This is a genomic window from Flavobacterium algoriphilum (assembly GCF_048158655.1).
GTDB lineage: Bacteria > Bacteroidota > Bacteroidia > Flavobacteriales > Flavobacteriaceae > Flavobacterium > Flavobacterium algoriphilum.
Window position 1 is genome coordinate 1,038,090 of record NZ_JBLNKY010000001.1, and the last position, 57,671, is coordinate 1,095,760.

The 57,671-nt window shown below is 33.7% G+C and carries 47 protein-coding genes and 2 tRNA genes (2 of these 49 cut by a window edge); 17 read left to right on the plus strand and 32 right to left on the minus strand.

What is annotated here, in order from left to right:
• The 4 genes from clpX to serB form a co-directional block, all read left to right on the plus strand.
• Positions 1 to 410 carry the end of an ATP-dependent Clp protease ATP-binding subunit ClpX gene (gene clpX / locus ACM55G_RS04435; RefSeq protein WP_416842698.1) on the plus strand. Its footprint begins 823 nt before the window's first position, so only the last 410 of its 1,233 coding nucleotides appear in the window; the start codon falls outside the window, past its left edge; its stop codon occupies positions 408 to 410.
• 264 nt (positions 411 to 674) lie between these two features.
• On the plus strand, positions 675 to 1,115 hold the full coding sequence (locus tag ACM55G_RS04440) for an SRPBCC family protein (protein ID WP_416842699.1): 441 nt from the start codon (positions 675 to 677) through the stop codon (positions 1,113 to 1,115).
• A gap of 23 nt (positions 1,116 to 1,138) precedes the next feature.
• Positions 1,139 to 1,573, plus strand: coding sequence for a VOC family protein (locus ACM55G_RS04445; RefSeq protein ID WP_416842700.1), 435 nt, complete (start codon positions 1,139 to 1,141; stop codon positions 1,571 to 1,573).
• Between the two features lie 300 nt (positions 1,574 to 1,873).
• Positions 1,874 to 3,112, plus strand: coding sequence for a phosphoserine phosphatase SerB (gene serB / locus ACM55G_RS04450; RefSeq protein WP_416842701.1), 1,239 nt, complete (start codon positions 1,874 to 1,876; stop codon positions 3,110 to 3,112).
• A gap of 57 nt (positions 3,113 to 3,169) precedes the next feature.
• Here serB and ACM55G_RS04455 read toward each other — a convergent pair whose 3' ends face one another.
• Positions 3,170 to 3,319, minus strand: a complete 150-nt coding sequence (locus tag ACM55G_RS04455) for a hypothetical protein (RefSeq protein WP_416842702.1) — start codon at positions 3,317 to 3,319, stop codon at positions 3,170 to 3,172.
• Positions 3,320 to 3,327: 8 nt separating this feature from the next.
• Positions 3,328 to 4,851, minus strand: a complete 1,524-nt coding sequence (locus ACM55G_RS04460) for a GH3 auxin-responsive promoter family protein (RefSeq protein WP_416842703.1) — start codon at positions 4,849 to 4,851, stop codon at positions 3,328 to 3,330.
• A gap of 203 nt (positions 4,852 to 5,054) precedes the next feature.
• On the opposite strand from ACM55G_RS04460, the gene ACM55G_RS04465 reads away from it, so the two are divergent.
• The gene (locus ACM55G_RS04465) at positions 5,055 to 5,849 is read left to right on the plus strand and encodes a DUF2797 domain-containing protein (protein WP_416842704.1); all 795 of its coding nucleotides are present in this window, start codon (positions 5,055 to 5,057) and stop codon (positions 5,847 to 5,849) included.
• Between the two features lie 196 nt (positions 5,850 to 6,045).
• Here ACM55G_RS04465 and ACM55G_RS04470 read toward each other — a convergent pair whose 3' ends face one another.
• Together ACM55G_RS04470 and sppA are read right to left on the minus strand one after the other, a co-directional pair.
• Positions 6,046 to 8,658 (minus strand): AsmA-like C-terminal region-containing protein, encoded by a 2,613-nt coding sequence (locus tag ACM55G_RS04470; RefSeq protein ID WP_416842705.1) that lies wholly within the window; start codon positions 8,656 to 8,658, stop codon positions 6,046 to 6,048.
• A gap of 183 nt (positions 8,659 to 8,841) precedes the next feature.
• A complete protein-coding gene (sppA, locus tag ACM55G_RS04475) occupies positions 8,842 to 10,602 on the minus strand; it encodes a signal peptide peptidase SppA (protein ID WP_416842706.1) in 1,761 nt (586 codons plus the stop codon).
• Between the two features lie 137 nt (positions 10,603 to 10,739).
• Here sppA and folK point away from each other — a divergent pair, with 137 nt between their 5' ends.
• Positions 10,740 to 11,873 carry a 2-amino-4-hydroxy-6-hydroxymethyldihydropteridine diphosphokinase gene (gene folK, locus ACM55G_RS04480; protein ID WP_416842707.1) on the plus strand — a complete coding sequence of 378 codons (1,134 nt, stop codon included), beginning with the start codon at positions 10,740 to 10,742 and terminating at the stop codon, positions 11,871 to 11,873.
• A 16-nt stretch (positions 11,874 to 11,889) separates the two neighbouring features.
• On the opposite strand, the gene ACM55G_RS04485 is transcribed toward folK, so the two are convergent.
• From ACM55G_RS04485 to ACM55G_RS04495, 3 genes are all read right to left on the minus strand, one after another.
• Positions 11,890 to 16,320 (minus strand): T9SS type B sorting domain-containing protein, encoded by a 4,431-nt coding sequence (locus ACM55G_RS04485; RefSeq protein ID WP_416842708.1) that lies wholly within the window; start codon positions 16,318 to 16,320, stop codon positions 11,890 to 11,892.
• A gap of 46 nt (positions 16,321 to 16,366) precedes the next feature.
• Positions 16,367 to 16,903, minus strand: coding sequence for an RNA methyltransferase (locus ACM55G_RS04490; RefSeq protein WP_416842709.1), 537 nt, complete (start codon positions 16,901 to 16,903; stop codon positions 16,367 to 16,369).
• A 76-nt stretch (positions 16,904 to 16,979) separates the two neighbouring features.
• Entirely contained in the window at positions 16,980 to 17,435 is a 456-nt protein-coding gene (locus tag ACM55G_RS04495; protein WP_416842710.1) for a DUF1573 domain-containing protein, read from the minus strand.
• Between the two features lie 159 nt (positions 17,436 to 17,594).
• Here ACM55G_RS04495 and mutS point away from each other — a divergent pair, with 159 nt between their 5' ends.
• The 4 genes from mutS to ACM55G_RS04515 all read left to right on the plus strand — a co-directional run bounded on the left by mutS (position 17,595) and on the right by ACM55G_RS04515 (position 21,425).
• On the plus strand, positions 17,595 to 20,201 hold the full coding sequence (gene mutS / locus ACM55G_RS04500; RefSeq protein WP_416842711.1) for a DNA mismatch repair protein MutS: 2,607 nt from the start codon (positions 17,595 to 17,597) through the stop codon (positions 20,199 to 20,201).
• A gap of 148 nt (positions 20,202 to 20,349) precedes the next feature.
• Positions 20,350 to 20,425, plus strand: a tRNA-Gly gene (locus tag ACM55G_RS04505).
• Positions 20,426 to 20,437: 12 nt separating this feature from the next.
• A tRNA-Leu gene (locus ACM55G_RS04510) sits at positions 20,438 to 20,523 on the plus strand.
• A gap of 554 nt (positions 20,524 to 21,077) precedes the next feature.
• On the plus strand, positions 21,078 to 21,425 hold the full coding sequence (locus tag ACM55G_RS04515; RefSeq protein WP_416842712.1) for a DUF1508 domain-containing protein: 348 nt from the start codon (positions 21,078 to 21,080) through the stop codon (positions 21,423 to 21,425).
• A 124-nt stretch (positions 21,426 to 21,549) separates the two neighbouring features.
• On the opposite strand, the gene ACM55G_RS04520 is transcribed toward ACM55G_RS04515, so the two are convergent.
• Both ACM55G_RS04520 and ACM55G_RS04525 read right to left on the minus strand, forming a co-directional pair.
• Positions 21,550 to 21,792 carry a PG1828 family lipoprotein gene (locus ACM55G_RS04520; protein WP_416842713.1) on the minus strand — a complete coding sequence of 81 codons (243 nt, stop codon included), beginning with the start codon at positions 21,790 to 21,792 and terminating at the stop codon, positions 21,550 to 21,552.
• A gap of 343 nt (positions 21,793 to 22,135) precedes the next feature.
• Positions 22,136 to 23,380, minus strand: a complete 1,245-nt coding sequence (locus ACM55G_RS04525) for a 3-deoxy-D-manno-octulosonic acid transferase (RefSeq protein ID WP_416842782.1) — start codon at positions 23,378 to 23,380, stop codon at positions 22,136 to 22,138.
• A gap of 228 nt (positions 23,381 to 23,608) precedes the next feature.
• On the opposite strand from ACM55G_RS04525, the gene ACM55G_RS04530 reads away from it, so the two are divergent.
• The 3 genes from ACM55G_RS04530 to galE are packed head-to-tail and all read left to right on the plus strand — an operon-like array spanning position 23,609 to position 26,211.
• A complete protein-coding gene (locus tag ACM55G_RS04530; RefSeq protein WP_416842714.1) occupies positions 23,609 to 24,739 on the plus strand; it encodes a DegT/DnrJ/EryC1/StrS family aminotransferase in 1,131 nt (376 codons plus the stop codon).
• Between the two features lie 5 nt (positions 24,740 to 24,744).
• Entirely contained in the window at positions 24,745 to 25,188 is a 444-nt protein-coding gene (locus tag ACM55G_RS04535; protein ID WP_416842715.1) for a nuclear transport factor 2 family protein, read from the plus strand.
• Between the two features lie 9 nt (positions 25,189 to 25,197).
• Positions 25,198 to 26,211 carry a UDP-glucose 4-epimerase GalE gene (gene galE / locus ACM55G_RS04540; protein WP_416842716.1) on the plus strand — a complete coding sequence of 338 codons (1,014 nt, stop codon included), beginning with the start codon at positions 25,198 to 25,200 and terminating at the stop codon, positions 26,209 to 26,211.
• 38 nt (positions 26,212 to 26,249) lie between these two features.
• On the opposite strand, the gene ACM55G_RS04545 is transcribed toward galE, so the two are convergent.
• The 7 genes from ACM55G_RS04545 to ACM55G_RS04575 all read right to left on the minus strand — a co-directional run bounded on the left by ACM55G_RS04545 (position 26,250) and on the right by ACM55G_RS04575 (position 32,203).
• On the minus strand, positions 26,250 to 26,501 hold the full coding sequence (locus ACM55G_RS04545) for a hypothetical protein (RefSeq protein ID WP_416842717.1): 252 nt from the start codon (positions 26,499 to 26,501) through the stop codon (positions 26,250 to 26,252).
• 133 nt (positions 26,502 to 26,634) lie between these two features.
• Positions 26,635 to 27,510 carry an ACP S-malonyltransferase gene (gene fabD / locus ACM55G_RS04550; RefSeq protein WP_416842718.1) on the minus strand — a complete coding sequence of 292 codons (876 nt, stop codon included), beginning with the start codon at positions 27,508 to 27,510 and terminating at the stop codon, positions 26,635 to 26,637.
• A 202-nt stretch (positions 27,511 to 27,712) separates the two neighbouring features.
• Positions 27,713 to 28,639, minus strand: a complete 927-nt coding sequence (locus ACM55G_RS04555; protein WP_416842719.1) for a bestrophin family protein — start codon at positions 28,637 to 28,639, stop codon at positions 27,713 to 27,715.
• 55 nt (positions 28,640 to 28,694) lie between these two features.
• The gene (locus tag ACM55G_RS04560) at positions 28,695 to 29,420 is read right to left on the minus strand and encodes a hypothetical protein (RefSeq protein WP_416842720.1); all 726 of its coding nucleotides are present in this window, start codon (positions 29,418 to 29,420) and stop codon (positions 28,695 to 28,697) included.
• Positions 29,421 to 29,500: 80 nt separating this feature from the next.
• Positions 29,501 to 30,889, minus strand: a complete 1,389-nt coding sequence (locus tag ACM55G_RS04565; RefSeq protein WP_416842721.1) for a HAMP domain-containing sensor histidine kinase — start codon at positions 30,887 to 30,889, stop codon at positions 29,501 to 29,503.
• A gap of 3 nt (positions 30,890 to 30,892) precedes the next feature.
• Positions 30,893 to 31,567: a response regulator transcription factor gene (locus ACM55G_RS04570; RefSeq protein WP_416842722.1), complete on the minus strand. Its 675-nt coding sequence runs from the start codon at positions 31,565 to 31,567 to the stop codon at positions 30,893 to 30,895.
• A 273-nt stretch (positions 31,568 to 31,840) separates the two neighbouring features.
• The gene (locus tag ACM55G_RS04575; RefSeq protein WP_416842723.1) at positions 31,841 to 32,203 is read right to left on the minus strand and encodes a DUF983 domain-containing protein; all 363 of its coding nucleotides are present in this window, start codon (positions 32,201 to 32,203) and stop codon (positions 31,841 to 31,843) included.
• A 91-nt stretch (positions 32,204 to 32,294) separates the two neighbouring features.
• Here ACM55G_RS04575 and ACM55G_RS04580 point away from each other — a divergent pair, with 91 nt between their 5' ends.
• Positions 32,295 to 33,164 (plus strand): helix-turn-helix domain-containing protein, encoded by an 870-nt coding sequence (locus ACM55G_RS04580; protein WP_416842724.1) that lies wholly within the window; start codon positions 32,295 to 32,297, stop codon positions 33,162 to 33,164.
• On the opposite strand, the gene purT is transcribed toward ACM55G_RS04580, so the two are convergent.
• The 3 genes from purT to ACM55G_RS04595 all read right to left on the minus strand — a co-directional run bounded on the left by purT (position 33,159) and on the right by ACM55G_RS04595 (position 36,973).
• A complete protein-coding gene (purT, locus tag ACM55G_RS04585) occupies positions 33,159 to 34,319 on the minus strand; it encodes a formate-dependent phosphoribosylglycinamide formyltransferase (protein WP_416842725.1) in 1,161 nt (386 codons plus the stop codon). The genes ACM55G_RS04580 and purT overlap by 6 nt on opposite strands.
• A gap of 234 nt (positions 34,320 to 34,553) precedes the next feature.
• Positions 34,554 to 35,759, minus strand: coding sequence for a pyridoxal phosphate-dependent aminotransferase (locus ACM55G_RS04590; protein ID WP_416842726.1), 1,206 nt, complete (start codon positions 35,757 to 35,759; stop codon positions 34,554 to 34,556).
• A gap of 119 nt (positions 35,760 to 35,878) precedes the next feature.
• Entirely contained in the window at positions 35,879 to 36,973 is a 1,095-nt protein-coding gene (locus ACM55G_RS04595) for a fatty acid desaturase family protein (protein ID WP_416842727.1), read from the minus strand.
• Positions 36,974 to 37,080: 107 nt separating this feature from the next.
• Here ACM55G_RS04595 and rsmG point away from each other — a divergent pair, with 107 nt between their 5' ends.
• On the plus strand, positions 37,081 to 37,710 hold the full coding sequence (rsmG, locus tag ACM55G_RS04600) for a 16S rRNA (guanine(527)-N(7))-methyltransferase RsmG (protein WP_416842728.1): 630 nt from the start codon (positions 37,081 to 37,083) through the stop codon (positions 37,708 to 37,710).
• 120 nt (positions 37,711 to 37,830) lie between these two features.
• Entirely contained in the window at positions 37,831 to 38,289 is a 459-nt protein-coding gene (locus ACM55G_RS04605; RefSeq protein ID WP_416842783.1) for a DUF2490 domain-containing protein, read from the plus strand.
• Positions 38,290 to 38,448: 159 nt separating this feature from the next.
• Here the strand turns inward: ACM55G_RS04605 and pruA are convergent, their stop codons facing one another.
• The 12 genes from pruA to ACM55G_RS04665 all read right to left on the minus strand — a co-directional run bounded on the left by pruA (position 38,449) and on the right by ACM55G_RS04665 (position 55,748).
• Positions 38,449 to 40,077 (minus strand): L-glutamate gamma-semialdehyde dehydrogenase, encoded by a 1,629-nt coding sequence (pruA, locus tag ACM55G_RS04610; RefSeq protein WP_416842729.1) that lies wholly within the window; start codon positions 40,075 to 40,077, stop codon positions 38,449 to 38,451.
• Between the two features lie 292 nt (positions 40,078 to 40,369).
• Positions 40,370 to 40,756, minus strand: coding sequence for a Co2+/Mg2+ efflux protein ApaG (apaG, locus tag ACM55G_RS04615; RefSeq protein WP_416842730.1), 387 nt, complete (start codon positions 40,754 to 40,756; stop codon positions 40,370 to 40,372).
• Between the two features lie 81 nt (positions 40,757 to 40,837).
• Complete coding sequence (locus ACM55G_RS04620) at positions 40,838 to 42,091, minus strand: type IX secretion system plug protein (RefSeq protein ID WP_416842731.1); 1,254 nt, start codon at positions 42,089 to 42,091, stop codon at positions 40,838 to 40,840.
• 93 nt (positions 42,092 to 42,184) lie between these two features.
• Positions 42,185 to 43,018, minus strand: coding sequence for a class I SAM-dependent methyltransferase (locus ACM55G_RS04625; protein WP_416842732.1), 834 nt, complete (start codon positions 43,016 to 43,018; stop codon positions 42,185 to 42,187).
• A complete protein-coding gene (map, locus tag ACM55G_RS04630) occupies positions 43,018 to 43,836 on the minus strand; it encodes a type I methionyl aminopeptidase (protein WP_416842733.1) in 819 nt (272 codons plus the stop codon). The genes ACM55G_RS04625 and map overlap by 1 nt, the downstream gene beginning before the upstream one ends.
• A gap of 44 nt (positions 43,837 to 43,880) precedes the next feature.
• Positions 43,881 to 45,269, minus strand: coding sequence for a TolC family protein (locus ACM55G_RS04635; protein ID WP_416842734.1), 1,389 nt, complete (start codon positions 45,267 to 45,269; stop codon positions 43,881 to 43,883).
• Entirely contained in the window at positions 45,269 to 46,615 is a 1,347-nt protein-coding gene (locus tag ACM55G_RS04640) for an HlyD family secretion protein (protein WP_416842736.1), read from the minus strand. Before ACM55G_RS04640 ends, ACM55G_RS04635 begins: the two co-directional genes overlap by 1 nt.
• Before the next feature lies 1 nt (position 46,616).
• Positions 46,617 to 48,278, minus strand: a complete 1,662-nt coding sequence (locus ACM55G_RS04645; protein WP_416842737.1) for a peptidase domain-containing ABC transporter — start codon at positions 48,276 to 48,278, stop codon at positions 46,617 to 46,619.
• 27 nt (positions 48,279 to 48,305) lie between these two features.
• Entirely contained in the window at positions 48,306 to 49,010 is a 705-nt protein-coding gene (locus tag ACM55G_RS04650; protein ID WP_416842784.1) for a TetR/AcrR family transcriptional regulator, read from the minus strand.
• Positions 49,011 to 49,095: 85 nt separating this feature from the next.
• Entirely contained in the window at positions 49,096 to 50,613 is a 1,518-nt protein-coding gene (gene gpmI / locus ACM55G_RS04655) for a 2,3-bisphosphoglycerate-independent phosphoglycerate mutase (RefSeq protein ID WP_416842738.1), read from the minus strand.
• A gap of 140 nt (positions 50,614 to 50,753) precedes the next feature.
• Positions 50,754 to 53,171, minus strand: coding sequence for a DUF5916 domain-containing protein (locus ACM55G_RS04660; protein WP_416842739.1), 2,418 nt, complete (start codon positions 53,169 to 53,171; stop codon positions 50,754 to 50,756).
• Positions 53,172 to 53,354: 183 nt separating this feature from the next.
• Positions 53,355 to 55,748 (minus strand): DUF5916 domain-containing protein, encoded by a 2,394-nt coding sequence (locus tag ACM55G_RS04665; RefSeq protein WP_416842740.1) that lies wholly within the window; start codon positions 55,746 to 55,748, stop codon positions 53,355 to 53,357.
• Between the two features lie 188 nt (positions 55,749 to 55,936).
• On the opposite strand from ACM55G_RS04665, the gene ACM55G_RS04670 reads away from it, so the two are divergent.
• On the plus strand, positions 55,937 to 56,659 hold the full coding sequence (locus tag ACM55G_RS04670) for a murein L,D-transpeptidase catalytic domain family protein (protein WP_416842741.1): 723 nt from the start codon (positions 55,937 to 55,939) through the stop codon (positions 56,657 to 56,659).
• Here the strand turns inward: ACM55G_RS04670 and ACM55G_RS04675 are convergent.
• A protein-coding gene (locus ACM55G_RS04675; RefSeq protein WP_416842742.1) for a L,D-transpeptidase family protein crosses the window boundary here: on the minus strand, positions 56,648 to 57,671 show its 3' portion. The gene runs 563 nt beyond the window's last position; the window shows 1,024 of its 1,587 coding nt (coding positions 564-1,587); the start codon falls outside the window, past its right edge; its stop codon occupies positions 56,648 to 56,650. The genes ACM55G_RS04670 and ACM55G_RS04675 overlap by 12 nt on opposite strands.

The window sequence follows — 57,671 nt, forward strand, 5'->3', positions numbered from 1 at the left end:
AAGACAATTTGTTGCAATACATTATTCCAAAGGACATCAAAGATTTTGGATTGATTCCGGAGATTATTGGTCGTTTGCCAGTTTTGACACACATGGATCCTTTAGACAGAGAAACTTTGCGTGCAATATTAACACAACCTAAAAATGCGTTAATCAAGCAATACGAGAAGTTGTTTTTAATGGACGATGTTGAATTTACCATTACAAATGCAGCATTGGATTTTATTGTTGATAAAGCACTAGAATACAAATTAGGAGCTCGTGGATTGCGTTCTTTATGCGAAGCTATCTTAACTGACGCGATGTATGAATTACCAAGTTCTGATGAAAAAATATTAGAAATTGACGTAGATTATGCAAAAGAAACGTTGAATAAAAATTTATTGAAACGTTTGGAGATTGCATCATAAAGATTCTATTTTTCTCATAAATACTAAACCTGTTCATTAATTTGAACAGGTTTTTTTTATGAATTATTTTTTCTGCTACTTCTTCAAAGTCCTTTTTTTTTTGATTATAAAATCAAAACGGAGTTTAAATAATTTGTAAATTTATAGTTGAAAATTTTGGCTCCGAAATAGAAAATTCTGAAGTATTACAAATTAAGGTTGGTAGGCAATTTTGGATAACTATAAAAAATACGTTCAAACTATAGCAACTTAAAAAAACACAAAATGGCAACATTGGAATTTAAAATCGAGATAAATGCTCCAAAAGAAAAAGTTTGGGACGTTTTATGGAATGAAGGAACATATAAACAATGGACCTCTGTTTTTTGTGAAGGGAGTTATGCAGTAAGCGATTGGAAAGAAGGCAGTAAAATTCATTTTTTATCTCCAAACGGAGACGGAATGAACAGCATTATTTACAAGAAAATTGATAATGAATACATGGCTTTTAAACATTTGAGTGAAATCAAAAATTTTCAAGAAATGCCTGCTGATGATGCGACTCAAGAATGGTCAGGTGCTATGGAAACCTATCGTTTGACAGAAAATAATGCTGGGACAGTTTTAGAAGCTAAAATGGATTCAGTCGAAAAGTATATCGATTATTTCAAAACGACATGGCCAAAAGCGTTAGATTTGGTAAAGAAACTTTCAGAAGTAAAATAATATATTAATCTTAAAATACTATTATGGCGTCAATTAACCCGTATTTAATTTTTAATGGAAATTGCGAAGAAGCATTCCTATTCTATCAATCTGTATTTGGTGGTGAATTCTCTTATATTGGAAAGTTTAAAGATATGCCACCAGCAGAAGGGAATCCCGTGCTTTCTGAAGCTGATGGAAATAAAATCATGCATGTTACATTGCCAATAGGTGATGGATCAGTATTAATGGGAAGCGACAGTAATTCAGCAAGTGGGGAAGTTGCTTTTGGACAAAACGTTTCACTTTCAATCAATGCTAAGAGTAAAGAAGAAGCTGATGAATTGTTTAACGGACTTTCGGTAGGAGGAACGGTAACGATGCCAATGAATCAAACCTTTTGGGGCGCTTATTTTGGAATGTTTGTGGATAAATTTGGAATCAATTGGATGATGAATTTTGATGAAAATGAAAAATAATTAGCATTAAAAACAAATTCTGGTGTACTCGTGAATTGTGTTTTTCTCATAAATATAAACCTGTTCATTTATTTGAACAGGTTTTTTTATGGGCAATATGGTTATTCTAATCTAGAGTCTTGCTGATAAAGCAACATCATTAAAGAGAACTTTAACCCAGTTTCGGCTTACTCTCCTTTGGAGAGGGTTGGGGTGAGGAATTCAAACTTCCCTTTTCTCTTTGTGAAAAAATACGGGATATTCTTTTTTATAAGCAATAGATTGTCGATTTTTGCGCCTTGTAAATCAATAGTAATAAAAATGGCAATAGAAGATAAAGAGATTATTTTGTTAAAAGTTTCTGGTCAGGATAAACCAGGAGTAACAGCTGGTTTAACATCCATATTAGCGACTTATGATGCCATTATTTTAGATATTGGTCAAGCCGATATCCATGATACGCTCTCTTTGGGTATTTTATTTGAAATACAAGCAGGGTCTAGTTCGGCGCCTGTTTTGAAAGATTTATTGTTCAAAGCCTATGAATTGGGGATCAAGGTTAACTTTATTCCAATTTCTATACCGGATTACGAAATTTGGGTAAAAGCACAACGCAAACAACGCTACATCATCAATGTTTTGGGAGAAACATTAACAGCTGTACAATTGGCGGCTGTGACCAAAATAATGTCAGACCAAAATTTAAATATTGATTCTATTATAAGATTAACCGGAAGGATTTCTGTGGTTGAAAAAGAAGAATATCCTCGTTCTTGCGTACAATTATCTGTAACGGGCAATATTGTTGATAAAACGTCAATGACAGCTAGTTTTATGGAAATTTCCAGAACCCTAGATGTGGATATCTCTTTCCAAGAAGACAATATGTATAGAAGAAACAGACGTTTGGTGTGTTTTGATATGGATTCTACCTTAATTCAAACGGAAGTAATTGATGAATTAGCAGAATTAGCAGGTGTAGGCGAAGAAGTTAGAGCCATTACTGAATCGGCTATGAATGGCGAAATTGATTTTAGTGAAAGTTTTAAACAACGTATGGCTTTGTTAGAAGGCCTAAGTGAAGATGTGCTACAAACAGTTGCTGAAAATCTTCCCATAACCCAGGGAGCGCATCGCTTGATGAAGGCCTTAAAATATTACGGATATAAAACCGCTATTTTATCGGGTGGATTCACCTACTTTGGACATTATTTGCAAAAGGAATTAGGGATTGATTACGTTCATGCCAATGAATTGGAGATTATAGACGGTAAATTGACGGGAAAATATTTGGGTGAAATTGTTGATGGTCAAAAGAAAGCCGAATATCTGAAAGCTATTGCGGAAAAAGAAGGAATTAATATCAATCAAACCATTGCTGTGGGTGATGGTGCAAATGATTTACCGATGTTGAACCTGGCTGGTTTAGGAATCGCTTTTCATGCCAAACCAACAGTTAAAGAAAATGCAGCTACTTCAATCTCTAGCTTAGGTCTCGACGGTGTTTTATACCTATTAGGCTACCACGACAGGCATATTGATATGATGGATGAGGAGTAGGTGCAAATGATAATGCAAAAAGAGGCTGTCTAAAAAAGTAATTTTTGGCAGCCTTTTTTATGCCTTGATGGTAGGTGTTTTTTCAGGTTTTTCCAATGTTTGTTTTTCGGGAGATTTACAAATTCCTCTAGCTCCACAACGCATTCTGTGCGGTCCGCAGGAATACAGAAAAACTAGTGTTATCAAGATGTAAAAGGTATTTTTCATCTTTACTTTTATGCTGTTTGAAACTGCATGCTTTTCAATTGTTCCAAATAATCTCTTTGGTTTGATAATCTTGGAATTTTATGTTGCCCACCCAGTTTGTTTTTTCCTTTTAGCCAGTCATAAAATAAATTTTTCCGGGCTATATTAATTACTAACGGATTTAGCGTCATGTTATTGTATCGTTTCGCTTCGTAATCAGAATTTAAGGATTGTATGGATTCATCCAGTGCTTTCTGAAATTGAGATACATCAGTAGGATTGATTTTAAATTCAATCATCCACTCATGGGCACCTTTTTCTTTCCCATTCATAAATACAGGAGCAACGGTATAATCAACTACTTCCATTTGGGTCATTTTACAGGCTTTGGCAATAGCCTGATCCGTATTTTCGACCATCAATTCTTCACCAAAAACATTGATATGATGTTTGGTTCTACCCGTAACCCGTATTCGGTATGGATTCAATGAGGTGAAACGTACTGTGTCTCCTATCAAATAGCGCCATAAACCGGAATTGGTAGTAATCACTAATGCGTAGTTTTTGAATAGTTCTACATCGGTCAAACGAATAATTTTTTGATCTGGTGTCCCAAAAGTATCCATAGAAATAAATTCATAGAAAATTCCGTAATCCAGCATTAATAATAATTCACTGGAATAATTTAAATCCTGTATGGCAAAAAATCCTTCGGAGGCATTGTATATTTCGTAATATTTAAAATCTTTTGTCGGGAGTATTTTTTTATACTGTTCTCGATACGGTTCAAAATTTACGCCGCCATGAAAATACACTTCGAGATTGGGCCAGATTTCGAATAAATTTCCTTTTCCGGTTTCCTCCAGCATTTTATTCATTAAAACTAACATCCACGAAGGAACGCCGGCAAAACTGGTTACATTTTCGTTTTTCGTTTCGTTTATAATGGCTGCGATTTTTGTTTCCCATTCACTCATTAGTGAAATTTTACTGCTTGGCGTGCTGCTAAACTCAGCCCAAATAGGCATATTTTCTATTAATATTGCTGACAAGTCGCCAAAAAACGTATTGTTATCTTCATAGATTTGTGAGCTTCCGCCAAGGCGAAGACTTTTTCCAAGAAAAAGTTCTGATTCTTCATTGTTATTTAAGTACAAACACAACAAATCCTTACTTCCTTTATAATGGCAATCTTCCAGGGCTTCATTGCTTACCGGAATAAATTTACTTTTGGCATTCGTTGTTCCGCTAGATTTTGCAAACCATTTTATAGGGGTTTCCCAAATAACATTTTGTTCGCCTTTACGTGTTCTCTCAATCAGCGGTTGTAATTCTTCATAAGTAGAAATAGGAATTCGATCAGCAAAAGTGGCATAGGAATGTATCGAAGCATAATCATATTCTTTGCCTAAAACAGTGTTTTTTGATGACTGAATTAAATTCATAAGCAATTCTTCCTGAACCTCGTTCGGGTATTTTAAGAAAAGTTCGATCTGATGGATGCGTTGTTTCAGAACCCAAGAGGCAAACGAATTGATTATGGTTAAAGGCATATAGATTTCAGATTGTTGATTAACGATTTTAGATTTCAGATTTTTTTTCTATCGGAAAAAGACTGAAATTTAAGATTTGAATATCGATGGACAAATGCTAACTTTGTCAAAGTATCAAAAATAGTGTTTTTTTATAAAAAACAATTCTATATTATAGTAAAGATTTAAACTCATAAATCGGTAATCAACAATCTAAAATCGCAATGACTTACGAAGGTGTACTTACAAAAATGCAGACTGAATTTGGAAACCCAATTCAATATTATTTAGTTTTTGAGAATAGTTTTTTGAATTTGAATCAGTTGTTGAATAAAAACATCGAAATTAATTTTGTAGGACACAAATGTTTGAATTGCGCAAAGAAGAAAAAGATATTCCGTCAAGGATTTTGCTATAATTGTTTTTATTCAAGTGCTGCTGTGGGAGACTGGATTATGAAACCCGAATTGAGTACGGCCCATCTTGGAATTCAAGATCGGGATTTGGTATACGAAGAAAAGGTTCAGTTGCAGCCGCATATTGTGTATTTGGCTTTGTCGAGCGAAGTAAAAGTAGGGGTGACAAGGAAGACTCAAATGCCAACCCGTTGGATTGATCAGGGCGCAACCCAAGCGATTTCGATTGTGGAAGTTCCAAACAGGTATTTGGCCGGGATTACTGAGGTAGCTTTGAAAAATCATTATGCCGATAAAACTAATTGGCGTAAAATGCTTACTAATAATGTCGAGCAAATCGATTTAATCACTGAAAGATTGAAAGTGGAGCATCTAATACCAACAGAAGTTCAGGAGTATTTCTATTCGCAAAAAAATGATTTATATGAAATGGATTATCCCGTTTTGCACTATCCTAATAAAGTAAATAGTTTGAGTTTAGATAAAACACCTCATTTTCAAGGAATACTCACTGGAATAAAAGGGCAATACCTTCTTTTTGAAGATGGAACAGTTTTCAATATCCGCGGTTCTGAAGGATATGTGGTGACGATTAATGTATAAAGCGAACGCCTATTTGTCTTAAAGTTAAGGATTTTTGATTGAAGAGTAGCGATTCTCGATTTCAGATTTTTGTGATAGTAAATAAAAACCATCGCTTTACAGATCTTACACACCTGAAATCAAGAATCGTTAATCAAAAATCTGCAATCAAATTTGTCGCTTTATCCTTGACTTATTGATATTGTCTGGAAATAGTTTAAGGTGTTGTCTTGGGTTCTTCTGTTTTTTTCTTTTTAAACAATCCATTTAATAAATCGGTGGCTTTGGTTTTTACAGCATTCGTAGTTTCTTCCTTTGTTGTAGGAGTTGCTGTTTTTGCGGTATCGCTCGGTTTCTTGTTTTTATTGATATAATCAGTTAAAGCCGAAGTTCCTTGTTTTACTAAGCGATCCTTTTGTTGATTCACTAATTGAGTTGTTAACTTGGTAACGGCACTATTTATATCTGTTGATATTTTTGGATTGGTGAAGTTTCCGGTTAAAATGGCATTTATAGGAAAATTTTCCAATTTAGCAGCATCAGCAGGAGACAATTTAGCAATTAATGCATTGGCTTCGGAACCTAGATATTTGGCTGGAACATCAAATTTGATATTGTAATTCATACTTTGATCAAAACCATGAGAACCGCCAATTGTAGCTTTAATATCTTGGTATTTGATGTTAAATGGTTTTACATTCACTTTTCCGTCTTTGAACGTAATGGCTGCTTTCAAATCATTTAAATTGATTTTACTTATATCAATGAACTTTAGATTAGAGCCTAAAGCCGTTAGCAAAGTTGAATTACTCGAATTTATAGTGGTTGAAAGTAGCTGGCCCAATAAATCTCCGGTCAGTGTTTTCAAATCAGGAGTTAGTTCGGTTGCGTCAAGATTTCCGTTCAATTTGATGTTGGAATTTAACTTACCATTGATAATTCCTGCAATTGGTGCAATTTTTTTCAACATATCAAGTTCCGTAAAAGATTGCGCAATATCCACTTGGTTTAAATTCAGATTCATATTGAAAACTGGCGTTTTTCCTTTTGTGGAAACGGCTCCATTTACACCAATTGTTCCTCCAAAAATTGATGTTTTTACGTTTTCCAAAGTTACTTTTTCATCCTTTACAATCAATTTTCCAGAAACATCTTTCAAGGTCAAATTATCATATAAAACCGTAGTCGCTTTTGCGGTAAGCGTACAATTTAAGAAAGCTGGAATCTTCATCGCTTCCGCTTTTTTAGTGACAGTTTTAGTTTCTTTGCTAGTTGTCATAAAATCATCTACAGCTAATTGCTTAGAATTCATGTTGAAGTTTCCTCTTAATTCTTGGTTTCTAAAAATAAACCCGTAAAAATTCTCTAGAACTCCCGTTACACTTATGTCGCTTTTACCCGTTGTTGCATTAAGCTCCTTCAAATTCACCTGACTCGGATTAAACTGAACTAAGGCATTGCTAATGTTCATTGTTTTGCCGTTTTCATCTACATAGTTGAAACCGGACAAACTCATCGTTCCTGCATTATTAATATTTTGATATTGACTTTTCTCTACGGATTGCATATCAAATTTTGTCGTTACATCCGCGTTTAAAATTCCGGATAAAGGCTTGTCTAACTTTATAGGATACGCTTTGGAAAGATTAGCCAAGTTGATGGTTCCTTTTAAAGCCGCATCGACAATTGCATTTTGAGTTATATTTTTAATATTGGCTTTAGTATTGAAAACATCCTGATCTATTTTGAAAGAAAGCTTTTCAAGGTTGACATACGTATCGTTCAGAATTCCTGTTTCATTTATTATTTTAGTGTCAATAACAATGTTTTGAACCGATTTTGGTAAATTAGGATATTGAAATGAAGCATTGTTTGATGCAATTTGAATATTGAATTTCGGAACAGTAGTGTCAGAATACAATCCTTTTGCAAAACCCATAACGGAAAAATCACCAGTTGTTTTCACATTGTCCAAACTTGCCGCATAAGCCGCCGGAATAACGCCCAAGAAATTTTTGAAAGAAGACGTTGGTGTTTTGAATTTCAAATCATATTGTTGACCCGCTTCCACCATTTGAATAAACCCATCAAATTCTAATGGCAATTGATTGACCAGTACTTTGTTTTGTTTAAAAGTATATTTACTTTTTTCTAAATCAATACCCAAAACGGCGTCTAAAGTCAAAGCGATATCTTTCATATAATTGATTTTATCCATGTCCAGCGTGACTTTTGCTGTTGACTTGGTAACCAAATCCATTTTTTTTGCGGCAAAATCTCCGGTTCCTTCGTGGTTTAAACTATCAATTACCATTTTGATTTTTGAACTTTGGTCGAAATACCTGAACTTGAAATTTTCTATTTTATAATTTTGAATTTTTAACGATAAAGGGCTGCTTTTACCATCATCGTTAGTGTTTTTATCTTTCAGTGCAATGTCATAATTCCCTATTCCGTCTTTATTGAATATGATATTGATTAACCCATTTTTTGAAGTTATTCCGTCAATATTCATCGCTTCGTTTTTACCTTTAAAAAGCTCTGTGATAGACATTTTTAAATTCAGCTCGCCAAATGAAACTAGAGTGTCGCCTTCAAAAGGGGCTTTGTTAATAATGACTAACTTATCGAGAGTTACATTCGCGTTTGGGAAATTTTTGAATAAACTCAAATCGGCATCTGAAAATGAGACTTTAGCATCTACTTTTTCATTGATAGCTGTGGCAATTTTGGCTTTTATTTGATCTTTAAAAAAATAGGGAATGGCAAATAAAGCTGCTGCAAGTAGGACAATTAGGATCCCAATGATTTTTAAAATTTTCTTTAGCATAATTTTCTTTCTTAAGATTTTATAAGTTTATCAAAAATGGTACCTTCTTCCCACAAAAATAACGGATTATAATTTAAGACATTTGTAATGTTTTCATAAATAACGAAATACGCCCTTTTTCTTTGTAAAAAAAATCCGTTTAAGTTTGAGCTTAAACGGATTTTCTATTAGATATTATACTATTTATTTAATATTAATTTCAAAAGGCATGATGGCTTGAACGCCTTTCTCAGATTGAAATCTTTTTACTTCTTCTATTATTTTATAGTTTTCTTCCCCAATTTCTTCCTTAATAAAAGATTCTTTAGACTTACCAAATGGCAGATTAGCTAAAAGAGCATTGAAGTCTTTTTCGTATTCAGGATAGTTTTGTGTGGAGTAAGTGTTTGTTTTTGCTAAAACAGCAGCTTCATGAATTGCATCATTCAAGCCTCCAATTTTGTCTACAAGTCCAATTTTAACTGCCTCAGAACCTGCCCAAACTCTTCCTTGTGCGATAGCGTCCACTTGTGCAAAGGTCATTTTTCTTCCCTGTGCGACATGCGTAACAAAAGTTTTATAAATATGTTCAATCTCTTCGAGGGTAACTGCTTTTAATTTTTCATCTAAAGGGACAAAAGGACTATATTTAGCAGCATTTTTATGTGTTTTTACTTGTTCTACATTTATCCCGATTTTCTTTGTCAGTTGACTGAAATTAGGTAATATCCCAAAAACACCTATTGAACCGGTAATGGTGTTGTTTTCGGCAAAAATTTTATTTGCGTTGCAAGCAATATAATACCCTCCTGAAGCGGCGTAATTCCCCATCGAAACTACAACGGGTTTCACTTTTTTAGTTAATTCAACTTCTCTCCATATCAAATCGGATGTTAAAGCACTTCCACCGGGACTATTGATTCTAAGTACAATGGCTTTTATGTTCTTGTCTTTTCGGGCTTCTTGTAAGGAACGACGCATCGATCCTTCCCCTATAACATCTACATCACCTTCCCCGCTACGAATTTCGCCTTGAGCATAAATAACAGCAATTTTGTCATTGGCATCGGTGTTTTTTGAAGTAGTCGCTACTTTTTTAGCATAATCCAAAATAGATACTTTGTTATACTCTTCGTCTTTTTCTACTTTTAATAGATTTTTAATCGCATTATGGTACACATCTTCGTAAGCCACAATATCGACTAAACCTTCTTTTTTTGCCATTTGAGGAGTTCTTGCCAAAAGTCCGTTTGCAATTTCGTTAAGTTTTGCGATCGAGACATTTCTGCTTTTTGAAATTTCTGTTACAACAGAATTCCAAATAGAATTCAATAAAGCGGAAGTTTGTTCTCTGTTAGCATCGCTCATTTTATCTTCTAGAAAAGGTTCAACGGCACTTTTGTATTTTCCATGACGAATAACTTCCATTTTAACACCTGATTTTTCCTGAAAATCTTTAAAAAACAAAATTTCGGCAGACAATCCTTTAAAATCCATTTCCCCTACAGGATTTAAATAAATAGGTTTGGCTACTGAATTTAAATAATATTCTTTCTGTGAATACGAATTGGCATAAGCCATTACAAATTTACCTGATTTTTTAAAATCCTCTAAAGCATCTCTCAAAGCTTTACTTTGGGCCATTCCTAATTGGGATTCGTCATTCAAAATAGAAATTCCTTTAATATCATCGTCTGTTTTTGCTTCTTCAAGAGCACTGATGATATCAGTAAGACCTATGTTTTTTCCATCAGAAAAAATGGTAACCCAAGGATCTTTGAATTTGCCGGCATAATCATTTTTTATGTCTTCTAAATTTAATTCGATAACTGAATTATTTTTTACGCTAATTCCTTCCGATTCACCTCCAAAAATGGCTCCTATAATTAATATTCCAAAAAAGGACAGCATAAAAAAGATGAAAATACCTATGATGGTCGCCAACACATTTCCTAAAAACTTCATATTTATATTTTTTTAATAAGTCTAAAAAGAGGTTGAATTGTTACAAATTTTAGGTTTTATTATTCTAGAATTAGTTATCAACACTCTTTGCAAAGATACTTCTATTCTAAAATTCTTTTAGTTAATTTGTGCTTAATATGAAATCACAGCATCAAGTTATTTTATCGATAGGAAGCAATCAAGGAAACCGATTAGAAAATATCGAGCGTTGCTTGCAATTGCTTCACCGGGAAGTGGGAACGGTAATCAAAGTTTCTAGGTTATATGAAACACCATCTTGGGGTTTTGACAGTGATGCATTCTATAATTGTGCATTAGTGATTCACACCTTTAGCGCTGCTAATAAAATTCTGGCTCAGGTTTTGAAAATTGAAAAACGATTGGGACGCATTCGTAGTGAAGAATTAGGGTATCAATCTAGAATTATAGATATTGATTTGATTGCTTTCGATTCAGCAATTATTGAAACCGAAAAACTTCAGATTCCACATCCATTAATGCAAAATAGAAAATTTGTTTTGTTGCCCATTCAGGATTTGAATTTAGATTGGAAACATCCTATTCTAAAAAAAACAATATCGGAATTACTTGAAATTTCTCCAGATCAAAGCGTTTGTAAAGTAGTACAAGATTTAGAAAGTCCTTTGCGAAATATTACTTTGGAACAATTTAATTATGTGGCTTTTGAAGGGAATATTGGAGCAGGAAAGACAACCTTGGCTATGAAAATTGCCGAGGATTTTAATGCAAAAACAGTTTTAGAACGCTTTGCAGACAATCCATTTTTGCCTAAATTTTATAAAGATCAAAATCGATACGCTTTTCCGCTTGAAATGTCATTTCTCGCCGACAGATATCAACAATTATCAGATGATTTAGCTCAATTTGACTTGTTCAAAGACTTTTTGGTAGCCGATTATCATATTTTTAAGTCTTTGATTTTTGCCAAAATAACACTGGCCGAAGATGAATACCGTTTGTATCGGAACTTGTTTGATATCATTTACAGAGAAATGCCGAAACCAGATTTGTATATTTATTTGTACCAAAATTCAGAGCGTCTTTTACAAAATATTAAAAAGAGAGGCAGAAGCTACGAACAGAAAATTCCAGCAGAATATTTGGATAAAATTAATAACGGATATCTTGACTATATTAAATCACAAACGGAACTAAATGTTTTGATTATTGATGTGTCTAATCGGGACTTTGTAAAAAATCAAGCCGATTATCTTTATATTTTAGATCAAATTCAGCAGAAAATCAGTTAATAGAAATTAGAAATAGTTATCTTTTTAAAGAAAAATGACCTTTTGCTTCTCTGCCATCTTCTAATTTTAAGGTAAACCAATAATCATCTGCTGGTAAAGGATTGCTATTAAAAGTACCATCCCAACCCTGGTTTAAATTGGGAACCCATTGTTTGACGAGTTTTCCGTAACGGTCAAAAATGTAGATTATTGATTTGGTATTGAACGTTTCATTCACTCCTTTTACACTCCAATAATCATTATAACCGTCATTGTTTGGCGTAAAGAATTTTGGTGCGCCTATAACGGCAATAGTTTTGCTAATTATGCCGCAGCCATTTTTGTCTTTGATGAAAATTTCGTGAATCCCTGCGGGTACTTTGTCAAAAAAATTTGAGTCTTGCCAAAATCCACTAGGTTCGTTTAAACTATATTCATATTTCCCTTTTCCTGTTACTTCTACAGTTACTGTATTTATATCGGTCAAATCTACAATATCAATACTTTTGATATGTGCCAAATCCGAAGCGGTAACTTTTATGATTCTAATTCTACTGCAACCTGAACTATTTGTTACTTCGACAGCATAATTTCCTTCGGCGTTTACTGAAAGAATTGGGGCTATTTCGCCAATCAAGATAGTTTCGTCTTTTGACCAAATGTAAGTGTAATTGCCTGTTGGAGACCCATCCTGAATTCCAGCATCAAGTGTTACAAAAAAACGGGGAAGATTAGAACAAACCAATTCATTTTCACTACCATTGGCATTCAAGTTAATTTTCGGTATTGGATTAACAACAAAATTTAAAGTTGTGGTGGTAGTGCAAGAAGTGTTTAGTGTATTTATTACTGTTGCAGTGATGTTTTGAGTTCCTGTTGTAAAAGTGGGTGAAAAATTTGAAAGTACAGTTCCGTTTTGTAAAGAATAAGTCACCGTCATTCCGGTTTGTCGGCCTAGAATAATGGCTTCGAATGTTGAAGTGTCGAATGCAAATTTTCCGTCTTGATTCAAAGGATCTGCTTCATCATCGCAAACTGTAGTTAAGGCAGGGGAGATTGCAAATGCCTTAGGTGAAATGTCTACAATAAAAGGAATGCTTGTTTCGTCATAACATTTTAAAGTTGTTCTATTAGTTACAACGGCTTTTATAGTTTGAGAAGCGGTTGTGAAAGTATTCGGAAACGGACTTGGCAACGGATTATTGTTTTGGTCAAAATAAGTAACAGTAACATTAGTAAGCATTTGTCCTTTTAATAATTTCGATTCAAGGGTACTAGTGTCAAAAATGAATATTCCATCTTGATTGTCATCACATTGTCTTGGAATTATAACTGAACTAGCAATAGGTAAAGCTTCGACTTTTAAAGTAATGTAAGGCCCTAAACCAACGCAAGCGTTATCTAGACTACTTTCAACCCGTACCCAAATATCTTGAGAATCGCGATAACCAATATTCCTGTAATTTGAAATATCCGCAATTACATTGAGTTCGGCTAAGGCATCAGCCTGGTTTCTGTAATAGTTTATAGTGTAAACTTGATTTATGGGGAGTTGACTTTGTATTGTGGCTTTCGTCCAAGAGAAATCAAAAGTTGCAATTCCGTCTCTGTTATTGTTAATAGCGTCTAAAAAATCATCGCAAACAGGAGGAACTGTGATTTTATAAGTTGAAAGAAGATTAGTAGCAGGAACTTTTAATGTTAATTTGGCAAGGCTAAAACAACCAGTATTTTTGCTAACTCTCGCCCAAACATTCATTGTCGATGCTGTTGTATTTTCGAATGCCAAATCATTTGAAATTAAATCGGTTGTAAGACCACTATTAGCTCCTGATTGTGAAGTATAATAAGTGAAAAGTTCATTGGTATAATTTTTGGAAATTAGGTTGTTATTTACGGTCAAATTAAAAAGAGTCTTTCCGTCAGGAATCAAGTCAGTATCGCATTGAATAATTGTTACATCGTTGACAATTGGCAAAGGATTAACAACAAAATTCAAAGTTGTAGTTGCGGTGCAATTTGTGTTTGCTGTATTTGTTACTGTTACTAAAATATTTTGAGTTGCAGTTACAAATGGATTTGGGAGTGGACTTGATAATGGATATCCATTATCATCAAAATATTTAACTGTCATTCCTGTTTGTCCTTTTAGAATGGAAGCTTCAAATGTAGCAGTGTCAAAAGCAAATTTACCATCTTGATTTAATGGGTTTGGTTCGTTATCACAAGTTGTGGTTAAGGATCCAGGAACGGCAAAAGCTTCGGATAAATCATCTACGATAAAATTAATAGTTGTTTCGTTAGAACAGTATAAAGAATAGTTGTTTGTCAAAACAGCTTTTATGGTTTGTGATGTTGTTGTGAAACTAGCCGGAAAGGGACTAGTTATCAAATTTCCGTTTGAATCTTTTAGCGGATTATTGTTTTGGTCAAAATAAGAAACGGTTATGTTTGTTTGATTTCCTAATAAAGTTGTCTCAAGAGAAGCAGTATTAAAAGTGAATATTCCATCTTGATTGTCATCACATTGTCTAGGAATTATTACCGGATTTGCAATCGGCAATGGATTTACAGTTACTATAATTGGAGTTCTCGGAGTACAGCCGTTATCAATATAATAGGTTGTCGTGGTATAAAGTGGTGGAGTCGTAAAACTATTGCCAGTCCCAAGAGAAACTCCATTTGTTACAGTATCATACCAGTTTATTGTTCCAGTTGTAGAACTTGCTTGAAGTGTACATGTCGCTGAAGCACAAAAAGGGCTTGGTGTTGTCGTTGTAATTTTTGCGATTGTTATTGTAGTACTTGCTGAGATATGAATATTATGAACATCTCCTGTTACCATTCCGCCATATTCGACGATATAACCTTTTGATTGATAATTTCCGGATGAATCACCCGCTAATTGTAGATCGTTCCAAGATCCTGGAATTCCAATTCCAGGAGCGGTAATATGAGCGTAATCTTCATTGTTGTTAGAGTTGTTTGGTTCATTTGTATTCCAAAAAGCAAAATTCGTTGTGGAGCCATTTGCAGCTCCGTTCCAAAAAATAGTTCCTGTTTCTGGACCCGTAACCCATTTCCACATTCCTTCTGTTTCAGAATCACTTCCTCCAATCCAACCATTTCCTGGAGCTTGTGCTCCTGCCAATTGTGCTTCATCAGCAGCGGTTAAGGTTGCTAAATAACCCTGTAATCCGTAATAATAATTTACTGGGGATTCGGCTGCTATTTTTGCATCTGTCCAATAGATTCCCGGACTAGAGATATATCGATAAAAATGTTTATTTCTAGGCAAATAATTGGCTTGGCCTATGGTAATCGAAAAATTACGAATTCCAGAAGGTGAAGCTGATGAATTGTAAAATTGTACATCTTTAATTGCTGATATAAAGTCGGTATAGGATATTGGTATTCCTGTAGGACTGTATAATTTTAATTTTCCTGAAGTAATATCCCAAATTGTCATAATTGTTGGGTGTGAACTTGGGTCGGCTAATGTTAATTGGTCTTGTCCGTTAATATAGCCTGATGAAATTTGAATATAAATGGCATCAGTACTAGTGTCATCTTGATTAGTTATTTTAAGATCAGTTACGATTTTTATATTGGTTTGAGGGCAATAGATTTGATTTCCTGTTGCCGTAATTATTGGGGCGGCATTAGAGGCTTTGCTACAGTTTTGAGAATAACTGGCGAAAGCGTCTTTGTTTGGCCAATTGAGGTCAGAATATGCTTTGTTATCTACTAGTATGCAAGCAAGATTGGGATTGTTTATCAAACTAATACTTGTAAGCTTTGTGTTATTGCCGTTTTTTAAATTTAAAGTTGACAATTGGTTAATATTGCAATTCAAAGCTACCAAATTTTTATTATTTGATAAATCTAAATCGGTTATCTGGTTATTATAACAGGAGAAAACTTGTAAATTGGTGTTTTTCGACACATCCAAATTGGCTACTTTATTTGATCCGCAAACCAATAAAAGTAATTTAATGTTTTTAGAAACATCTAGAACCGTCAACCTATTAGAATGGCAATATAAATTAGTTAAAACTGTATGTTTGGAAAAGTCTAAATTGGTTAGCAGATTATTTCCACAATCTATAAATTGTAAATCCTTATTATTAGATAAATCTATAATAGTCAATTTATTATCACTACAATCTAAACTTTGTAATAAAATGTTTTTTGAAATATCTAATTTCGTTAATTGATTAAAAGAACAAGTTAAACCTAACAAACCTACAAAATCCTGAATGCCAGTTAAATCTACAATTGCGCCACTATTAACTTTGAGAGAAGTTACTCCGTTTACATTAATAGTTAGTACCTTTCCATCGGGTGTACCGGTATCAATGCCCTCTCTAATCAATGCTTTTTCAAAATTCACATCTGGAATTGCAGTATATTGAGCATACCCAAAAAAATTAGAGAATAGTAAAACGATAAAGAGTATTTTTTTCATAAAATAATCGAAAAAAGAAATAGGATGAATTCGAATTTTAACAAATCTACAAATTAGAACTCATTTTTTTGAATAAATCCCAAACCACAATCCCTGCACTTACCGAAATATTTAATGAATGTTTGGTCCCTAATTGTGGAATTTCGATACATCCATCGCATAATGCCACAGCTTCCTGAGAAACACCATACACTTCGTTTCCAAAAACTAAAGCGTATTTTTTATTTTTTTTAACTTCAAAATCTTGAAGAAAAATCGCGCTTTCTACTTGTTCGATAGCAAGTGTGGTAATATTTTCTTTTTTTAATTTTTCAATAACTTCAAGAACGCTGTCGTTATGTTCCCAAGTCACAGTTTCGGTGGCGCCAAGTGCTGTTTTATGGATTTCTTTGTTTGGAGGTGTTGCTGTTATGCCGCACAAGTATATTTTTTCTATTAAAAAAGCATCAGCGGTTCTAAATACGGAACCGATATTATGTAAACTTCTAATGTCGTCTAACACTAAAATAAGGGGTGTTTTTTCCGATTCTTTAAAAGCTTCTATAGTTTTTCTTTCGAGTTCGCTGTTTTCCAGTTTTCTCATATATTTTTGGATTTTACTTCAATAAAAAAAGCTTCCTAAGTTAGGGAAGCTTTTTTATTATAAATTAATGTAGAATTTAGCTTTTTGCATCATCTCCTAAAACGGTTCCCTTTATTGTAAGAACTTTAGTTGGTTGTCCAGCCGCATTTGAAGTTACAGTTACAGTTTTTGTAAATGCACCGATTCTATCAGTAGCATATTTAACCCCAATAATACCTTTTGCCCCAGGAGCAATTGGCTCTTTTGGAGTAGTTGGAACAGTACATCCGCATGAACCTTGAGTATTTGTAATAATTAATGGCTTGTTACCATTATTAGTAAAAACAAATTCACGTTTTCCATCTGCATTGTGTGCAATTGTTCCGTAATCAATAACTTCAGTTACAAATACCATTCCTGCACCATCTACTTTTGAATTTGAAGCTTTAGCAGTTGTCGCTTTTATTTTTTTTGTAACCTTTGATGTCTCTTGTGCATTAGAAACTGTAAGCCCTAATACTAATAATAACGCTAGTGTAACTATTTTTTTCATTTTCTTGTTTTTTTAATTAGTTAAACAAATTTAAAGAAAAAATCATGCCATTAGCTTAATTTTTTCTTAAAAAATTTAATTTTTTGAAGTGTTACTTATTCGCATTAAAATATTTAAATTCGCTGACACATTTTTTTCATTTTTTAAATATAAAATAACTTGGCATCTAAAGAGAAAACGGTTAAAGAAACGCCTTTAATGAAGCAATATAATGAGATCAAAAGGAAATATCCGGATGCGTGTTTGTTGTTTAGAGTAGGGGATTTTTATGAAACTTTTGGAGAGGATGCCGTACGTGCTTCAAAAATTCTCGGAATAACATTGACCAAAAGAGGGGCAGGTTCAGAAACGGAGACTGCACTGGCAGGTTTTCCGCATCATTCTATAAATACGTATTTACCAAAACTAGTCAAAGCGGGACTTCGTGTCGCTATTTGTGATCAGCTCGAAGATCCAAAAATGACCAAAACCATTGTGAAACGAGGTGTTACGGAGCTAGTAACTCCTGGGGTCTCTATGAATGATGAGGTTTTACAATCTAAAACCAATAACTTTTTAGCCTCTGTTTTCTTTGCCAATAAATCAATAGGGATTTCATTTTTGGATGTTTCTACTGGGGAGTTTCTTACAGCGCAAGGAAATGCAGAATATATTGATAAGTTATTGCAGAATTTCAATCCAAGCGAAGTTTTAATTCCAAAAAATAATAAAAATGATTTTCGAGAAATTTTCGGAGATGACTATCATAGTTTTTACTTAGAAGATTGGATTTATAAAGAAGATTATGCATTCGAAACCTTAACAAAACATTTCCAAACCGTTTCCTTAAAAGGCTTTGGAATAGAAGAGTTGAAAGAAGGGACAATAGCTTCGGGAGCAATTTTGTATTATTTATCCGAAACGCAGCATAATAGAGTACAACATATAACTGCTATCCAGCGTATCGCCGAAGATGCTTATGTCTGGATGGACCGATTTACAATTCGAAATCTGGAATTGTATCACAGTTATAATCCAAACGCGGTGACGCTTCTCGATGTGATTGATAAAACGCTTTCGCCAATGGGTGGGCGTTTGTTAAAAAGATGGCTGGCTTTGCCGTTAAAAGACAGTAATAAAATAAAAAGCCGTCATCAGGTTGTTTCGTATTTAAAAGAAAACCAAGAGGTTTTAAAGAACATTCAGAATCAAATTAAGCAAATCTCAGATTTAGAGCGTTTGATTTCAAAAATTGCTGCCGGAAAAGTATCGCCCCGTGAAGTGATTTATTTAAAAGAATCATTAGACGCTATTATTCCGATAAAAACCTTGGCTTTAGAAAGTCCGCAAGAAGCAGTAAAAGTAATTGGTGACAGTTTGCACAGTTGTGAATTATTGCGTGAAAAAATTAAAACTGTTTTAAATCCAGATGCTCCCGTGGCTATTGCCAAAGGAAATGCTATTGCCAAAGGAATCAATGCTGAGTTAGATGATTTACGGGCGATTTCAACTTCAGGAAAAGAATTCTTGGAAGGAATAGAAAAAAGAGAATCACAATTGACAGGAATCTCTTCTTTGAAAATTTCCTTTAATAATGTTTTTGGATATTATATCGAAGTTAGAAACTTGCACAAAGATAAAGTTCCTACTGAATGGATTCGAAAGCAAACTTTGGTCAATGCAGAGCGTTATATTACGGAGGAATTAAAAGAATATGAAACTAAAATCCTTGGTGCTGAAGAAAAAATTCATAAGATAGAAGTAGAGTTGTTTGAACAATTGGTGAGTTGGATTGCCACTTATATCAAGCCGGTTCAAATGAATGCAAATTTAGTAGCGCAATTGGATTGTTTGTGTTCTTTCACGCAATTGGCTATCGAAAATAAATATGTTTGTCCGGAACTGGACCAAACATTCGAACTGGAAATCAAAAACGGAAGACACCCGGTTATCGAAAAACAATTGCCGGTTGGAATGCCTTATATTGCCAATGATGTTTTCTTGGATCGTGAAACCCAACAATTGATTATGATTACGGGACCCAATATGTCTGGAAAGTCGGCTATTTTGCGTCAAACCGCATTGATTGTACTCTTGGCTCAAATGGGAAGTTTTGTTCCTGCTGAAAGCGTGAGAATGGGGATTGTAGATAAAATATTCACCAGAGTAGGAGCAAGTGATAACATTTCGATGGGAGAATCTACCTTTATGGTCGAAATGAATGAAACGGCTTCAATCTTGAACAATATTTCCGATAGAAGTTTGGTGCTGTTGGATGAAATTGGTAGAGGAACGAGTACATATGACGGAATTTCAATTGCTTGGGCAATTGCAGAGTTCTTACACGAACATCCTTCAAAGCCTAAAACATTATTTGCAACGCATTATCACGAGTTGAATGAAATGAGTGAATCGCTGCCAAGGATTCAGAATTATAATGTTGCTGTCAAAGAATTGAAAGATACCGTGCTTTTTATTCGAAAATTAGTAAAAGGAGGAAGTGCGCATAGTTTTGGAATACATGTTGCTAAAATGGCCGGAATGCCTCAAATTGTAATTTTGAAAGCACAGAAGCTTCTTAAAAAATTAGAAAAAAATCATTCCAGTGAAGCGCTGAATGGAATTAAAGCTGCAAAAGACGAAATGCAAATGAGTTTCTTTAATCTGGACGATCCTTTGTTGGAGGAGATTAAAGAAGAGATTATAAGTTTAGATATAAATACCATTACGCCTATGGAAGCGTTGATGAAGCTAAATGAAATTAAAAGAATGCTGACTCGAAAATAATTTATTTTGTTTTAAAGTTTACGTTATCAGAAAGTTAACTTTTATCTGTAATTTTTTTATAAAAAAGGCTTGTGTAATTCAATAAATGTCCTAAATTTGCATCCGCAATACAGAACAAGTATTGCGGTTCTTTTTAAGAATTGAAAATGCGAAAATAGCTCAGTTGGTAGAGCGCGACCTTGCCAAGGTCGAGGTCGCGGGTTCGAGCCCCGTTTTTCGCTCCAACACCACATACTGCTCGGATGGTGAAATTGGTAGACACGCTGGACTTAAAATCCAGTGAACAGCAATGTTCGTGCGGGTTCAAGTCCCGCTCTGAGTACTAAAAAAGCTTCAAACTATGTTTGGAGCTTTTTTTATTAAACAATTTTTTAAATCTATTTTATTTATATGATTTATTCTAAAAAATTAGACTGATACTAGGTAGGAGCTACGGATGATGTGCAGAAAAGACTGGGTGAACATAATCAGGGTTTTATAATAAGCGTTTACTGTAAAAGGATTATCATGGAAGTTAGCTTAAATTTATAGTGTGAATTTAGTGTGAAAGCTTAAGGATTAGAAAAATTTTTGAAAAGAATCAAGTCTAGAGTTTTTTGGAGAAAGGCATAGTTAATCCGGGTCTTTTATTAGGTACAAAATAAAATATAATTTTCAAACGGATTCAGCTCCGTGTCTTCGGAACGGTTCTGAGTACTGAAAAGCTTCAAATTATGTTTGGCGCTTTTTTTTTTATTTTATAACAAATCTATTTTAATTTTAGAATGTCAATTTAAATAGCTGCTATTGTGGTGTTTTTATCGTGGCATGGGTAAAGGGAAGCATGTTGTTGGTGAAAGTTGGTTTTTAATGATTCGGTGTATTTAAAGATGTATTATGGGGGCTTTTGTGATTAGTAAAAGAAATAATGACGCGTATAAATTTGTTTTTACTTCTAGAAAAGGAAAAATTATTTTTACTAGTTTAAGTTATGAACTTAAGTTTGAGTGTGAAGAAGATATTGAAAAGTTTAAACAAGACATTGCATCAGCTGATTTTTTTAAGTTTAAGTCTTCTAATGGGAAATACTTTTTTAAATTAATGTCAGGAGGGAATCATTTTGCGACAAGTAGAAAATATACCACTTCGTTGCGCCTGCAAAAAGGAATAAATGAAATTGTGCTTTACGGTTCAAAATCGGAAACATTAGATTTTTCGGAGAATGATTTTGTTTTCTCTGATTAAGATTTAGAAAACAATTTTTTTGTTATTTATCATAGGCTTTAAAAAAAAAACACTACTATAAATAATTAAAAAAGCCATCTCGTTAAACGGGATGGCTTTAAAATTTTTAGAATTTGAGTTCTAATTATTTTTTTGCAGCGTCAGTTGCAGTTTTTGCAGCGTCAGTTGCAGTTGCAGCAGCTTCAGTAGCTACAGCAGCAGCAGAATCAACAACTACAGCAGCAGAATCAACTACAGCAGCAGCAGAATCAACAACTACAGCAGCAGAGTCAATTACAGCAGCGTCACCAGCAGGAGCGTCAGCTTTTTTACATGATACAACAGTTAAAACAGCAACAACAGCTAAACTTAAAAATACTTTTTTCATCTTACTTTATTATAAAAGGTTAATTATTAATTCGTGGCAAAGATATAAATTTTTTAATATGTAAAATATTTTTTTATTTTTTTTTTAAAAAATAATATTTTTCGTCAACTTTCTCATTTACACCAACTATTATGCCAGAAGGCTAACCAAGTGAAATATAGTATTACTAATTTAATGAACGATACTCTTACAAACTTTTTTATAATCCAATTTTGAATAGTATCAATGCTTCTTACAGGAAGTTATGAAAATATTGCTTAAATAATGGGTATATTTTTATAAAAAAAATATTTAGATTAATATACGGTTAAGAAATGGTTTTTATAAAAAAAGTATTCAAATATTAGCGTGTTTCAAAACTTGAAATGGTATTTATAATCACATTAGTAGCGCCTTTGTTCATTTGTACAAAAGTGCTGCAAATATGTCCTCTTTCATGTCGTTCTATCTCGTTTAGGATTAAGTTTGTTAAAGCAAAATCAAGTTCCTTTTTATTGGAAACAGAAATGCAGCCTTCCAGATTCATCAAAGCAGTCGCTTCGGCAAAATGGGAATAGTTTGGCCCTATAACTATTGGCACGCCAAAAGTAGCCGGTTCAAGGATGTTATGCACACCAGGATTTCCAAAGCCACCACCTACATACGCAATATCGGCATAACTGTATATTTTAGTCAGAATCCCAATGGTATTAATAATCAGAACATCATATTCAGCAAGAGCAGCATTTTCCTTTTCAGAAAAAAGAAGGGTTTTCTTGGTAATGCTATTTTTTAACTGTTGAATTTGTTCGTCTTTTATGTTATGTGGTGCTATTATAAATTTGACATTGTAATTATTCGAATTTATAAAATCGACTAATAAATTTTCATCTTTTGGCCAAGAACTACCAATTACAACAGTTAAAGTATCGTTTTTAAAATTAGCAATGAAATCCAAAGTGTTGTCTTTTTCTAAAATTGCAGCAACTCTGTCAAAACGAGTATCTCCCGAAACTGCTGCATTGGTTTTGTTTAATTGCAGTAATAATTTTTTGGAGTTTTCATTTTGAACAAAAAAATAAGTGAACGTATAGAGGGCTTTTCTATAAAAGCCACCGTACCATTTAAAGAACATTTGATCCTCTCTTAAAATTCCTGAAACTAAATAAGTTGGTATATTCTGTTTCTTGAGTTCGTTCAAATAATTCAGCCAGTATTCATATTTGATGAAAAAAACTAAATCCGGATGAACAAGTTTCAAAAACTCTTGTGCATTTTTTTTAGTGTCTAAAGGCAAATAAACTGTGAGATCAGCAGCGGTATTGTTTTTACGAACTTCATATCCCGAAGGCGAGAAAAAGGTAACCACAATTTTATGTAATGGAAATTTTTCTTTTATTTTTTCAATAACAGGCAATCCTTGTTCATATTCGCCCAACGAGGCAGCGTGGAACCAAATTGTTTTATCAGAAGGTTTTATTTTTTGTTCTAAAGTAGGAAAAATAACTTTACGACCTTCAACAAAAAGTTTGATTTTGGGACTGAAATATGCTATGATTTTTAATGAAAAACCAGCAATTAGAATAATAAGATTATAAAGAAAAAGCATCATTGAAATTTTGTGGCTAAAATACGTTTTCTTTATATTAATTTCTTTCGAAAGAAATATTTAAATTTTGGCTGTCAGGAACCCATTTTTTTATTTTATTGGAAGCCTATTTTTTAATGTGGGTTTCATTGGTTTAAACTCATTAAATAACTATTTTTGTTTTTCGTTTTAAGAAAGTGTTTGTTGTTTTTAGAAACCTTAAACTTTCGAACTTTAAACAAAATTTCAATGAAAAAAATCCAAATGGTTGACCTAAAAAGTCAATATGATAAAATTGCAGCCGTTGTAAATACCTCTATTCAGGAAGTTTTAGATACCAATACCTATATCAACGGTCCTCAAGTTCATCAATTCCAAAAATCTTTAGAAGAATATTTAAACGTTAAGCATGTAATTCCTTGTGCTAATGGAACCGATGCCTTGCAAATTGCGATGATGGGATTGGATTTAAAACCGGGTGATGAGGTAATCACTGCCGATTTTACTTTTGCCGCAACCGTGGAAGTGATTGCTTTATTGCAATTAACACCTGTTTTAGTCGATGTGGATGTACATAATATGAACATTTCCATCGAAGGAATTAAAAAAGCAATTACGCCAAGAACTAAAGCTATTGTGCCGGTCCATTTGTTTGGCCGTGCCGCCAATATGGAAGCAATTATGGCTGTTGCCAAAGAGCACAATTTATATGTTATCGAAGATAACGCTCAAGCTATCGGAGCCAACTGTAAATTTTCGGATGGAACCAAAAAGAAGGCTGGTACAATTGGACACGTTGGTTCAACTTCATTTTTCCCGTCTAAAAATTTAGGCTGTTATGGTGATGGCGGTGCTATTTTTACTAATGATGATGCATTGGCCCACAAGCTTCGCGGAATTGTAAATCACGGTATGTATGAGCGATACCATCACGATGTAGTAGGTGTGAATTCTCGTTTAGACAGTATTCAGGCAGCGGTTTTAAATGCTAAATTGCCTTTATTGGATGAATACAGTAAAGCAAGACAAGATGCTGCCAGAAAATATTCTAAAGCTTTTGAGGGGCATAAAAATATAATTGCACCAAACATTTGTGATATATGTGATTGCCATGTTTTTCATCAATACACCTTACGCATTATCGATGCCGACAGGAATGGTTTAATGCAACATTTATTAGATAAAGGAATTCCTTGTGCTATTTATTATCCAATTCCGTTGCATTCTCAAAAGGCTTATTTAGATTCAAGATACAAAGAAGAAGATTTTCCGGTAACCAATCAGTTAGTAAAAGAAGTGCTTTCTTTACCAATGCACACCGAATTAGATGAGCAACAAATTAAGTTTATTACTGATAGCGTCTTAGAATTTTTAAAGTAAATACTATGAAATATTTTTTTGCAACTTTTGCGGTGATTTTATTTCAATTTTCAGGTTTTGCTCAAAATAGTTTCCCTAATAGAGAAGAAAAGACTGTTGCTTCTCGTGTCGAAATTTTGCGTCAAGCAATGATTGATGCTGATGCAGATAAACTTACAGCCTTAACTTCAAGAGATTTAAGTTACGGACATTCGAGTGGACTAGTACAAAATCAAGCTGTTTTTATAGAAAAAATTGTGAATGGAGAGTCTGATTTCGTTTCGATTGAATTCCAAAATCAAACAATTAATATTACTGGTAATGTTGCCATAGTTCGCCATAATTTGGCTGCTCACACCAAAGATGGCGGAATTGATAAGGATATAAAAATTGGAATAATGCTCGTTTGGCAAAAGCAAAAAAACAAATGGTTGTTAATCGCCAGACAGGCATTTAAATTACCGTCATAAAGAATAAAGATGAAAATACTAGTAACAGGAGGGTTGGGTTTTATCGGTTCGCATACTGTGGTCGAATTGCAAAATCAGGGTTTTGAAGTAATCATTATCGATAATCTTTCGAATTCATCTTTGAAAGTACTGGACGGAATTCAGAATATTACTGGAAAAGTTCCAGCTTTTGAAAAGCTGGATTTGCGCGAAAAAGAAAAAGTACAGGATTTTTTCAAAAGACAGCACGATATTTTAGGAGTGATACACTTTGCGGCTTCAAAAGCTGTTGGTGAAAGTGTTGAAAATCCATTGTTATATTATGAAAACAATATCAACACCTTGGTATATCTACTTCAAGAATTGCAGCAAAAGCCAGAAGCTAGTTTTATTTTTAGTTCGTCATGCACAGTTTATGGACAAGCTGAGAAAATGCCAATAACTGAGGATGCATCCATTAAAATGGCTATGTCTCCTTATGGAAACACCAAACAAATAGGGGAAGAAATAATTAGTGATGTAGCCAAAGTAACCACAATTAATGCGATTTTGTTGCGTTATTTTAACCCGATTGGAGCACATTCATCTGCTGAAATTGGGGAATTACCTATTGGTGTTCCACAAAATTTAGTGCCATTTATTACCCAAACCGGATTGGGATTGCGAAAAGAATTATCCGTTTACGGTGATGATTATCCTACTCCAGATGGGACAGCAGTGCGGGATTATATTCACGTAGTCGATTTGGCGAAAGCCCACGTTATTGCTTTGCAACGACTATTGAATAAAGAAAATGCTGCTAAAGTAGAAACTTTTAATCTGGGAACCGGAACCGGAAGTTCTGTATTAGAAGTTATCCACACATTCGAAAAAGTAAGCGGTAAAAAATTACCTTACAAAATAGTTGCTCGTAGAGAAGGAGATATTACTTCGGCTTACGCCAATACGAATAAAGCGAATACTATTTTGGGGTGGAAATCAGAATTCACACTGGAAGAGGCCATGGCGAGTGCCTGGAAATGGGAGCAAAAGATTAGGAAATAAGAAAAAGGAGGCAGTCAATGACTGCCTCCTTTTTTGAATTATTTTTTTACTGATTCTTTCAATTTTTCAGCGGCTTGATTCATTTTTTCAGCTCCTTTTTCAAGAACCTCCCCTGTTTTAATCTTGGTAGAATCAGCTGCGGCGTCAACTTTTACAGCTGCCGTATCTATCGCTTCCTCCATTTCATTTCCAATAGCTTCGGTAGCCTCTTTTACTTCTTCTTTTGTTTCTTTTTTACAAGAAGTAATTAAAGTTGCAACTAATGCTAATCCTAAAAGTGCCTTTTTCATTTCTTTTATTTTAAAAAATTATAATAGATTGAACTCATTCAATAAAGATAAACAAAATCCCCACAAACATACGTTTATGAGGATTTTGTTTATCGGCAACAACTGATTACTAAAAACTGACACTGACCACAATTTAAGCATTAGCCGTCACCGCTTCTTTATCAATTTTTCCAATCAATCCCGCCAATACTTTTCCTGGACCCACTTCGGTAAATAAAGTTGCGCCATCTTTAATCATTTGTTGCACAGATTGCGTCCATTTTACTGGAGCTGTCAATTGGATGATTAAGTTTTTCTTGATTTCGTCAGCGTCATAAACAGCGCTTGCGGTTACATTTTGATACACAGGGCAAATAGGAGTAGAGAACGTAGTTGCTTCAATAGCAGCAGCCAGTTCTTCTCTTGCTGGCTCCATCATTGGAGAGTGAAATGCTCCTCCAACTGGCAACAACAAAGCGCGTTTTGCACCCGCCGCTTTCATCGCTTCACAGGCTTTTTCCACTGCCTTGGTTTCCCCAGAAATTACTAATTGTCCCGGGCAGTTGTAATTAGCAGCCACTACAATTCCGTCAATAGAAGCACAAACTTCTTCGACGATATTATCAGCTAATCCTAAAACTGCTGCCATGGTAGAAGGCTTTATTTCGCAGGCTTTTTGCATCGCCAGAGCACGTTGTGAAACTAATTGCAATCCGTCTTCAAAAGATAAAGTACCGTTTGTAACTAATGCTGAAAATTCGCCTAATGAATGTCCCGCCACCATTCCCGGTTTGAAATCTTCGCCCAGCGTTTTTGCCAAAATCACCGAATGCAAGAAGACTGCGGGTTGTGTAACTTTGGTTTCTTTCAATTCTTCGGCAGTTCCTTCAAACATGATGTCTGTGATGCGGAAACCTAAAATTTCATTGGCTTTTTCGAATAATTCTTTTGCTAATGGAGAGTTTTCATATAAGTCTTTGCCCATTCCTGTAAATTGTGCGCCCTGACCCGGAAATACGTATGCTTTCATGTGTCTAATTTAAAGATTGAAAATTTTAAAGATTGAAAAATCAGTTTCAATCAGAGCGCAAAAATACTATTTTTTATAGTAATTAAAACGATCTGTTTGGGTTCATTTTGCTATTTAAAAGTTTGCTTTGGTATAGATAATTTAGGTTCAATGAAAAAAAAACCACTCAAATTAAGGAGTGGATTTATACTAAAATCATAAATTAAAGGACGAAATAAGTGTTGTTTAAAGGTTGCGTATGATGTGCTTTTGCATCATAAACATATACCTCTTCATCAAATTCATCTTGATATTCATTGACCATCTGCATTAGATTTTTTTCAATTGCAATTGAAATGGCACTTACAGGAGTGTCTGTAGGTCTGTTTTCAAATGGATCTTGTAAATGAATCGCCATTTTTTCGATTAAGAAAAAAGCAGCTGCAATGGTTGTGACTAATGGAATTTGAAGCCAGCCAATAGTATTTATTAACCCAAAAGGCAAGAGAATTATAAATAAACACAGCGCAAATCGGATGTACATACTGTAGGTGGTTGGAAAAATAGTGTTTTTTATACGTTCACACTTCCCCATTGAATCACACAATCGCGTTAATGTATTATCAATTTCCACTTGTTGGTAAACATTTATTTTATTGTTGGTAAGGGCCTTTTTTAAATCTTTGGCGTGTAAAATTAAAATGGCATTAGGAACATGTTTATGCCTTTTTACAAATCGCAAATCATCTTCATCCAGTAAATCTTTTATTGTTTTTGTAGGATCTTTTTCTCGCAGCATTTGTCCCAGGCTATAACACCAGGCAGCTTGTCTTTTTGCAAATTTTTCTTTGAAATCGTTAGCCTGCACTGAAAAATCGGGATCGTTATAAAAAATAATAATTTGTCTCAATAATGTTCTAGAATCGTTAACAATAGAACCCCAAATTATTCGGGCTTCCCACCAGCGGTCATAAGCTTGGTTGGATTTGAATGCCAGTAGTAATGAAATAATTGTACCAATTATTGTGGGGATTGCAATAGGAATATTAATAGACACAGTCTTGAAAAAATAGCGAAAAATTTCAAATGCAATACAAAAGAAAATGACTAATGCTAATTCATTTTTTATTTTACCCAATACATATTTCATGGGAATTTTCTTTTTTAGTAACATATATTCTGAATTAAATTTTAAACAATCATTATTAATAAACCGCTTCATATAAAGAAAGAACGGGCAAGCCTAATGTTTCGTTAAGAGGAGCTTTTTCTTTTTTTAGGAACTTTATTTTCTTGGGTTTTCGTGTTTCAATCAGAATATTTATGTTGTTTTTTGATATAGTATCGGTTAAAAAAGGTTCTATTTCATTCGTTTTTTGTAAATCATTTATTTTGGTTTGACTTACAATTTTTAAAGAAAAAAGGGCGTTTACATAAGTTTGTAAATCTTCTGCCTGAAGTATTGAATCTGAATTTTTTATATACAACGCCTGGCTAAATGCTTTTTCTTCAAAGTTTACGTTTAGGTGTAAAATTGGACATTTGCTATTAGAAATGATTTGAACGCAATACCTGTTTATTTTCTTTTTAGAAGAATTAAAAGAAGGAGTAAGTATTGTTAATTCAATAGCGAAATGCTCCATTAGATTTCTAAAAAGGGGAGAAGAAATACCGTACTGATGATGAATTTTCAAGCTGCAATTGTTGGATTCCAAAATGATTTCTCTGCACATTTGTAAAACATTTTCCTGTGTAGTACTCAGATCCTGATTGATGTTTCTTAATAAATTGGCAGATGAATACGTTTCCGGAATGTCAGTTAATAGCATCAGAATAAGCTGGCATTGTTCTCCATTAGATGATTTTATTGCTGTTTTAATTGCATTGATTGTATCACCTTGTAATATCGTAGGAATTAGAACATTTTTCATATGTATTAAATTTGATTTATTTATACATACAAAATAACAGTACCCATTTTATAGCTATCTTAAATTAACATTAGAATATTCTAAGAATTAACATTAGAATTTTTAATGTTGGCGGTATTGAACGTAATGTTTACAATAGTGCCTTGATCTGGTTCAGATTGTATTTTAAGTTCTCCATTGTGCATCCTGATTATTTTCATGGCAAGTGGAAGTCCTAATCCATAACCATTATATTTTGACGCTTTTTTACCTCGGAAAAAAGGTTCGTAAAGGTGAGGGATCTCTTCTGCAGGGATGCCAATCCCTATATCAGTAATCGAAATTTTGATGGATGAATTGTTTCCTGATAAAGTAACAAAAACGGTTTCATTATTAGAATATTTCACACCATTGGCGATAATGTTATTCAATGAAAGTTCCAATAAGGATCTGTTACACGGGATTTCGAGTAAACTCGGGTCACTAGGGATTTTATTGATTTTTATCTTTACCCTGTTGTTAGGATAAATTTTATCAATATCCGATTTTACATCCATTAGAAGTTCATCAATTCTAACGACATCTAATAATTGTTTTTTTCCATCGTAACCAGTTTGTGTCAGTTTTAAAAGACTTTCCGTAAGATCTCCCAGTCGTGAAGCCTGACTGTGAATATTTTCTAATGACGAGATATATTCGGTAACATTTCTCTCTTTTAAGAGCATGATTTCTGTTTCGGCAATTATGGTAGTTACTGGCGTTTTTAGTTCATGTGAAGCATTATTGATAAAATTAGCTTGAATTTCAAACGAGGTTTCCAGTCGGTCCAGCATATTGTTAAATGTCTTTATCAAATCCGCAATCTCATCGGTGCTTTTACTTTCGGGAAGTCTGTTGTGTAGGTTTGAAGCGCTTATTCTTTTTACTTCGTAAGTAATTCTTGCTACTGGATTTATAACTCTTCTCGCCAGGAATCTGCCAAAAATATAGGCTAACAGTATGAAAGCCAATCCGCCAAAAAAGAGAATCCGAATAATGTAGATACTACTGGTATTACCTCTTCGGTCTTTTGCAGTAATAATTATAATATATTTTTGATTTGATTCGGTAAAAGTCTGGCCATAAAAATAACGGTTGTCATCTTCAATCCATTCGGAACCATTTGCCATCACTTTTTTATAAAAATCTGCAGGTAAATTCAGATTGGTATTGTATTCAAATGTGTTTGCCCCGTTGACTTTAAGAACAAAATCTTCTTCATCAATCAGTTCTTCAAGCCCTTTCGCTTTAAATTCTTTGAAATAGCGCGTTTTTACAGAATCATTTTGATAATGAATCGAAGCGCTAATTTTAGCTCGGTCTTGTAATCTTTTTAAAAAATAATACTGATTGTTTTGTTTGAACAAAAAGAAAACCACCAGACTTAATAAAAGGGTGCTGAGGGTTGAAAGAGCGATATAAGTAAAGGTTATTTTTTTCTTAATCTGCATTTTTTATGGTTTCAGGACATAACCCAAACCTTTCATGGTGTGAATTAATTTAGTGTTGTATGGTTTGTCAATTTTTTTTCTCAAATAGTTAATGTAGACGTCAATTACATTGGTATTCATCTCAAAATTGATGTCCCAAACATTGTCTAAAAGTTGTTCTCGGGATAAAATGGTTTGAGAATTTATTGCCAAATAATGCAAAAGTTTAAATTCTTTGGCTGTTAATAGAATAATATCGCCATTTCTGGTTACCGATTTTGTTCTGAAATTAATTTCAAGATCAGCAATTATGATAATTTCATGCGGTTTTTGAATTTGTCCAGATCTTCTTGACAACGCATTGACTCTGGCATCAAGTTCCAAAAATTTGAAAGGTTTTACTAAATAATCATCGGCGCCGGAATTCAATCCGTTTATTATATTTTCACTGCTTCCTAAAGCTGTTAATAATAAAATGGGGACAAAGTTTTTTGCAGCTCTCAAACGTCTACAAATTTCAATGCCATTAATATCAGGTAACATAACATCTAATAGCACTACATCAAAATCATGATTAGAAAGCAACTCTAATGCTGTTGTACCATCAAGTGCAACACTTACATCGTGATTTTTTTCTGAAAACCCTTTACGGATAATTGACGAAAGATTAGGTTCGTCTTCAACTATTAATAACTTCATCAAGATTTATGATTTATACAAATCTAATGATTTAACTTTTGTTTTTTTTTTAAATTGAGCTATGGGGCTAATATTAACAAAACCTTATAATGTAAGGTTAATATACAAGCGTGAACTTCCATTTCAAACTGGTACAATCCGAATGAAGCTGCAGTAATTGTGTTTTAGTTATTCTTTTTTATTTTAATGTGTTCATTGATAAAACTGAAAATAAAAGGGTGGGTTATTAGCTTTTCAGGAATAATTAATTTACTTATAGCATGATTACTAGTCTTACATGGAATAATTTTTAAACATATAAATCCACAATAATCTAGAAAGTCGAATGTTAAAAGAAGCCATTGTAACAATAACAACAGCAATAATAGGAATGATTCTTAAATCGAAAGTTTCGGTAAAGAAAAATTGGGCAATAACATAGGTAGCAATTCCTTGCGCTACAGTTAAGCCATAATTGACATACATAGCACCAAAGAAATACCCAGGTTCTTTCTCAAATTTGAATTGACAATGCGAACAATACGTATTCATTTTAGGAAATCCAATATTGAAAAAAATATTCTTTTCTTTAAATACTTTGCCTTCAAGACAATGAGGGCAATCATTATTTAGGATGTGAGCAATAGCGTATGACATTTTTATTATTTTTATCAAAGGTATTTCTTATCCACGTCATGGATGTTTTCTATATTCGCTAATTATAGCATAATTAAGACATTGGGTAATCATGAAAAAATATCCTATTTATAACATTCAACGCTTTAACTGCAATTCCGTGAATAGTGATTTGTACATTAATACATTTAAAAATCACTTAATAGACCATAGTTTTGTTGAAGAACCACATCGGCATAATTCGTATGTTTTGGTTTTTTTTACCAAAGGTTCAGGAACACATGAAATCGATTTTGATCTATTAGCGATTCAGTCGGGAAGTGTGTTTTTTTTGCAGCCCGGACAAATGCACCATTGGGATTTATCGGATGATGTGGAAGGATTTGTGATTTTCTATTCGCAGGAAATGTACAATCTCTATTTTGGACAAAAAACCATCGGTGACTATCCTTTTTATTCTTCGGTGAATAATAAGCCTGAAATTATATTTGACACTCCAGAATCAAAAGCTATTTTGCCTTATTTTGAGAGTTTGATTTCTGAAATCAAAAATAATCAAATGTTGAAACAGGATAAAATAATGAATTTACTGGATATCATACATATTGAAATTGCAAGAAAATATAGTGAAACACATCTTCATGAAGCGCACCCTTATAATTTGAAAATTAAAAGTTTGGAGGTGCTATTAGAAAAGAATTTTAAAACTGAAAAAGCGGCTTCTTTCTATGCAGCACAACTTCATATTACTTTGAAACACTTGAACAGGATTTGCAATGAAATCTTGCAAAAAACCACAACCGAAGTAATTTCAGACAGAATCATTCTCGAAGCCAAACGAATGTTGATGGATAAAAAAATGACTGTTAATGAAATTGCAACAGAATTAGGCTATGATTATAATTCGTATTTCGCCAGACTTTTCAAAAAAAATACAGGAATGACCCCTTCAGTTTTTCGTGTTTCTAAAAATCAGTTATGAATTTACGGTAACTAAATTGGCTGCTTTTTTTGCTTTTTCCACTACTTCTTCAATTGGAGTTTTCAGACTGTCATTGACTAAAGCCACGCCCATTCGTCTATACGGTCTTGAGGTTGGTTTGCCAAAAATTCTGAAATCAGTTTTAGGTAAAGCAGCAATTTTTTCGATTCCTGAATAAGTTGGATTTGTAGCGTTTTCCGTGGCTAAAATTACGGCACTGGCTCCCGCTTTTTCTAATGTTATTTCGAAAATAGGTAAACTTAAAATAGCGCGTAAATGCAATTCGAATTCATTAAAATTTTGTGTTCCTGCCAAAGTTACCATTCCCGTATCATGTGGTCTTGGAGAAAGTTCTGAGAAATAAACACCATCATCAGTCAGGAAAAATTCCACTCCAAAAAGTCCAGCACCGCCCAAAGCTTCGGTTACTTTTTCGGCCATATCTTGCGCTTCGTACAAATCCTTATCGGAAATTAAAGCGGGTTGCCAACTTTCCTGATAATCGCCACGTTCTTGTCTATGGCCTATTGGTGCGCAAAATAAAGTCGGATTGTTATTTTGTACGACTGTTAATAAAGTGATCTCCGAATTGAATTTTACAAATGCTTCTACGATAACTTCCACCACATCGCCACGGGAACCTTCAACAGCATAATTCCATGCTTTTTCAATATCAGCTTCGGTTTTTATGGTAGATTGTCCTTTTCCTGAAGAAGACATTAGTGGCTTTACCACGCAGGGCATTCCAACGGCTTTAACACCTTTTTGCAATTCCTCAGCAGTTGTGGCGTAGCGATACTTAGCGGTTTTTAAACCTAATTCTTTAGATGCCAAATCGCGAATCGCTTTTCGGTTCATCGTGAAATTTGCCGCTTTCGCAGAAGGAACTACGGTAATTCCTTGCTTTTCATAGTCATAAAAACGCTCGGTTCTTATGGCTTCTATTTCGGGAACAATAAAATCAGGTTGGTGTTTGGCAACGATGCTGTCTAAAGCGTCACCATCCAGCATATTGATGATTTCAAAATCATGGGCCACTTGCATAGCGGGAGCATTTTCGTAACTGTCAACCGCAATTACAATTTGTCCGATGCGTTGGGCGGAGATAGTAAATTCTTTTCCTAATTCGCCTGAGCCGAGAAGTAGTATTTTCATATGTATCGTGTTAGGGACAGCTCGCGAGCTATACGTACCTTTCTGTTGTTTTTGCATGAGGGATAGCAGTGGAAATCCTTTTTATTCTCGCAGCGATAGCGTAGGTATTAAAAAGATTGCAACGGATAGCCCGACCCGCTTTTTCAGTGGGGCATGCCTATAAAAAAAATAGTTTAAGGTAAAGCAGTAAAACTTTAAATCTTAAACTATTTTAAATTTTAAACAAATTTTATATTATGCGGGAACTTCGGTTAATGTTACCGCTTCTTTGATTCTGCGTAATGCTTCTCTCAATAAATCTTCGCTTGTTGCGTAAGAAAAACGGATACAGTCTGGGTTCCCAAATGCGTCACCAGTTACGGTTGCTACATTAGCTTCGCCTAAAAGGTACATAGAGAAGTCGTTAGCGTCTTTGATAAAAGTTCCTTTCAATGTTTTTCCGAAGAAAGAAGAAACGTCTGGGAATACATAAAAAGCACCTTCTGGAACGTTGATTTTTACTCCAGGAATGTCTTTCAATAATCCAACCACTAAATCTCTACGGCTATGGAAAGCTTCAACCATATGTTTTAAAACGCTTGGATCAGCGTCTACAGCAGTAATGGTGGCACGTTGTGCAATACTGTTAGCACCACTTGTTACTTGACCTTGAATTTTTGTACACGCTTTAGCAATGAACTCTGGTGCGCCAATATATCCGACTCTCCATCCTGTCATAGCGAATGCTTTTGCTACTCCATTTACGGTAATCGTTCTTTCTAACATTCCCGGGATGGAAGCGATGCTACAAAAAGTTCCGGAGAAATTGATGTGCTCGTAAATCTCATCCGCAACAACATAAACGTTTGGATATTTCTCCAATACTTTTGCCAAAGCCGTTAATTCTTCTCTGTTGTACACCGATCCACTTGGATTACAAGGAGAACTGAACCACATCATTTTTGTTTTTGGTGTGATAGCTGCTTCTAATTGTTCTGGTGTGATTTTGAAATCAGTGTCTACAGAAGTTGGAACTTCTACAGGAACTCCACCAGATAATTTTACGATTTCGAAATAAGAAACCCAGTAAGGAGCAGGTAAAATTACTTCGTCACCATCGTTTAGCATTACTTGTGCAATGTTGTATAACGATTGCTTGGCTCCAGTTGAAACTACAATTTGAGAAGGTTTGTATTCTAAATTATTGTCTCTTTTGAATTTTCTACAGATTGCTTCTTTTAGTTCAGCATATCCCTCTACTGGAGAATAGGTGCTGTAGTTTTCGTCAATCGCTTTTTTTGCCGCTTCTTTAATGAAGTCAGGCGTATTGAAATCAGGTTCACCTAAGCTTAAACTGATAATGTCTTTTCCTTGGGCTTTTAATTCTCTGGCCAAAGCAGCCATTGCTAGTGTTTGAGAAGTAGCTAAGTTGTTAATTCTGTCTGAAAGTGGATTGTTCATTAAAAAAGGTGTTGAATGCCCTTAATTCCTATTGTAGAAATTATGGGAGGTTAATTATTATTTTTTTAGTTTGATTTTCTGCAGAGATGCACAGCAGTGCATCTCTACGTGTTGTATGTTTATACAAGTTCTGGTTTCATTCCCAATTCTTTCAAATGTTTGAAATGAGCGATAACAGCACTTCGCATCGTTTTATATTCGTAATACGGCAAGTTGCATTCTTGAGCAGTTTCTTTTACAATTTTTGCGATTTTGCCATAATGTACATGACTAATGTTTGGAAAAATATGGTGTTCGATTTGGTGATTTAATCCTCCGGTGTACCAATTTACAATTTTGTTTTTTGGAGCAAAATTGGTTGTGGTAAACAATTGGTGAATTGCCCAAGTATTGTCCATTTCTCCTAATTCATTAGGCGAAGGATTAGTGGTTTCTTCAACTACGTGTGCCAATTGAAAAACAACACTTAGTATTAATCCTGCAGTATAATGCATTACAAAAAATCCAATTAGTACTTTCCACCATGTGATTCCTATAACAATTGGCAAAACAATCCAAATCGAAACATAAATTACTTTTGTGATTATTAAAGTAGTCCAAAGGATTTTTGGGCTTTTGGCTTCACCGTAAGATAATTTTCTTTTCAGGTAACTTCTCATTTGTCTAAAATCAGTCGTAATAGCCCAGTTGAAAGTTAATAATCCATATAGAAAAACAGAATAATATTGTTGAAAACGATGAAAATTATACCATTTAGCTTCTTTTGTAAAACGAATGACACGTCCAGCATCTAAATCTTCATCATGACCGGGAATATTAGTGTAGGTGTGGTGCAAAACATTGTGTTGCACTTGCCAGTTATATACATTTCCTGCAAGAACATAAATAGTTCCTCCCATGAATTTATTTACCCAATTTTTATTAGAATAAGAGCCGTGGTTCCCATCGTGCATTACATTCATTCCCACTCCGGCCATTCCAATCCCCATAACGATTGTCAATAAAAGGTGGACCCAAAATGGCATGTCCATGGTGAGTATTAAAAAATATGGCGCAAGAAAAACGGTGAACAGAATTATGGTTTTCAAATAAAGTTTCCAATTTCCTGTTTTTTGAATATTGTTTTCCTTGAAGTAGTTGTTTACCCGCGAGTTAAGTGTTCTGAAAAATTTCAGACTGTCTTGCTTTGCAAATGTAGGAGCGCTCTTGTTCATAGAATTGAATAATAATCTTCAAAGATAATTATTATAAATTTTCAATTTGCAAAATTGAGTTAAATATTTACAATCTAAAAATAGTACTTTTGTTAAAAAATTAGAGCATGGACGAGATTCTTAAGTATTTTCCTTATTTAACAGATATTCAAAAAGAACAATTCACAAAATTGAATTTGCTATACCACGATTGGAACGAAAAAATAAATGTCATTTCGAGAAAAGATATTGATGCTTTATACACCAAACATATTTTGCATTCGTTGGGAATTGCCAAAATCATAAAATTTGAACCGGGAACATATGTTTTGGATGTTGGAACTGGCGGTGGATTTCCTGGAATTCCATTGGCGATTCTTTTTCCGGAAACCCGTTTTTTTTTGATTGATATTATTGCCAAAAAAATCAAAGTAGTTCAAGCTGTTGCCGAAGCATTAGAACTAAAAAATGTAAAAGCAGAACAATTGCGTGCCGAATTAGTGAAAGGGGATTTCGATTTTATCGTGAGTCGCGCCGTTACCAATATGCCTGATTTTGTTTCTTGGGTGAAAACCAAAATAAAGAAAAATAGCAAGCACGAACTGAAAAACGGTATTCTCTATCTAAAAGGAGGCGATTTAACCGAAGAGTTAAAAGATTTCCCAAAAGCCACAGAATACAATTTAGCTGACTTTTTCGAAGATGAGTTTTTTGAAACCAAGAAAGTGGTGCATGTGCCGTTGAAGTTTGTGGTGTAAAGTTTGTTTTGCGATATCGAATTTGTGTCTGTAAATTAAAAAAATACATTACAGATGGAATTTTCATAATGAAGTGAATATCGAAATTTTAATTTCGCAGGAGATCTCGAATAACTGCTTATTAGGACAGGGTTAGGTTATAATTTATCTGAAAATAATAATAATGTGTTGCTTGGCTATGCTTATATTTATTCCGAACCTTATATAGCGGTAACAAATGATAAGTTACGAACGGGCGAACATATAATTTTTCAGCAATTCATTGCGAAACAACAGTTTGGAAGAGTGAGTGTTTTACATAGATATCGTTTTGAACAACGATTTCTTCAAGATGATTTTAAAATGCGTTTGTGTTATTCTCTATCATTGAATATTCCAATTAATAAAAAAGTGATGGATAAAAATGCTTTTTATGCCTCGTTGTCAAACGAAGATTTTATCAATGCACAACAAAAGCAGTATGATAGGGACCGTATTTATGGTGGTGTAGGATATTGTTTAAGTAAATATATTAAAGTTGAGGCCGGTGTGATGTTACAACTTTTGCCGTCAAAGAGGAGAACTCAATTTAAATTATGATTTTAATAACTGGCCTTTTTAATTTGTTTATGTAAGAAGAATAGGAAAAACGACTATAGCGTATATAGTCTAAAAAAACCCCACAAGAACTCAAAATAATTTGAATTCTTGTGGGGTTTTAAGTGTCATACTTCGTGTATCCTACTCAGTAAATCAAAACTATTCTCCCAAAAACGGATATCTGTAATCTTCAGGAGTAACAAAAGTTTCTTTGATCGTTCTTGGCGAAGCCCAACGTAATAAGTTCAATGCTGAACCTGCTTTGTCGTTAGTTCCTGATGCTCTTGCACCACCAAAAGGCTGCATTCCTACAACGGCTCCTGTTGGTTTGTCATTGATATAGAAGTTACCGGCAGCATTTTGCAATTTGGTAGTCGCTTGCTCAATAGCATAACGGTCTTGACTAAAAACAGCACCCGTTAACGCATATTCTGAAGTGGTATCAACTAGTTCTAAAGTTTCTTCCCATTTTGCATCTTCATAAACGAAAATCGTCATCACTGGTCCAAATAATTCGGTTTCCATTGTCGTGTAATGAGGATTGGTAGTTACGATTATTGTTGGTTCAATGAAATAACCAACAGATTTATCATAATTACCCCCAACGATAATTTCGGCATCAGTAGCTTTTTTAGCTTGATCAATAAAACTGACTAATTTGTCAAATGAACCTTCGTGAATTACCGCAGTAATAAAGTTACTAAAATCTTCTGGCGAACCCATTTTCATGGATTTTGTATCAGTGATTAGTTGTTCTTTAATTGCTGGCCATAAACTTCTTGGAACATAAGATCTGGAAGCGGCAGAACATTTTTGACCTTGAAATTCAAAAGCGCCACGTACAATTCCTGTTGCCACTTGTTTTGCATTTGCACTTGGATGCGCGATGATAAAATCTTTTCCTCCAGTTTCACCTACAATTCTTGGGTAGGTTTTATAATGGTGGATGTTTGTTCCAATTTTTGACCAAATATCTTTGAATACCTGCGTTGAACCTGTGAAATGGATTCCTGCAAAATCACGGCTTGCCAAAATTGTATCAGTAATCATCAAAGCATCACCAAAAACTACGTTGATAACGCCATCAGGAACTCCCGCTTCTTTAAATACTTCAATTATGATTTGTGCCGAGAAAACTTGGCTGTCGCTTGGTTTCCAAATCACAACATTACCCATCATGGCAGCGCTTGCAGGAAGATTTCCAGCAATGGCAGTGAAGTTAAAAGGGGTAATCGCGTATACAAAACCTTCAAGCGGTCTGTATTCTAATCGGTTCCACATATCCGAATTGGAGTTAGGCTGATCACTGTAAATTTGAGTCATGAATTCTACGTTGAAACGTAAAAAATCAATCAATTCACACGAAGCATCAATTTCGGCTTGATGGATATTTTTAGACTGCGCAATCATTGTTGCGGCATTGATTCTTGCTCTGTAAGGTCCGGCAATCAATTCAGCTGCTTTTAGGAAAATAGCGGCTCTTTGTTCCCAAGCCATATTCGCCCATGCAGTTCTTGATTCTAATGCATTTGAAATCGCTTTTTCAACATGTGCTTTTTCAGCAAGATGGTACGTTCCTACGATATGTTTATGATCGTGAGGAGCAGTCATGTTTTTTGTATTACCAGTTCTAATTTCTTCGCTTCCAATATATAATGGTACATCGATTTTAGAATTCCACATTTTTGCGTAGGCGGCTTGAACAGCTGCTTTTTCTGGTGAATTTGGTGCATACCCTTTTACTGGTTCGTTTACCGCTTTTGGTACATGAAAAAATCCTTTTAACATATTTATAAAGTTATAAAATTAGAAATCCTTGTAGTGTATTTTAAATAATGCACAAAAGTACGAAGGATTGTTTGAAAAAAAACCTTTTTTGCTGTAAACTAAAAGGGATAGTATAGATTGTAGTGTTTTAGCCCAGATAGAAATGGAAAGCTTTTTGTAGTCTCGTTATATTTTTTCTTGTGAAATAAGAGCGACTTTAGAAGCTCCTTATTTTACTTAGAAAAAAATAAACAGGGCGACGAAAACTTGAAATAGATAGCTGGATGTGCTACAAAAAAAATGGAGATAAATTCTAATTCAAGGCAAATGGTGCGCACAATCTAAAGGTAGGTACAATAACTTTGAAATTCTTTGTAGAAGTAAAATTAATCATATTAAAATGCCCTTTCATTGCGCCATAAGGAGACGATAATAAACAACCTGAACTGTAGGTGTGGAATTCACCTGGTTTTAAAACGGGTTTTTTTCCAATTATACCTTCGCCATCTACTACTTCTATGTCATTAAGAGAATCGAAAATTTCCCAATGGCGAGAAATTAACTGAACAGAATCTTTACTATGGTTTTCTATTGTGATTTCATAACTAAAGGCAAAGTGAATCTTATAGTTTTTGAAGTAGGTTCCTTCAAAACTAGTCATTACTGATATCTTTATGCCTCTTGTTATTTGAGAAACCATGATAAATAAGTGAATAGGTGCTTAATAGTGACAAATTTACAAAAATTTGATTTCGTAAAGTCATTTTTAGAAAAGTTTTTTTTAGTTGATGATATTTAATGAATTAGCCGTCCCTTTTCCGATGGCTCTGTCATAACGATCAGTGTTTTCGCGATAATAAACCATTATGAAATAATCATTTTCTGTTTGGTAAAAATTTCCGTCAATTGCATTTTCATGATCAATAATTCCTGTGTTGTCTGCAATGGTATATTGGAAATTTGTAAATCCTTGTTTTATTAAAACTGCTTTTTCATAAATGCCCTTTTTTTCATTATAATCCATTTTATATTCGGGTGTGAGATTGTAATTATTAAACATACCGTTTATATAAATGTCTTTATTCATTCTAAAAGTAGGAGCCGAAAGACTAAAATACACCCAGGCATAATCGGATTCAATTTCATTATTGGTCGCATTTATGTTCTTGACAACAAAATTTCCGTTTACATCTTGTGTTACGGAATAGGGGTAATTCGTTCGTGCATTACTGGTATATAAATACGAACTGTAGATTTCATTGTTCGAATTTACACGGGCTACATAATTATTAGCCGCTCTAATGTCTTTGTTTTCAAAATACAAAAACTCGTTTCCTGCCCAAAATTGGGTTTGCGTATCGTATTTATAAATCAAATCATTTCCAATCGTGTATTGAGGGACAACATTTGTAATCGCATCATTGAATTGTCCATTTTGAAATAAAACTACTTTTACATTTTTCAATGGATTTTGGAAAGTTATGGTGCTGGATTTAATAGTAAATTCCAGATTGTGTTTAAATTCTAAATTATTGACGGTTCGGGCTCTTTTTACTTGGATAGGAATTGTGACAACATCTTCATAAAGAATAAATTTTCTGGAGAAAACGGCTTCTTTGTTGTTGTTTAAAATTTTCAGGATGTAATTACCACTGATCAATAATTGTGTAAACTGATTTGGGATAGCCAGTCTATAATGGGAATAGAGTTGTAGGGCATTGAAGGAATTGGTGTAATCTGAAATTCTTTGGTTGTCAAACCCTCTTAAATACTCGCTTTTAGGGATTTCTGTTGGTTTCCAATTATAATCACAATGGGTAATTTCGTAATAATAATCAGCTTCATTACCGAAAAGATCGTCAAATTGCAACTGAAATCCTTCTCCTAATTTGAAAATTGGAATTACATTTTGTTCACTTTGTACAAAAGAAATCGTCTTAATATTATAGGGTGGAGCAATCTCTTTTTCTACTTGTGCAGTAGCCGAAGTGATTATTAAAAGCAGAACTATTTTTTTAAAAAAAGCTTTAGACATAATATATTGGATTGCTAATCTGTAAATATAACGAATTAAGCAATACTATTATTATGCCAATTATAAGGTAGCTTTATTTGATTTGTCCCAAATTTATTTAAAACAAACAGGGATGATTTCACCTTTTGCCAAACAATATTTTTCTACTAATTCCGGTGCTATTTTATTCGTATAATCTTCCTCAATTACTTTGAAACCAATGCTTCTTAATTTGTCAAAATAATCACGGCCATAAATACGAACATGATCGTATTGTCCGAAGATTTTTGCTCTTTCTTTCTGGTCAGTAATGGTATCATCAGCAAAAGTAGTGGCTCTGGATATATCTTGTGGGATTTGTAAAATGGCCATTCCACCTGGTTTTAAAACGCGATATAATTCCTGCATTGCTTTCGTATCGTCTGGAATGTGTTCCAAAACGTGATTGCAAAGAATAACATCATATTGATTGTCCTCGAAAGGCAAATCGCAAATATCCGCTTTTACATCTGCTAAAGGCGAAAATAAATCGGTTGTGGTATATTCCAGGTTTTTTTGATTTCGAAACAATTTATAAAAGGCTTGTTCCGGCGCAAAATGAAGGACTTTTAATGCTGAATTCGTTTCAGCATCTCTTAATTTTATTTTTTTAGTATTTGTAACTGAAGAACCTGTTACAAGTTCAGGTTTAAAAAAATCAGTTTCTTGATTCAAATACAACCACAACAAACGGTGTCTTTCCAATGAAAGTGTACTTGGTGAAAGAACGTTATTTCGTTGTGTTCCATACCCGTAAGGCAGGAACATTTTGAAACTTTTGCCGTCAATAGGATCAGTAAATGTATTTCCTTTTAATGCTAATGCAAGAACTGGACGGGCCACGTAACTTAAACGAATAAGTATAGGACGCGGAATGGTATTGAGTATAAGTTTAAAGAGTTTTTTCATTACAGAACTAAAGGTGTTTTTCTAAACTCTTCTTCTTCATTACTCACAATTCCTAATGCTTTGTAGATGTATCCAAAAGTCGATAAAATCTCCGGTTTTCCATCGATAATGGCAACATCATGTTCAAAATGTGCACTTGGTTTTCCATCGGCAGTGAGGATTGTCCAGCCGTCTTTTAATTGTTTGATGTTTCGGGTTCCCATATTAATCATAGGCTCAATGGCCACAACCATCCCCTCGACAAAAAGTTTTCCTTTTCCTTTTTTACCATAATTAGGCATTTCAGGATCTTCATGCATTTTTTGTCCTACTCCGTGTCCTACTAATTCACGAACGACACCATAACCATGTGCTTCAGTATATCTTTGAATCGCATTTCCAACATCTTCCACGCGGTTTCCTAATTTTAATTCTCGGATTCCTACGTATAAAGATTCTTTGGTTACTTGCAGTAATTTTTTGGTTTCGGGAGCTACTTCGCCAATTTCAAAAGAATACGCGTGATCCCCATGGTACCCATTTTTGTAAGCACCACAATCTACCGAAATAACATCACCACTTTCTAATGGTTTGTTATTTGGAATTCCATGAACCACTTGTGCGTTTGGACTCATACAAAGTGAATTTGGGAATCCGTAAAGTCCCAGAAAACTTGGCTCGGCACCGTGATCACGAATGAATTCTTCGGCTAATTTGTCTAAATATAAAGTGGTGACTCCTTCTTTTATTTCAGAAGCAATCATTCCTAATGTTTTTGATACGATTAATGCGCTTTCTCGCATCAATTCTATTTCTTCACGTGATTTTACAATAATCATAATTTCGAATTTTCAGTTTGCAAAAGTACAATTTTATAAATTATTTAATCCGGATTGGCCATAATTTTAAAAAGCTCAGAATTAGAGATATAAAATCGGTTTTCTAAGGCAATTTTAGAAAGTTGTGAGCTGACCAAATTATTTTCCCGTGTATTAATTAAAAATAGGGAACTTTCTCCAAAAGAAAATAAGCGCTCTTCAGAATTGAGCATTGTGATGTTATCCTGAACTAAATCTTTAGTGAGTTCTTTTTGTTTTAAAAGGGATGTAATCTCAAGTTTCTGCGCATTAATTTTATTAGATAATTGTACTTTTTCTAAATCTAATATAAATTCAGTTTCCTGAACCTTGTATTTTGCCAGTTTCAAATTGCCGCGTTCTTTTCTTAGAAACAAAGGGAAATAAAAATCCAATCCTATCTTATAATCCTGAAATTGATAATTATCAATATAACTGGGTTCGGACAAATAGGAGTAGCCCACATCAATTTTTGGTAAAAGCATGTTGGCTTTTAGTTTTCTTTCCACATTCAGAATGTCAATTTTGCTTTGCAGTGCATTTATTTTTGGATGATTGATGATGGAAAAATTGGAATTCAATAAATCATTCGTTTTTAAACTTTCCTGAATCGTAAATTCTAATTGGGTTTCAGGGATAAGGGTGTCAGAAATTTCTAAAGGAATGTTGTTTTCCAGCCAAAGGAAATTAGAAAGTTCAAGCTTGGCTTTAGCTAATTTTAGATTTGAATCTTCCAAGTTAAGCAGTCTGTTTTTTACAATAATTCCTGCTTCGATACTGTCAATTGCTGGCTTGTCCCCTTGCTTGATTAAGGATTGAATTCCTTTGAAACGAATTTGTGCATTCCTACTATACTCTTGGTACAACTGAACCTCATTAAAGTTTTTCTTCCAATTAAAATAGGCTAAAGAGGCATCATACAAAACAGCGATAGCTTGAAGTTTTCTTTCAGATTGGCTTAATTGTATTTGCATCTTTGCTTTTCGTAAATCAGCCATTCGTTGATTTATAAACAATCCTTGTCCAAGGGGAATGGTGATTCCCAGTGAAGTCAATCCTTGATTAGGAATTGTGTTTTGAGGGTTTAGATATATTCCTTCGTTGTTGTCAAAGCCTGCTTTAATCTCAATTCCGTACCAAGTTGGTATTTTGAAACTGCTATTTAAAAGAGAATAATACTCTTTGTCTTTGAATTGTTTTTTGCTAAAATCAACCTCAATTTTTGGATCAAAACCACCACGAGCCATCATTAAATTGGCTTGTGCTTTATTTATTTCTAAATTAGCATTTTTAACTAACGGATGGTATTTTTTTACATACCCTAAGAATTCCGTATACGAAAGCTGTTCTGATGTGTTCTGTTGCGCTGTGGCAGAAAGTGCAAAGAATAAAAATGTGAAAAGTAGCTGTTTCATTATTTTTTTTCTTTGGTTGTTTTTGTTGCCGGTTGGTAATAATTAGGCGGAAAACCATTTAATGTTCTCCATAATTCGAACCAAACGGGAACTGTATTCAATAAGGCAATAGTTTGGGCGCCTGCTCCTATGCTTAGTTGTTTAGGCCAATTGGCTTCGTTTTTGTCAGGTGTTATTAAGACTCTGTATTTTCCATTCTGGCTAATGAAGTTTTCAATTGCTACAATTTCTCCTCCAAAAGTTCCATAAGACATATCTGGCCATCCAGAAAATACGATAGTTGGCCATCCATCAAACCAAACCCGAACTTTCTCTCCTTTGTTCAACAACGGCAAGTCCATAGGGTTTACAAAAGTTTCCACAGCAATATCATATTCTGATGGCATAATAGTAACAATTGGTGTTCCTTCTTTTATAGTTTCGCCTAAACCAGATTGTAAAGCTCTATTGATGTAACCGTTTTGAGATGCTTTTATATAATACATGCCATTACGGATGCTGTAATTTACATATTGGTTTTCAAGTTTGTTAACTTGTGCATCAGTTTCGTATTGACTGCTAAGTGCCGTAAATTTATCACTATTGGCTTTAGAAACTTTTTCAGCATATTCAGCGCTAATTCGGTTTATTTCAACTTTCGCATTTATAAACTCGTTTTTACTGGTTAAGTATTTGTTTTCCTGAGTTATAATTTTAGCTTCTACTTCTTGTAATTTCAATCTTTTTTCCTCAATATCAGTTAATGGTTTTAAGCCTTCTTTGTTCAGCTGAACAGAACGATTGTATTGTGTGTCTGCAATTCGGAGCTGTGTTCGTACTGCCACTAAATCCATACTGTCACTTTTAATTTTTAAAATAGACTGTTTGATTTTATTTTGTGCTTGTTCTAGTTTCAACGTTTTTTCGGTTTCAATAGCCTTAATTTGATTAGAAAGCGTACTTACTTTTGAGCCATACGACTGCAAAGATTGTTTCTTGGCATTAATCTGTTTTTTAGTATTTCCTACTAAATTTGGATCCATGTAATCTTCTTTTATTTCTGATATGAAAAGAATCGTGTCTCCTTTATTAACAAAATCACCCTCTTGAACGTACCATTTTTCTATTCGACCAGAAATTACACTCTGAATGGATTGTGGCCTTTGGCTAGGTTTTAAAGTGGTTACGGCTCCTGATCCGGAAATGTTTTGTGTCCAAGGCAAGAAAAGAGCAACAAGGCCAATTATTGAAACAATGGCTATAATTCTGTTTAAAATTTTATAATGAGGTCTGTTGGATAAATTTCTGACAGTTGAATACCGATCAAGAGACGGCAGTTTCAATTTATTATCGGATATGTTTAGCATGCTAATTGTTTTTTAAATCAAGTTGTATGAGACCATTTTTCATCGTTATCTTTCGATTGGTTTTGGTTTTCCAATAAGGGTTTTTAGAGGAAACAATGATCGTCCATTTGTTCTTATCGGAAGTGATAAAATCAATAATTTCATTGGCTACTTTTTCATCCATAGTATCTGTCGGGTCTTCATAAAAAAGTATTTTTGGCTTGTGAATAATACTTCTTGCCAACAGTATTTTTTGAGCGTTGGAAGAGGATAATTGTTTTCCTTCCGGATAAATATTTCTTTCTAAACCCTTTGGGTATTGTTTTATAAAAGAGGAAAGTTGCACCCCATCAATTGCCCATTTCAAATCTTCTGAACTTACCGAAGCATCATTAAAAGTAATGTTTTCTAAAAGTGTTCCTTCAAAAGGTTTTTCTCCATGGATTATGCTTCCTATTTGAGATCGATATTGCTTCAGGTTTATTTTTCGGAAGGTATCGTCATTGATATAAAAAGAACCAGAAGTGGAGTGGAGTAACCCAGATAATATCCGAATTAGAGTTGTTTTTCCAGAACCATTTTCCCCGTCAATTACTATTTTTTCTCCTTGCATAATTTTCAATGAAATATTGTTCAGTATTTCTTTATCATTATCAGGGAATTTGAAGCTTAGATTTTCAATTTCCAGTGAGATATTGGCATAGCAAACATCACTAGCAAAGCTAGTTTCTTCTTCTAATGTTAGGTCAGTTACTTGTCCTATTTTTTCAATAGAAGTTAACACATCATAGAAAGTTTCCAGTCCAATAATTATTTTTTCTAAGGAATTAATTACCAGTAAAATGATGATTTCTGCAGCAACAAATTGCCCGATATTCATTTGTTGTGACAACACTAAAAATCCTCCTATTGACAATAAACTAGTAGTAACTATAATTTTAAATATGATCAACTGACTGAATTGTTTCTTGATAATATTAAAATGTTTTTCCCTATAATTCAAATAATCTGCAACTAGAGCATTGTTTTTTTGAAGCGCATAATCGTAATTGAGTTCGTTTTTGAAACTATTGCTGTTGCGCGCCATTTCTTGTAACCAGCTAGCTACTTTATATTTGAATTTTGATTCTTTTAAACTGGTTTCTAACCCTGATTTATAAGAAAATCTGAAGATGAAATATAAAAGGAAAAAAAGTAGAAAACCAAATACAATAAAATAAGGATGATACAAGGACAATAAAATTACTCCAAAAACAATTTGCAACAAACCTGCCGAAAAATCAATCAATAATTTTGAAGTTCCTTTTTGAATGGACATGGTATCAAAAAAACGATTGGCTAACTCTGGTGGGTAACTGTTGTGTAATTCTTCTGTTTTTATTTTTGGCAATCGAGCTGCAAATTCAAACGAAGAGCGAACAAATATTTTTTGTTGTAAATTTTCGGTAATTCGAAGCTGCATCAAAGAAAGAATCCCAACTAAGGCTACACCAAAAACGACTAGGATGATCAATACAATCCACGAAGCACTCACTCTTCCGGACTGAATAAAGTTCGTGATTGCCTGTATTCCAAGCGGTAGTGATAAACTGATCAATCCAGCAAATATGGCGTAAAAAAGTATTTGGGAGACATCTTTTTTGTCTAATTCAAGTAAGTTGTAAAAACGTTTTAGAGGAGTCATAATGGTATTGGTGTTTTCTTTTTGTTTTTATTTCAAAACGTTTTCTGCAAGATTCAAGTAAAAATTTGTAGTGCTAACGGAGTCATTACAGTCTGTAATAGTTTTTAAATGTTCTTTTAGAAAATGTTGATGTAAACTGCCTTCAACTATTGTAGAAATAAGTGATTTAGCATACGGATATTCTGGATTTACCTCAGTAACAATGGCTACAATTCGATTGATTACCCTTTTGTACATCAAGAAAAAACCTTCGTTGTTTTCCTGATCTATTTCCTTAATGTATAGCGTTTTTGTGAACTCAGCAATAATAATTTTGTTTAGAACGGCCTCATTGATATACTCTGTATTGTTATCATCAATTACTTTTTCAGTTACAATAGTTATCGCTTTTTTTAGTTTTTCCTTTGGATCCAAAATATTTGTAGTAGCAAAAATCAGTTTGTATTCCATCCAGCTCCAGTACCAAGAGGATAAATAAACTAATAGTTTATGTTTGTTTTCAAAGTAACGGTATATGGAGCTTTCGTTCGATCCAATTTTGTCTCCTAATTTTTTAAAAGTGAAATTGTCGAATCCAATTTCGTCTATTAAAAGGATGCTTTGTTCTATAATTTTTTTACCTAAAGAGGAAGTTTCAGGATCCTTAACGTATATTTTTTCGTTGACTTGTATTTTTAAATTGGATAAGATTACATTCACAATTGATATTATTTTTTGCAAATATAATAGTATTACTATCAATAATTAGATTTTAACTTTTATTTATAAAAAAAGCTACTCGAGTGGAGTAGCTTTTTAAGAAAAATCATTTAATTATTTATAGTAGTGAATGACAAGTCATTACTTCAGGTTTCTCGATCCCCATCAATTCCAAGATAGTTGGAGCAATATCACCCAAAACTCCATCATGAATTGTTTTTAAGTCTTTGTCTACCAGAATAATTGGAACTGGATTTGTTGTATGAGCAGTATTCGGACTTCCGTCAGGATTTATCATTGTTTCACAATTTCCGTGATCGGCAATTACTATGGTAGTGTAATTGTGGGCTAATGCGGCTGTAATTACTTTTTCTACACATTTATCAACAGCTTCACAGGCTTTTATCGCAGCACTCATAATTCCGGTATGACCTACCATATCACCATTAGCAAAATTAAGACATACAAAATCTACGTCGCCTTTTTCAAGTTCAGGAATCAAGGCGTCAGTCAATTCAAAAGCACTCATTTCTGGTTGCAAATCATAAGTGGCCACTTTTGGGGAATTTTTCAAAATGCGACTTTCGCCAACAAAAGGTAATTCTCTCCCACCGGAAAAGAAGAAAGTCACGTGGGGATATTTCTCTGTTTCGGCAATACGGATTTGTTTTTTATGAGCTTTTTCTAGAACTTCACCAAGAGTTTCGGTAATGTTATCTTTATTGTAAACGACTTTTACGTTTTTATACGTTTCATCATAATTGGTCAGCGTTACATAATACAAATTCAATTGGTGCATGTTTTGCTCATGGAAATCTTGTTGCGAAAGCGCTTCGGTCAATTCTCTCCCTCTATCCGTTCTGAAATTGAAGAAAATAACGACATCATCTTCCTCAATAGTCGCAAGGGGTTTATCGTTATCATCAACTACAACCATGGGATGAATAAATTCATCGGTTACATTAACTTCATAACTTTCCACTATCGATGCAACTGGATTTTTAGTGTGAGCACCGGTTCCATTTACTAATAAATCGTAAGCTAATTTTACTCTTTCCCAACGTTTATCACGATCCATGGCATAATAACGTCCAATTACAGAAGCTATTTTCACGGTAGTATTTGCGATATAATCTTCTAAATCCTGAAGGTAGTTTTTACCTGATTTTGGATCAACATCACGACCATCAGTGAAGGCGTGAACGAAAACTTTTTGTAATCCGTATTGTTGTGTTGCATCAATCAAACCTCGTAGATGAGAAGTGTGGGAATGAACACCACCATCAGAAACGAGGCCTAAAAAGTGTACTTTTTTATTGGTTTCTTTAGCATAAGTAAAAGCTTCGACCAATACTTGTTCTTTTGCCAAAGTATTATTCGCTACGGCAAGATTTATTTTAGCTAAATCCTGATATACTATTCGTCCAGCGCCAAGGTTCATATGTCCTACTTCGCTGTTTCCCATTTGCCCTTCTGGTAAACCTACATTTAAACCATCAGTTCTCAGTTGAGCACTTGGATAATTTTTATAAAGGCTATTTATAAAGGGTACATTGGCATTATCAATTGCAGATACCTTAGGTTCAGGAGATTTTCCCCAACCGTCTAGAATCATAAGAATTACTTTTTTGTTCATTGGAATATATTTTGAGCAAAGATAAAGCATTTCTAAAAATGGCAGAGCAATCGAAATCACTATTATTCATTCGTAAGATAACAATAACAAATAGTGTTAATTTTGTTGTAGAAAATGAGGTATGCTAAAATTACTGCAACTTAGAATTTGTTTTTCACCTCGTTGTAATCTATAAAATAACGAATACTTATGGAGAAAACATGTTTTAGCTGATCATTGGTTAGTAAAGTAGTAACTTTTTTTCCAAAATCTTTATCGATTTCTCTTTGAAAATTAGCGGCATTATTTCTATATAAAATTGAAATTTCACTACCTGGGGCAAACCACCAGGAATAAGATACATCACCATTCCAGGAGAAAAAACTTGAATTTTTGTTTTCAGTATAATTGGAATAGTCGGTTAGTCTACCATTTTGTTCTAATGATAAAAAATTCTTGTTCTCGGCAAAAGACCAATAATGGCGCAAGGAAAGATTAAAAGTCATTTTACTGTTGATAGAGTATTTTCCGGAAAGAGAGTTGGAGTAGGTAATCACATTTCTATTGGTAAAAATAATAGTATTTGGCGTTGTGGTATTTAAATCATCATCAATACTGTCTATATATCCTTTGTTATTGTTTTGTCTAAAAAAACTAAAATTATAATTTAATGAAAATTTATCATTGAAACGGTATCTTGGACCAATGTCGAAACCATACGAATTTCGTCCTGGTTCACTCAAAACAGCAAATGATGGGTTAATATCAATTGCAAATTTATTATTATAATTAGAAGAAAACATAAACCATCCTCCAAATCGTTTTGGGAAAATTAAATACCTGCTTTCTGTCCTAGGCTCATAATAATCATGAGATTCAATTGGATTGGTGTTTATTCCTAATCCAAAGTAATGGTTTTGTTTGTTGTTTGAATTAATATTAAAATTGATATTATTCCCTTGAATTTTTCCTGTCTCTTTTTGAAACTGGGTGTACATATTGAAATTTGTATTAAAAGTATTGAAATATTTGGTAGGGTTTAATATTCTATAATTTACATTTCCATAAATGGCATAATAGTTAGTTTCAAAATTGATTCCTAAATCATTGTTGTCGAAATTTTTTGATAGAATTTCGGTACCTAAACTATACCTGTATTTTCCAGAAGTCTCAGCAAAATTTAACGATGTAGCAGTTCCTTTTTTGTCCTCGGTGTCGTTTATATAACTGTATTTGAAGTTTCCGGAAAGATTATAGGTATTTTTCTTTGTATTTAAATCCCAAACTAACGCGGAAACATTACCGTCGCGAAAACTCCCGTTTCGGGTAACATTAGTATTCACAAACGAAATTGAGGAATTTTTTCGAAAACGCTGATCCAGAACCAAAACATTATAATTTGCTAATGGTTCTACCAATTCTTTTCTTATTTCTTGAGTAACCTTGTTTTGTATTGACGCATACGTTTTTTCAGTAACAGCATTTAAAATTCCTATTCCCAAACCATCTTTTGTTCTGCCGGATACTTTTAAGGCATTGATAAGATTAACGCTTGATGGATTATCAATAATCTCTTCGTTACTTGCAGCAGTTGGATAATTTGACGGTTTTCCACCAATTCTTCGTGAATAAAGCAAATTTCCTTTGCTGAATAAATCGGTTCCTTCGGTAAAAAAAGGCCTGTTTTCATTGAATTGTTGTTCGAATGGACCTAAATTTAAAATCTGATCATCGTATTTTGTCTGGCCAAAATCAGGAATAAGTATAGCGTCAAGTGTAAAAGCATCATTTATGCCATACTTTATATCCAGACCACCTTTGATTGTTCCGTATGTTTTTTGCTGTGAATTTGCATTTACATAAAAGGAAGAATAGGGTAAAAGAAACAGTCGGGTAGGGGGCTTTATATTTTCAATTCCTTCCAAAACTCCAGTTTGTTGTGTGAAAGTCCCAATTTTTGAATCAATAAAATTCCAACTGTATTTATGTTTATCACGTTTTATTTCTCTGAAAAAATTGAGACCCCAAGTTTGTTTGTTTTCACCAGAAAATCTTAAAGCCGCATATGGGATTCGCATTTCAACCACCCAACCAAAATCGGTAATACTAGCTTTGCTTTTCCAAACAGCGTCCCAGGAATAATCTTCACCATTGGTGTCGGTCGTGATACAATCCGCTTGTCCATCAGAGGCCGAGACATAAAATTGAAAATCTTGTTGCCCGTCATTAAAACCATTTACAAAAACTCCAAAAAGATCCGCGGCACCAAAGTTGTCTCTTTGTGCTATTTCCTTCATTATTTTATTAGGCTCCTCATCATACATTACAGCAGCGACATAGATGGCATCATTGTCATATAAAACTTTTACTTCTGTTCTTCTATTTTCAGGAATACTCTTTCCGTTATCTGGTGCAAACATGATGAAATCCTTCGCTACTGGTACCGATTTCCATATGCTTTCATCCAGTTTTCCATCAATGATTATGTTATCTGAAATGAATTTAGTTTGTAATATTTTTTTTTGGCTGTAGCCAAGAACACAAAACAAGAGGAAAGGTAGGAAAAGTATTTTTCTCATGATTTTTTTGATTGATGATAAAACGATGTAAAAATATAATTTCAATAATAGACTGTGTAATTAACAAATTGTTACAGATTTTAGAAAAAAAAAGCAATAATTACATTACTAAGTCTGTTTTATAGATTTGAAAACGATAGTTTTTGAATTTTATTTTGACAGAGTGGCGAGTTACAAGAAACTTTAAAATTTATTTTTCACCACATTATAATCAATAAAATAGCGAAGACTAATTGAAAAAATATTGGTTAGGTTACTATCGAAAACATTTTTGAAATTTGTTGATAACTCTTTTTGAACATTTCGAGTACTTTCGAGTGCGTAGTTGCGGTATAAAATTGAGATTTCACTACCTGGGGCAAACCACCAAGAATACGATAAATCAAAATTCCAGGAATTAAAATTCCTGTTTTTATTTAATGAATATGTATTATTTTGGACCAAATAACCATTATCCTGTAAAGTAAGGAATCCATGATTTTCAGAATAAGACCAGTAATAACGAGCCGTTAAGTTGAGCGTCATTTTATTGTTTATGGCATATTTTCCAGTAAGGTCATTTTGTACTATTTCTCTGTTGCGCTCCGCAAAAATGATTCCCGTGTTGTTTTGGTCTACCCAACCTCTATCACTTGCTTTTCGAGTATATTGGATGCCATGTCCTATTGAAAGTTTATCGTTGAATCTGTATTTGACACCACCATTTAACAGATAAGTTGCTCTCTGATTTTCATCAAATTTAGTTATTGATGTTTCGAGTTCATAAGTAAATGGTTTGTTTTGATCACTAACAAATGCAACATATCCCAAAACACTTTTAGGAATATACACATATCTTCCCACTTCTCGAGGTTCATAAAAATCATATCTATTGAAAGGGTTTATTCTTAAAAATAATTCAAAATAATTATTTTTTAAGGTTGTTGACTTTATTTGGGTAATAGAATAGGCTTCCTGTGTTTTTCCCGTTGTATTTTGGGTTTCTAAACTTAATTCTTGATAAACTTTAAAGGTGTTAAATTTATTTGTTGGATTCAATATTCTATAACTCCCATTTGCAGCAATGCTGTTATAATTCGTGTAAAAAATGATTCCAAGGTCATTTATATCATAATTTTTAGAAATGTATTTTCCCGAAAGTGCATATCTATATTTTCCACTTGTTTTTGCGAAATTTAATTCTGTTTTAAAGCCATCGTAATCTTCAATGGTATTGATAGAGCTGTACTTGAAATCACCATATAAATTATAGGTGTTTGGTTTTGTTTTCAAATCAAATAATGCTGCTGAAACATTAGCATCTCTAAAGCCACCATTACGAGTTGTATTTGTATTTATAAATGAAACGGACGAATTTTGATTAAAACGTTGGTCTAGTACCAATACGTTATAATTTGTAAGAGGTTCTATAACTTCTTTTCTAGTTTCATTCGTATCATTATCACGAATAGTAGCGTACGTTTTTTTTGTGACAGCATTCAAAAGACCAATTCCTAAACCTTTTTCTGTTCGTCCAGAAATTTTTACTGCATTTAGTAAATTAACAGTACTTGGGTAAGTTATGATTTCTTCATTAGCATCAATTGTGGGTTCTGTACTTGGAGCCCCACCAATTCTTCTGGAATAAAATAATCCTCCTTTATTGAATAAATCGGTACCTTCTGTAAAAAAAGGTCGGTTTTCATCTAGCTTTTGTTCAAAGGGTTCAAGGTTTAAAATAGCATTGTCAAATTTTGTTTGACCAAAGTCAGGTACTAAAATGGCATCCAATGTAAAGGAATCGTTGATGCCGTATTTTATATCTAAACCAGCTTTAAGCGTTTTATCTGAACCTAAATCATTTTGCTGATAGTATGTTGAGGTATAGGGTATAAAAAAAAGTCGGGTAGGCGTTTTTATATTTTCAATTCCTTCGAGTATCCCTGCTTGTGGAATTACAGCACCAATTTTTGTGTCCACTCGATTCCAAGTGTATTTTTGATTGTATCGTTTTATTTCACGCATAAAATTCAGCCCCCAAGTTTGTTTTTGTGCATTTGAAAACCGTAACGCTGCATAAGGGATTTTCATTTCTACTACCCAGCCAAAATCGGTTATGGTTGCTTTGCTATCCCAAATAGCGTCCCATGTGAAATCTTCATTGTCTTCTATTGCTAAACAATCCATTTGAACACCTGCTGAACTCACAAAAAAGCGAAAATCTTGTTGTCCGTCATTAAATCCGTTGATACTAACAGAAAAGTTATCCGAAACCCCAAAGACATCACGGTTTGTAATTTCTTTTTTTATTTTATCAGGTTCATCATCATACAACAAAGCAGCAATATAAATGGCATTGTTGTCATATAGCACTTTAATTTCTGTTTTCTTTTTAGAACTTATAGGTCTTCCATTATCAGGTTCAAACATTATAAAATCGGTAGCAACGGATTCTGTAGCCCAAACTTCCTCGTTAATTTTGCCATCAATAGTGATATTTTCTGTAGTGGATTTTGCTGAAAGCACCTTTTTTTGGCTATTGGCATGGAAACTAAAGAATAGTAAAAAAATTAGTGCTGTAGAGTGAAATTTGGACATAAATTGTGAGTGTATCAAAACAAAAATAACAAAATTAACATAGTAAGTGATTTTTTTAGGAACTTTTACTCAATATTCCTCTGTCTTATCCGTTGTAATTGAACTAAAGTTTTGTTAAATTATTTTCAATTGCTATTTTTTGACGTACGTTTGCAATCCCAAATTAATCTATAACTTAAAGAGAATCAATGATTTATAAGACATTTCCTGCTATTTTGTTTATGCTGCTTTCGTTCTCACCAAGTAAAGCAAGTTTTTCTGAGTCCAAGACTGTTAAGTCTGTCGTTTATGCCAAAAATGTAAAATCTAGCGTTGACGCTAAAATTGAAATGGCCTACAATAATTTACATTCCAATGAATTTGTTCTGCCTAAATTAGAAAGTTTTTCAGAAGCTTTAAAAGGGTATTATTTGTTAAAAGATAAAGGTTTAATCCAGAAGGATATTTTAACCTTAGTCGATTTTAGTTTGTCATCCAACACTAAAAGACTTTGGGTAATTAATTTGACAACAGGTGAAATCTTGTTCCATACTCTTGTTGCACATGGAAGAAATACTGGAGATGAATTTGCTTCTGCTTTTTCAAATTCAGCTGAATCTTATAAAAGTAGTTTAGGTTTTTATGCAACAGGTGAAATTTATAGCGGTAAACACGGAATGTCACTAAAATTAGATGGCTTAGAAAAAGGTGTTAATGACAATGCAAGAGCAAGAGGTGTAGTTATGCATGCAGCAGAATATGTTTCTAATTCATTTATAAAAAACAATCATAGATTAGGAAGAAGCCAAGGCTGTCCAGCTGTACCAGTAGAATTCTCAGAAGAAATTATCAGCACAATAAAAAATAAATCGTGTTTGTTTATTTATCACCCTTCAAGAGCTTCTAAATTGGTTTCAGTGTCAGTTTCTTAATTTGTTATACAAATTGGCATCAAGATTATAAATATCATCTCTGAAGATCAATTTATTATTCTCACTCCAAGCTGTCCAATACAATAAATGAAAGGAAATATCTTCTTTTATTTTGACAAATTTTGTTCTTTCGTTTTGTAATATGGCTGTGATTTTTTCCAGATCCCAATTGACAGGGTCGTTCAGTAAATATTCTGTTAATTCCAGAGGATTGTCAACTCTGACGCAACCGGAACTCAACGAGCGATCTATTTTGTCAAAATAATCCCTGTGGTTTGTATCATGTAAATAAACAGAGAAGCGATTTGGGAAAATAATTTTCACCATACCCAGCGAGTTAAAAGTTCCCGGACTTTGAACATAGCGATACGTTTCGGCTTGTGATAATTGCCACTCATAAGGATCTACTATTCTCCCATTATCATCATATACTTTAATGTTTGAATTTGTTAAATAGCTTCGGCTTTTTAAAATTGCCGGAATAACATCTTCTCTCAAAATAGTTGGCGGAACTGTCCAAGTTGGATTAAAAACGACCTGAGTTAATTTTGAACTTAGGATTGGTGTTTTTCTTTTTGCTCTTCCTACGATTACTCGATGTGTTCTCAATGTATCCTTGTCCTTAACTAATGTCAATTTATAGTCTGGGATATTAATGATTACGTATTCTTTTCCCATATCTTTTGGATACCATTTCCAGCGCTCGAGATTAGCAATAATTTGATGGATCCGTTGTTGTTTTGAAAAATTGAGTGAAGCAATTGTTACTTCTCTAATAACTTCGTCAGTAGCTAAACCATGTCGAGTTTGAAATCTTTTTATTGCCTTTAAAGTTTCTTCGTCATAAACGGGTGTTAAACTATCATTAAGCTGTAAATCTTTCCAATAAATCAATCTTTTTTTGATATCAATTAGGGAAGGATTAGTATCATTTGGAGAAATGTTTCCTGTAATTTTTAAGTTTTTAAAATTTTCTTTGGGGAAGGTATTAATGAGTTGAAGTGCTTTTTTT

Bases quoted from the DNA above. Each gene is read 5' to 3' on its own strand.
- ACM55G_RS04440 (WP_416842699.1), top strand. From the start codon at position 675: ATGGCAACATTGGAATTTAAAATCGAGATAAATGCTCCAAAAGAAAAA.
- ACM55G_RS04445 (WP_416842700.1), top strand. From the start codon at position 1,139: ATGGCGTCAATTAACCCGTATTTAATTTTTAATGGAAATTGCGAAGAA.
- serB (WP_416842701.1), top strand. From the start codon at position 1,874: ATGGCAATAGAAGATAAAGAGATTATTTTGTTAAAAGTTTCTGGTCAG.
- ACM55G_RS04455 (WP_416842702.1), bottom strand. From the start codon at position 3,319: ATGAAAAATACCTTTTACATCTTGATAACACTAGTTTTTCTGTATTCC.
- ACM55G_RS04460 (WP_416842703.1), bottom strand. From the start codon at position 4,851: ATGCCTTTAACCATAATCAATTCGTTTGCCTCTTGGGTTCTGAAACAA.
- ACM55G_RS04465 (WP_416842704.1), top strand. From the start codon at position 5,055: ATGACTTACGAAGGTGTACTTACAAAAATGCAGACTGAATTTGGAAAC.
- ACM55G_RS04470 (WP_416842705.1), bottom strand. From the start codon at position 8,658: ATGCTAAAGAAAATTTTAAAAATCATTGGGATCCTAATTGTCCTACTT.
- sppA (WP_416842706.1), bottom strand. From the start codon at position 10,602: ATGAAGTTTTTAGGAAATGTGTTGGCGACCATCATAGGTATTTTCATC.
- folK (WP_416842707.1), top strand. From the start codon at position 10,740: ATGAAATCACAGCATCAAGTTATTTTATCGATAGGAAGCAATCAAGGA.
- ACM55G_RS04485 (WP_416842708.1), bottom strand. From the start codon at position 16,320: ATGAAAAAAATACTCTTTATCGTTTTACTATTCTCTAATTTTTTTGGG.
- ACM55G_RS04490 (WP_416842709.1), bottom strand. From the start codon at position 16,903: ATGAGAAAACTGGAAAACAGCGAACTCGAAAGAAAAACTATAGAAGCT.
- ACM55G_RS04495 (WP_416842710.1), bottom strand. From the start codon at position 17,435: ATGAAAAAAATAGTTACACTAGCGTTATTATTAGTATTAGGGCTTACA.
- ACM55G_RS04515 (WP_416842712.1), top strand. From the start codon at position 21,078: ATGGGGGCTTTTGTGATTAGTAAAAGAAATAATGACGCGTATAAATTT.
- ACM55G_RS04520 (WP_416842713.1), bottom strand. From the start codon at position 21,792: ATGAAAAAAGTATTTTTAAGTTTAGCTGTTGTTGCTGTTTTAACTGTT.
- ACM55G_RS04525 (WP_416842782.1), bottom strand. From the start codon at position 23,380: ATGCTTTTTCTTTATAATCTTATTATTCTAATTGCTGGTTTTTCATTA.
- ACM55G_RS04530 (WP_416842714.1), top strand. From the start codon at position 23,609: ATGAAAAAAATCCAAATGGTTGACCTAAAAAGTCAATATGATAAAATT.
- ACM55G_RS04535 (WP_416842715.1), top strand. From the start codon at position 24,745: ATGAAATATTTTTTTGCAACTTTTGCGGTGATTTTATTTCAATTTTCA.
- galE (WP_416842716.1), top strand. From the start codon at position 25,198: ATGAAAATACTAGTAACAGGAGGGTTGGGTTTTATCGGTTCGCATACT.
- ACM55G_RS04545 (WP_416842717.1), bottom strand. From the start codon at position 26,501: ATGAAAAAGGCACTTTTAGGATTAGCATTAGTTGCAACTTTAATTACT.
- fabD (WP_416842718.1), bottom strand. From the start codon at position 27,510: ATGAAAGCATACGTATTTCCGGGTCAGGGCGCACAATTTACAGGAATG.
- ACM55G_RS04555 (WP_416842719.1), bottom strand. From the start codon at position 28,639: ATGAAATATGTATTGGGTAAAATAAAAAATGAATTAGCATTAGTCATT.
- ACM55G_RS04560 (WP_416842720.1), bottom strand. From the start codon at position 29,420: ATGAAAAATGTTCTAATTCCTACGATATTACAAGGTGATACAATCAAT.
- ACM55G_RS04565 (WP_416842721.1), bottom strand. From the start codon at position 30,889: ATGCAGATTAAGAAAAAAATAACCTTTACTTATATCGCTCTTTCAACC.
- ACM55G_RS04570 (WP_416842722.1), bottom strand. From the start codon at position 31,567: ATGAAGTTATTAATAGTTGAAGACGAACCTAATCTTTCGTCAATTATC.
- ACM55G_RS04575 (WP_416842723.1), bottom strand. From the start codon at position 32,203: ATGTCATACGCTATTGCTCACATCCTAAATAATGATTGCCCTCATTGT.
- ACM55G_RS04580 (WP_416842724.1), top strand. From the start codon at position 32,295: ATGAAAAAATATCCTATTTATAACATTCAACGCTTTAACTGCAATTCC.
- purT (WP_416842725.1), bottom strand. From the start codon at position 34,319: ATGAAAATACTACTTCTCGGCTCAGGCGAATTAGGAAAAGAATTTACT.
- ACM55G_RS04590 (WP_416842726.1), bottom strand. From the start codon at position 35,759: ATGAACAATCCACTTTCAGACAGAATTAACAACTTAGCTACTTCTCAA.
- ACM55G_RS04595 (WP_416842727.1), bottom strand. From the start codon at position 36,973: ATGAACAAGAGCGCTCCTACATTTGCAAAGCAAGACAGTCTGAAATTT.
- rsmG (WP_416842728.1), top strand. From the start codon at position 37,081: ATGGACGAGATTCTTAAGTATTTTCCTTATTTAACAGATATTCAAAAA.
- pruA (WP_416842729.1), bottom strand. From the start codon at position 40,077: ATGTTAAAAGGATTTTTTCATGTACCAAAAGCGGTAAACGAACCAGTA.
- apaG (WP_416842730.1), bottom strand. From the start codon at position 40,756: ATGGTTTCTCAAATAACAAGAGGCATAAAGATATCAGTAATGACTAGT.
- ACM55G_RS04620 (WP_416842731.1), bottom strand. From the start codon at position 42,091: ATGTCTAAAGCTTTTTTTAAAAAAATAGTTCTGCTTTTAATAATCACT.
- ACM55G_RS04625 (WP_416842732.1), bottom strand. From the start codon at position 43,018: ATGAAAAAACTCTTTAAACTTATACTCAATACCATTCCGCGTCCTATA.
- map (WP_416842733.1), bottom strand. From the start codon at position 43,836: ATGATTATTGTAAAATCACGTGAAGAAATAGAATTGATGCGAGAAAGC.
- ACM55G_RS04635 (WP_416842734.1), bottom strand. From the start codon at position 45,269: ATGAAACAGCTACTTTTCACATTTTTATTCTTTGCACTTTCTGCCACA.
- ACM55G_RS04640 (WP_416842736.1), bottom strand. From the start codon at position 46,615: ATGCTAAACATATCCGATAATAAATTGAAACTGCCGTCTCTTGATCGG.
- ACM55G_RS04645 (WP_416842737.1), bottom strand. From the start codon at position 48,278: ATGACTCCTCTAAAACGTTTTTACAACTTACTTGAATTAGACAAAAAA.
- gpmI (WP_416842738.1), bottom strand. From the start codon at position 50,613: ATGAACAAAAAAGTAATTCTTATGATTCTAGACGGTTGGGGAAAATCT.
- ACM55G_RS04660 (WP_416842739.1), bottom strand. From the start codon at position 53,171: ATGAGAAAAATACTTTTCCTACCTTTCCTCTTGTTTTGTGTTCTTGGC.
- ACM55G_RS04665 (WP_416842740.1), bottom strand. From the start codon at position 55,748: ATGTCCAAATTTCACTCTACAGCACTAATTTTTTTACTATTCTTTAGT.
- ACM55G_RS04670 (WP_416842741.1), top strand. From the start codon at position 55,937: ATGATTTATAAGACATTTCCTGCTATTTTGTTTATGCTGCTTTCGTTC.